The sequence below is a fragment of the Mesotoga sp. B105.6.4 genome, assembly GCF_002896535.1.
In the GTDB taxonomy this organism is placed as follows: Bacteria; Thermotogota; Thermotogae; order Petrotogales; family Kosmotogaceae; genus Mesotoga.
Window position 1 is genome coordinate 1 of sequence record NZ_JWIM01000047.1, and the last position, 57,671, is coordinate 57,671.

Genomic DNA, 57,671 nt, shown 5'->3' on the forward strand with positions numbered 1-57,671 from the left:
AAAGAATCTTCGAAGCAAGAGGTAGTGATTTGGCTTTCATGTAGTAACTTTGCTCACCATGACTGAACTTCATCACTTTGAGTGAGTTTATCGCTCGTTGTATCTCCTGGGTTGAAGTGTGTATTCCTTTCTTTCTCATTCTGAACTCAAGCTCTCTTTGCACCAAGAATGCAAGGAAACAAACAACGAAATGACCCTTTATCCTTCTTGGTGTCCAGTGGAACATCGGTCTCACTTCATTTCTGGCATGTCTCTACCTTCGACTATTGATGCTCGCATTCCCCTGAGTGCATAAGTTGCAGGGGATAGTTTACCAACCAGCTGCATCCACAACGGTAGTACATCTATTTCGTAATACACCCCCGAAAACATGAGGAGCAAAGCCTGAAAGATGTGCACTACCTGAACTCCCTTCTCAGGTGAAATCAGGGGCAGTACTGCAGCAACTATTCCCAGTCCTACAAATGAGAAGCTCGATACTGCAAGAATCCCGGCTGCCGAAAAGAAGTTAGCTCTACCCTGGTTCAGATCAAAGAATATCGAAACTACGATCAATATCAGTCCGCTTCTCAGTATTCCATAAAGAAAGGCATAGCCACAAGTACTCAGCAGATGGGATGCCCTTCTAACAGGTGCCATGAATGTATCTCTATCGTCTCTTCCCACCTCTTTCAGGCAGCGGTTTCGGCCACTATCTCAAAGAGAATAGAGAGATAGCCCCAGAGTATCGATCCGAGCAACATGTAGAGGATCAAGTAACTAGTATCAAGTTTTGCTCCGGAAAACGATTCGACACCCTTACCAATGAACCCCATAGTCACAGAGTTTGCGATAGTATAAGCGAAGAATACGACTTCCCATTTCCAGTACCTCTTTGTGAAGTTGAAGTTCCTTTCAATGAAGGCCCAAGAGGCTCGGAGCTCTCGAGCAGTTGACTGCGAACTCATGCCGACTCTACCTCCTGATACTCTGCTTCCTCCATGCTCACACCGGTGAACTCGAGAAGGGCATCTTCGAAGCTCGGGTTCTCAATCCTTCCGAGCAACTGCTTCTTAAGCTCCAATGGTCTTCCGGAAGCTACAATTCTTCCGAGATGGATTATGGCCACATAGTCGCAGAGCTTCTCTGCTTCGTCCATGTTGTGTGTTGTCAGAAGCATCGTCGTGTTCATAGTCTCTTTTACATCTTTTATTAGGTTCTGTACATCTCTTTTTGCTCTTGGATCGAGTCCAGTTGTTGGTTCGTCGAGCAAGAGCATTCTCGGTTCAGTCATAAGAGCTCTAACTATGGCTACCTTTTGCTGCATGCCTCTCGAAAAGTCTTCGAGAGGATCTTTCAGTCTCTTCAGATCCAGACCGAACCTCTCTGCGAGAGAGTTGATCTTCCTCAAGGCTTCTCGTTTTGGTATTCCATAAAGTCCTGCCGCGAAACATAGGTTTTCGACAGCCGACAGTTTTCCGAAAAAACTGGCCTCGACGGATACCCTGTTTATCACTCTTTGAACCGCCGCAGAGTTATTCACTGAGTCATATCGAAAAATCGATATGCCCCCCTGTCAGGTATCAAGAGTGTGGAGGCAATCCTTATAAAGGTAGATTTTCCTGAGCCGTTTGGACCGAGAAGACCATAGATCTCTCCTTCCTTTATTCTTAAACTAACTCCTTTCAACGCTTTGACTTCCTTCTTGTTCTTCTTGAAAGTCTTTACGATACTATTGGCAAGCAAAGCGTCTGCCACTTTTTTCACCTCCTCAAAGATAATGAGGTCTGCTGAATTTGTTTTCCATTTCAACTTTCTGCTTTTCAACCAAACCATCGATAAAAGCACTCTTTGAGCCTCGTATTCTCCTCATAGTTGGGTTTCCTCCTGTTATCTGTTTACTTCGGAAGGTTATCAAGACTTTCCGTTTTGTGTATGAATGGCGGAAGGGCCCCGAAATCGTCACTTCTTTTCTTTCTTAGCGGAACGATTACTGTTGACATATTTACCCCCTTGGCCTTTCGGAGAACCTGTTCTGTTTCCGGCGGGCGAGGCTGGCTGTAACTAATGACGGGCTCTCCTCTCTTCGTTCTTGCATCCATTTGCTTCTCCGTAAAATCCTGCTAACTCAATGACCGCAATTTCCCATGACATTTGATCGCTTCCGATAGTCAAAAAAAAAGACCGTGGCTCTTACTCGCCACGGTCCTTCATTATTCCTTCTCGTTATACGATCTTATACCCCAAACGACGGAAGAAAGCGTGGCATAGCGCGGCATCACCGAAAATCCGGTTGAGGAAAACGGTTGCCTGAACTCTGAATCTAATTAACATCAAAATATACCTCCTTCCATAAGCTATTTTTTGCTGGCAAGTTCTAGCACAACGAGTAAGTATTTTAAACTTCAAAGTCAAAGATTCTCTAAAGCGTATTTTAACTTTAATGACCTTGCTCTGTCATGAGGTAAATAATTCTAGTTCTGCCTAAGATTTCTGAATTAGGGGGAACGGAATAAGCGGTACGACCGAGAGCAAAGTGAGCCAAATTACTCGCTGCAGCTGAGCATTAGACGTCCCGCCCTTCTGTTATTTGAACAGCAGATCAATCAGCTCTCCGTTACTATCAATAACATCGTCTGTAAAAGGGTCGCCAGGAAGTAAAATTACCTCGCCTCGACCCAGGGGGTATCTTCCTGATTCTCCGACCAACCGAGACAGCCCATCAAAGAAGACTCCATCAATCTCTCTTACTTCTTCGGTTATGCGTCCTTCATAGCTGCATGCAATACCCATATCTTCCAATAGCATGTTGTATGTGGACAAAACCTCCTCACTGATCTCTTCACCAGTTCCGGTAATTATTAGTGTCCCCCCATCTTCGACAAACTCTTTAATGATCAGTGCCTGTTGCGGCATGAGCATCTTCAGTCGCTCAAAACTTCCACCTGCACCTGGTAGAGGGAGGAGAAGAACGTTTATAGTATCGAGCTCTCCTGCCTTGAAAATCCTATCGGCAGCAAGAAGCTTATGACCCATATCTTCGAGTGACGTCTGCAACTTGGTTCGTTCGTTACTGGCGAAGTTAACGTGACTCCTATCCAGTAGAATGTTCAATGAAGATGCGCTCCTGATATTGAGTTTCAAAACTGAATATAGAATTGAGTCGAGAAAGAATGATAACTCTCCATCGTATTCCTCTACTTCCCTTCTTAAGTTAATTATTTTGGATTCAAACCCTTGGAGTGTGACGATTTCGCTGTGTATCTCTCCGCGGGAATTGGTAATCTGCAACAATGAAGAAGCCTCTCCTTGCTCAACATTGGAGAGCTGAAAGGAAAGCGTAACGCTCTCTCTCGGCTTCACGCTCTCAGGATAAGCGCTCGGGTTGTGAAGATGGATCGGGTGAGACCTCTGAATCCAGATTGGTGAAGATACCGCTTCCTCACCGTCTTTTCCCCTTGCGTATATGAAGAAGTACTGGAAACCCGTTCTTATATCAACGGCGAGCTCAAGAACACATTCATTGCCGTCAACCAGAAACTCTGCAAACAATCCTTCCAGAGAATAAACCCTGACTATTTCCAGCGGATCGTCTGCTGTATCCTTTATGGAGATACACAAATTAACTTGATCTGTATCATACACGATATCTCCCATGAAGGCTTCTTCGGTCGAGAAGTGAATCAAGATGTCCTTGTCTTCAGTCGCGTAGGTCCTTCGATTGATGAATGCCTCTAAAATCGCTTCTTCTGTCAGCTCGCGCGCATATACGGCTGTTCTGGAATCGTTTGCTCCTCCCCAGTTAGGTTTGTGGTTGTCTTGACCAAGAGTTGCTCCGAGATGCCAACCCTTGCCAAGTGCCTGAAGGTAAGCTTCGAACATCTCGTCTACAATTGTATCGTTTTCCCACCAGTTTCCGTTTCCTACTTCTATAAGGTTCATATGGAGATCTGCTTCCGGAGAGTACTGAAAATCTTTGAAGTTGTCTCCGAAGATTCTCACCGGGTGGTTGAACTGCCCAACTGCGTTACGTTCGATAATCCAGTCGTACAAATCCCATAGATCAGACTTGACTCTATCAGTCCAATCGCTGGTGCCGTAGACGTTGATGTGTCCGGTTCCAGTAGCCGTCCACTCGAATCCGGCAAGTGCCAGGAAATCGGCAGATGATGCTTGCCGGGCCGCCTCTATAGTTGCTGCAAGCTTATCTCTTCCGTCGGGGAGGTCCTGAACGAAGTAATAAGCGTGATCAGTTATAGCAAGAAAGTCAAGATTGGGTACACCCTTTGCATATGAATACGCTTCTTCAGGGAATCCAGTGCCATCAGAATAAGAAGTGTGAGAATGAGGATTTCCAAAGAAAAGCGTTAACTCCCCGCCAACGAGAATTATAGAAGCAAAGACCAGGAGAAACACTAGGATAAAATTCTTCATCAAATCACCCTTTCGCAGTTTGATTGTATGTCGATACGGAAAAAGACAACGATCAGTTGTTAATACAATCTATCTAGGCTGAAGCCTGATTTATCAGAATTCAGACTCCTTTTCGTTCTCTCGTTCACCTAAGTATAGTCTGCTTTGAAACATCTTTGAAAAAGCAGTCCATTTGCTTCCCTTTGAAGCTGTGGAAGCGTTGGTCTCGAAGCTATCAAGCTTCGAATCGAGATTGTCACAAAGCCATATGAGAATTGCTTCGCGGGTCTTTGGAGTAACGGGAGAACCGAACTGCAGTTCCCCATGATGACTCAGAACTATGTGGATCAGTGTCTTTCTTTTTTCTTCAGGAAAACCCTTGATCTTTGAAATCTCAATCTCAATGATTCTTGCGCCGATCGCTATGTGTTCCTCAAGGTAACCCTCATCTGAGTAGTCGAATTCGAATGATTCTGTGGTATATGATATTGTCTTTCCAATATCGTGGAAGAGTCCCCCGGTGATTATGAGGTCCCTGTCGATATTTGCTCTTGATCCAGAAACCTCAGTCAGAGCAAGTGCGTACTTGACTACCGAAAGGCTGTGTTCCGCAAGTCCTCCTATTCTGGCGTGATGATACATTTTGGCTGCCGGCGCTTCAAAGAAGTCTGGGCAAGGCCCGTCCTCTGAAATAAGCTTTTCTGCAAGGGCCTTCAGATAGTCGTCTTTGACAGAATCAATGAGTTCGCGTACTTCCGATACGATTCTCTCAGGATCTTCGACAACCGGAAGTAACTGTGAAATCGAACCGGAACTGTAGTTTTCCATCTCATCTACCGAGAACAGCCTTCTTATTTTAATACTCAACCCGTATCTATCATCCATAAGATAGTCAGCAAGGCCCACATTACCTATCACAGGTTCCAAACAGCCCTGTTCGCTTATCCATGCCTTTGCATCTATTCTGTTTCTGGAGTCTCCGACAATGCAGTCGTAGTAAGGACCTCTACTTCCTTCGACCCTTTTTGAACTGAAAATGAAGAAAAAGCCCTGCTTCGAGTTGACGAAGTTCTCTATTCTGTCGAAGGAAGTATCGTATTTTCTAAGGATTTCGGAAAGCACAGGGTATGTGCCGTTTTTTCCATCAATCATGGCAACTCTCCTTTTCGTGCTTTTTGAAGTCCCCAGGCGAGGTCTATTGATAAAAGAAACGTGCAGCAGCGACCTATTTCTCATTCCTTCTTGAGGTAGACTTCATTAGCAATTTTATCATTATGAAGAAGGCAATCGTAGCGACAAATATCGTAGGATAGCCTTCAAGAAAAATCGCGATGCTCCTAGAGACTGCTTCACTCATTGTCTGTGCTCCTTTCATCTTAAAAAGATCGCCAAGACTATGCTGCCGGCTAGAACGGAGCCGATCTGCCCGGCTACGTTCGCGCCTGTTGCGTACATTATTAAGAAGTTGTTTGGGTCTTCTTCGAGTCCCATCTTATGCACAACCCTTGCCGACATAGGAAAAGCCGATATTCCTGCTGCGCCAATCATAGGGTTAATCTTCTGTTTTCTAAATAGGTTGAAAACCTTTGCGAAAATGATTCCACCCATAGTGTCAAGTACGAAAGCAACTAATCCCATTAGAAGAATCAACAGTGTTCTGGAGTTCAGGAATGCGCTGGCCGTCATAGTAGAACCGATGGCGATTCCAAGAAACAAAGTGATGATGTTTGAGAGCTCGTTCTGAGCAGCATTACTCAACTTGTTCAGAACTCCCGATTCTCTTATCAGATTCCCAAACATGAGCATTCCGATCAGAGCTACACTTACAGGGGCGATGATACCGGCAAGAAGCGTAACAAGAATCGGGAAGAGGATCTTAACGTACTTGGGGACTTTTTCGGTTCTATTATCCATTCTTATTCTTCTCTCTTCCTTGGTGGTAAGCAGCTTAATAATGGGTGGTTGTACTACCGGAACAAGAGCCATATAGGAATACGCGGCGACTGAAATCGGCCCAAGCATGTGAATGGCCAATCTGCTTGCGACATAGATTGATGTCGGACCATCCGCGGTCCCGATTATCCCGATAGCGATCGCTTCTCTTATATCAAATCCAAGCAGAGCAGCCACAATTATCGTCAGAAAGATCCCCAATTGGGCAGCCGCTCCATAGAAGAACATGACCGGTTTTTGAAGAAGAGGTCCGAAATCGATCATCGCTCCGATCCCGATGAAGATCAAGGCAGGAAAGAGCTCATTTGCAATTCCAGCTTCGTATAGGATAGTTAGCACTCCATGTTCTCCAATAGCCGATGATCCCGGAATGTTTGTGAGTATTGCTCCGAAACCGATTGGAAGAAGCAACATCGGCTCGTATTCTTTCTTTATCGCTAGATAGATCAGAACTCCGCCAATAGCAAACATTATCAAGTTTTGCGCGGGAATAACGAAATTCGACAGTAGATTCATCAATGCTGCCTCCCAGAAATGAATTCAACTCCTAGCATGGAGAAATCAAGAACCGGCAAATTCGGAACTGCTTTCTTTATCAATACTAATACAAGCCGAAGGCTTTTGATCAGATGGGACAGATTTCCTGGTTCTTACCGACCTCTGATTCTACATGTTGGAATGAGTAATGTGGTAGGATTTGTAAAGTGAGAAGTTGGCTAGGAGGGGATCTCTTTGCGAGCAAGTTTTCCTGAGGACTTTCTTTGGGGTGTTGCAACGGCTTCTTATCAGATTGAGGGCGCAGACCTGCAAGAAGGTAAAGGGCCTTCGATATGGTCGGATTTCACCCATGAACCTGGACGAATAGATTCCGGGGAAAATGGCGATATTGCCTGCGATCACTACCACAGGTACTTGGAAGACATTGAGCTTATGACTAGGCTCGGAGTGAACTCCTACCGATTTTCCATATCCTGGCCAAGAGTGTTTCCTGAAGGCAGAGGACAGATAAACCAGATGGGAATCGATTTCTACGATAGACTGATTGATGAACTTCTTAAGAGGAGTATTCGGCCTGTTGTTACTCTATACCACTGGGATCTCCCTCTTAAACTGCAGAAAAGATTTAAGGGATGGGAGTCCCGAGAAATAAGGCATTACTTTGGCGATTATTCCAGCAGTATGTTCAGCAAATTCGGTGACAGGGTGAAGCTCTGGATAACTTTGAACGAACCGTATTGCTCATCCCACGTCAGTTACCTCTGGGGGGAACACGCACCCGGAAAGAGAGATTTGAGGATTTCACTTTCCGTTGCTCACAACCTTTTGCTTTCTCATGGTGAAGCGGTGAAGCGTTTTAGGGAGGAAGTAAGAGACGGCATGATTGGTCTAACCAATGTATCTGCTTTTGTTGAGCCTGCTAGCGATTCCGGAGCTGATCTTCGAGCGGCAAGACTCTATGATCAATTCGTAAACGGGTGGTTCTTTGAAACCCCAATCACTGGCGAGTATCCTTCCGAACTCTTCTCAAGGTTCGAGATTGCAGGAGTGAGCCCAACTATCGAAGATGAAGATATGGAACTAATATCCACGCCGTTCGACTTTTGGGGTGTGAATTACTATACAAGAAACCTTGTTAGAAGCCAAGAATCAAGCGTGCTTGGCAGCGAAGTTGTTCAGGGAGACCTCCCGAAGACCGAGATGGGATGGGAGATCTACCCAGAAGGTCTAGAAGGTTTTCTATTCAAGGTCTTCAAAGAATACGGAAGGAAACCGATCTATGTTACTGAGAACGGTATCGCAAGCAAAGATGCTTTGGTTGATGGCAACGTTGACGATGGTCCGAGAATTGATTACCTTAGAAAGCACTTTTCAGCTGCTCTTAACGCGATCAAGGGAGGAGTGGATCTTAGGGGCTTCTTTGTCTGGACTATGATGGACAATTTCGAATGGGCACGAGGTTACTCCAAGAGGTTTGGTTTGGTATACGTGGACTTCAAAAACGATCTGAAACGAGTTCCAAAGAAGAGTTTCAACTATTACAGGGATTTCCTTCGGTCTTTGTGAATCAGATTTTGGTAGACATAACTGACTTAGAAACGGTCGTTTCAACGTTTAACTCTTCGAACTGTGAACGCAGCAATCTAGACGCCGGTCTTAAAGAGAGGTATGTAATTAGCTTGTATGACAGGGGGTTTGCCAGATGATTGGAGTTATTGTCGATTCAGGTTGTGATCTTCCTGAACAGATGAAAGCAAGAGATAACGTTAGAGTTGTACCTTTGAAGATAATTCTGGATGGTAAGGAGTACAGAGACAACATCGACATATCCACACCCGATCTGCTTCACTATATGGAAGATAAGTTTCCCAAGACATCTCTTCCAAGACAGTCGGAAATCAGTGAGGCTTTTGACAGCCTTTATGAAAAGGGATTCAAGGAGATGCTTTATATTGGAATATCCAGCGGTCTGAGCGGAACGCTTGGTCAAGTGAAGACTTTTGTCAGAGACTTCTCCGAAAAGCACTCCGACGTGAAGGTCGAGGTAGTCGACTCAATGAATATTTCGATTGGCTCGGGGCTGCTCGCTATGAAGGGGATAGATATGATTAAGAGTGGTCTTGCCTTTGAAAAGGTTGTGAGCGAAATTCACGCTTCTGTAAAGAAATCTAAGGTTTTTTTCTGCATACCTGTTCTGAAGTTTCTAAAGGCTGGAGGACGAATAGGAAAAGTTACTGCAACTATAGGTGATATTCTTGACCTGAAACCCGTAATAACCGTTGGAGAAGATGGAGTCTATCACAGTGTTTCAAAAGAGAGAGGCATGAAGAGAGCCGTCAGAGCTTCTGTGAAGAATCTCTTGAACTTCATTGAAGGCAAGAGGCTTCTGAACATTGCCGCATATACTTCAGATAAGAGTGAAAAGACAATGGAATTCTTTCGAATGGTAATAGAAGAGATTAAGGCTGCAGGAATAGATGATGTGATAACAGGTCAAATTTCTCAGTCTCTTGTGTGTCATACAGGCCCTGGTCTCATAGGTGTTGCAGCGATTATTGAGTAATAAAAAAGAAAGCCGCCAATTGGCGGCTTAAAAGTCGGGATATTCCAGGGGGTTTCAACATGCACGTCCATTCAACAATATGGGGGGTAATGCGGACTTGCATATAACTTTCAGGTGCTTTGTCTTTTTTAATGACCGGTTGAGCTTTTGAGGTTGCAAGGGTTCTTATCTGTTTGAATTAATTGTACCCAAATTGATCGGGTTTGTCAAGATAGTAGAGTGGAATTATCGGCTTTTAGTTTGTAAACATTTAGTTAATAGGCATCTTCGCGTGTCTTCCAAAGATTTTCTAGTAGACAAAGTGATCTCTCTTGTAGTTGTTTTGCCAGTAAATTGCGATAATATGCAGTAGCACTGTTTGTATTACTCTACGTCGTCCGGAGATGTATTGATTGGATAAGAATCGGCAGACTAGGATTCTCTCGGTTTTTGAGGGTGCAATATACAATGGGTTCTTCTTGATAACTCAGGGTTTTCTTGGTACAGGGCTTGCACTCGAATTTGGGGCATCTGAACCGGCGATAGCCTTGATTGGCGTTCTTCCTTCGGTTTCCCAGTTCATTCAGCTGCTGGCTCCATCCTTCTTGAGAATTGTCAAGAGCCGAAAGCGGGCGATGATGATCTGCGCTTTCGCAAGCAGGCTGTCTACGGCTTTTATTCCTATCGCGCTTGCTCTTGGAATAAACGGGCAGTCACTTCTGCTGACTATTCTTGCCTTCTTCTCGCTTGCGGCGAGTCTTACCGGAAACTATTGGGTTTCGATTATAAGAGATGTGGCGCCGTTAAAAGGTGCTGCTAGATTCTTCAGCATGAGAAACGTGATATTCACTTTCACGAATATGTTTATAACGTTGTTCTACGCCTTTATCCTTGATTTGGTGCCCGGAAGAATGGGTTTCATTCTGATCACTGCTTTTGGAGTGGCAAGTGCATTAGTCAGCCTCGTGCTCTTGGGGTTTCATAACGATCCTCCCCACGAAATAAGTCATGGTCGAGGTTTGTTCAGGGCCGTCACTAAAGACATAAGGTTCAAGCCGTATTTGAGATTCTACTCCTTCTGGAGCTTCTCAATAGTTATTACCTCGCCCTTTTTCGCTTATCATGAGCTAGTCAACATGAAACTGGATTACTCATTTCTTAGTATACTGAATGTCTTCAGTTCACTCCTAACAATACTGTTTTACTTGTTGTGGGGAAAGATCGCTGACAAAATCGGGAGTCAGGCGGTCCTTGAGTTCGGGGTTCTTGGGGCTTTCCTCAAGACAATCCTGTGGTTGTTTATGGACACCGGGACGGTCTATCTGTTGTATATTGACGCTTTTATCGGGACCGCTTCATGGAGCGCCATAAACCTCTGTTTATTCACCACAATGCTCGACTTGCTTAGCGGGGTTGATGCCCAGTCTTATGCTTTGCTTTCATTCACCAACGGTGCCTCGGCTCTTGTTGGTTCCCTGGTGGGAGGATTTTTCGCTGCATATCTGAACAGGTTCACTTGGATGGTTGGTGGACACAGGTTTTTCGGCATCCAGATCCTGTTCTTCGTTACTTTTGTTCTGAAGCGTCTCTTTGATTTTCTTGAAGGGAGTCAAGACGAGAAAGGTGGTCTCTGTGTCGGGAATGGTTTTTAATTCGGCTGCAGTGTTAGCTAATCGACTTGCGGCAAGACCTAGAGAACTTATCGAAGTACTAATACATAAGAACAAGGCTAAACAACGGAAGGAGAGAAGAAATGGAAAGAGTGATTGAACGGTTCCTAAGGTATGTATCTGTAGAGACTACCTCAAGTTTTGAATCAGATTCGTTTCCATCAACTGCCAGTCAGCTTGATCTTGCTCATATTCTCAAAACGGAGATGGAGGAAATGGGTCTGAAAGGAGTGACATTGGATGACCACGGATATGTGATGGCGACTTTGCCGTCAAATGCTGGTGATGGACTTCCGGTTTTGGGATTCATAGCCCATATGGACACGAGCCCAGATGTGAGCGGCAAAGATATCAAGCCTTCAATTGTTGATTATGAAGGAGGCAAGATAGTCATTAACAAAGATAAGGATATTTTCATCGATCCCCGGCTCTTTCCTGAGCTCGAAGAGTATGTTGGTGAAAGGCTGATCGTGACAGACGGAACTACTCTGCTAGGAGCAGACGACAAAGCAGGAATTGCGGAGATTCTTTCCGCAATAGAGTACCTCATTTCAAACCCAGAGATCAAGCATGGCGAAATCCGACTAGGATTTACTCCTGACGAGGAAGTGGGAAGGGGAACTGAGTACTTCAATGTAGAGAAATTCGGGGCAGACTATGCTTACACAGTTGACGGAGGGGCTTTAGGCGAAATCCAGTACGAAACGTTCAACGCCGCAAATACCGAAGTTGTTGTAAAAGGCAGGAACATTCATCCTGGAAGTGCAAAAGGTAAGATGAAGAACTCGATACTGATAGCATGCGAGTTCAACGATCTGCTGCCTTCAAGTGAAGTACCTGCGGCAACGGAAGGTAGAGAAGGCTTCTTCCATCTGCTCAGTATAAGAGGTTCAGTGGAAGAGACAATTCTGAAGTACATCATTAGGGAGCACAATATGGAGAAGTTCGAACGAAAGAAGAAAATGATTAAGGAAATCGCGGTCTTCTTGAATTCGAAATACGGCGATGATACGGTGACTTTGCAGACAAGAGACTCCTATTACAATATGAAAGAGAAAATCGAAGAAAAGATGTTCCTTGTTGAAATTGCAGAAAGAGCTATGGAGAGTCTTTCAATTCGACCAAGGATTTCACCAGTGAGAGGGGGCACCGATGGCGCGCGTCTCTCTTTCATGGGTCTCCCAACACCGAACATCTTCACCGGAGGTCATAATTTTCACGGAAGATACGAGTATATCCCGGTAAGCTCGATGGAAAAGGCCGTTATGGTAATTGTGAAGATTGCAGAGCTGTTTTCTAGAAGAGAAAATCTGGATAGTTGAAGAAGTGTTCAGTATTTGATATTTCTAACAAACGAGCGATTGTTCCACAAGACAGTGAGAAGCGGCTTTGTTTTGGACGAAATGTCGTGGATAACTAAAGATGGGATTAAGTCATGCCTTTTTTTCTCTCAGGAAATAACAGGCCGCATGGTCTCTTCGAAAACTCTTTACCTGTCTTAGTAAAGTATTGGCAGGAACAATCTCCACTAATCGGTCTGTCAAGCTCTGTACTTCCATATAGTCTTGACTCTAAGTCTCAAACTTGACTTCCTAAGTTGAGAACTGGCGCTAAAAGGATGGAAATGAATGTAAATACTCTCTGGTACCAGGGGCTCCTTCTGAAGATAGATTAGAATCGGAAACATAGGGTTCACCAATAACATTAAGAGGGGATCCCCTCGGATGTGAGAAGACAGATTCGCCGATGTACCGGTGCGAATTATATGGAGAGACTACCGGAAAACGCTAGATAACATAGAGATGAATTCCACTGATCTGCTCAAGCGAGTGGCGACAAGAGCAAGAGCAACGAGTTTCTCATGAGCGATTCAGGAATTGTGTAATCTGTCTTCAAAGAGAAGCCGGTAGGTACGGGACTCGTGATCAATAATTGACTACCTTTTCCCATTATAACTGTACATCATTTTTGTGTTCGAGTCTTCCTCAATATACCCCATTCATGCACAATGATGCAAGATTAATCGTGATTCGCACAGTCAACCAGGACTTTGCGAATCCTTCTAGTTGTTGCTAAGGAAATACCTTTGCCGAGGAATCGGCCGATTTTCTCAAGGTCTATGGAGGTGAAAAATGTCAACCAGTTCCAGATTCATCAGGGGTGAGATAGGAAAGAATAACCCCCTATTTTCAATGGCTAGAGTAACGATCGAAACTGCTTTCTACGGGAATAACGTGATTCCGGTTTCTTCCCCAAGTGAAGCCTATAAACTGGCTAAGGACTCTCCTGGTACAATTGTGACGGATCTTCATGTCTTCAAACCCGAGAAGGTCGGACTTGAGTGTGACTCGCGAGTTCTGCTTTTCAACGATGGCGCCGTAACAGGCAGGTGTGCTACTGCCCGGAGAATCTTGGGGGAGCCAGGAGTAGATGAAGCGGAATACGGGGCAAAGATTCGGGAGGCAATCTACAATACAAGAAGTAGGAAAATGTATCATGCACAGGCCTATATAGGATTAGCTGAAAACTTCATGGTCAAGGCCCATCTTCTTGTTCCAGAAACTCACGAGAATCTTATCTATAACTGGCTACTGAACTTCCAGCCAATAAACGAATTCTATAATGGGATGTACGAGACCTCTGAAGGATTCGAAGGTGAGGGAGATATTTTCGTATTCTCCGACCCGGAATGGCAACATCCGGATCATCCGCTGGGACTATCGTTCTTTGATCCAGAACATAATTGCGCGGCAGTTCTTGGAATGAGGTACTTTGGCGAATTCAAGAAAGGTACTCTAACCCTTGCCTGGGGTTGTGCCAACAGGCGCGGATTTGCAGCTTGCCATGGCGGTCAGAAGAGATACAATCTTCAGGACAGAAAATTCGTGGTCGGGTTCTTCGGACTCTCAGGTTCGGGGAAATCGACATTAACGCATGCCAAGCATGGCGGTAAGTATGATGTAACTGTTCTTCATGACGATGCTTTTGTCATTTCCTCTTCAGACGGTTCCTCTGTGGCGCTAGAGCCTTCGTATTTCGATAAGACCTCTGATTATCCCTTGAGCAGTGAAGACAATAAGTATCTTCTATCTGTTCAAAATGTCGGAGCTACTCAAGATGATGAGGGGAGAATAGTCATCGTGACCGAGGATATAAGGAATGGAAATGGTCGTGCAATCAAGTCGAAGCTATGGTCACCCAACAGAGTAGACAGATTTGACGAGCCGGTAGATTCGATAGTATGGCTAATGAAGGATCCTTCGATTCCCCCTGTGGTTAGAGTTGTTGATCCCGTTCTTGCATCAACCATGGGAGCTACCCTTGCGACGAAGAGAACCTCTGCAGAACGCCTTGCGCCAGGCGTGGATCCCAATGCATTGGTAATCGAACCATACGCTAATCCCTTCAGAACCTACCCCCTTTCTGCTGATTTTGACCGTTATCTCGAGCTGTTCACAAGTAGAAGCATCGATTGTTACATTTTCAACACAGGATACTTCCGTGATCTGAAAGTTCCAAAAGACCTTACTCTTCAGATTCTTGAGTTGATAGTGGAGAGGCGGGCCGAGTTTGTTCCCTGGGGTCCGTTCACTGAACTGGAGACAATGGAGATTAAAGGATTCATCCCCGATCTTACTGACGAGAGTTATAAGAAGCTGGTAAGAGATAGATTGGTTGACAGACTGAACTTTCTTCGATCCAGAGAAATTGAAAGAGGAGGTTTTGACAAGCTGCCTGCTGAGGCAGCAGAGTCGATTTATTCACTTGTTGAGAGATTAAAATAGTCTTGTCCGTTAGTGGAGCCGCCAGAAGGCGGCTCTTTTTACCTTATTCGAATCATAGAGATAAATAAAAAGGATTCCTGACTGGCGTCAGGAATCGAAGGGGGAATTGCTACGAAACGAGGAGTTGTCCGGATTGCGGCTAACTTTGTTATGTGAACGAGTTCATTGTGAATACATAATAAATGAAGTTAACCGTCAACCATTCAAAGAGATTATACAACTTATTTTTAAAGAAATCAAACCGTCTTTATTATGTAAATGGATGTGCAAATTTACATATTTGGATCTCCGATAACTCCACAGTCTTTCATCAAATTGCCAGTACTGAGCCAGGAGAATTCAGGAAGCGCCATTAGTGAAACACCTTGAATAATGTAATTGTTACATTCTTAGCATAGTATGATTGTAATTACCTTGTTTTGCTAATCGTCCACGGGAGGTTTCTTAGTTTGAGGGTGTTAATTACTGGCGCGAGAATGTGGTATGCGATCAATGCTATCAGACTTCTGGCTAGAAATGGGCATGATGTTTTTGCTGCGGATAGCAGTAAGTTCAGTGGGGGCCTTTATTCGAGGTACTTAAAGGGGAAGTTCGTCTATCCATCGGTCAGCGATGATAGCGAAGGATTTATCAACGAGATTCTGGAAAAGACAGATAAAATGAAGATAGATGTGATATGCCCGACGTTTGAGGAGGGCTTTGTTATAAGCAAGTACCTGCATCTATTTGAGGGTCGGGTCAAAGTTCTGGTGCCTTCATACGATCACATCAAGCTTCTTCATGACAAATTCACTATGACAGATTACGCGAGGTCACTTGGAATATGTGTTCCTAGAACAGCATTGCTTGGGGAATTTGAGCCTAACGGCAGTTCGTTCCCGCTTATAGTGAAACCGCGTAATCAAAGGTCCGCCGAAGGAATAGTGAGAGTAAGTTCTTCCAAAGAGTTCGAGAAGATTTCGAAAGCGCTAGATGGAAAGAGATTTCTTGTTCAGGAATGGAAGCCGCCTCAACAAATATGTACTACTGGGTTCGCCTACAATGGTAAAATGATAGGAAATGTTATCTACAAGAATGTAAGAGAGTATCCGGAATCCGGAGGGATAGGAACTTGCAGGATCTCCATTGAATGTGATTCGGTCTTGAGAGACGTTGAGAAAATCGTCGGCAACCTCAATTACTCGGGATTCATATCAACGGATTTTCTCTATGATAAGGAAAGAGACGAGTATTATCTGGTTGATGTTAATCCGAGGATGAGTCCCGGACTCTTGGTGGCATATTGTTCGGGAGTAGATATGGTAAAGGCATATATGGACTTGGTGACCGAGAACAGAGTCGAGCAGATTATGTCGCCAGAAGTGGGTAATGGCACTTATACAACTGCATTGGAAATAGGCTGGTTCTTCAGCGTGCTGTTCAAAGGAAAGTTTGGTAAAATGAAAGCCTTCTTCAAGAACAGAAAGAGACTGAGAGACGACTCATGGGACATCCGTGATCCGGCACCGTTCTTTGTGATGCTAATGTCAATGCTTTACACAGCGATTCTTGGGCCTCTTAAGGGTGGCCAGACTAAGAGTTTTTCTCTGGGAGCAACCTGTGATATAGAGAGCCTCTGTGAAGAGGCGGACTCGAATGAAGTGAGGAAAGCCGTTTGACCTTTGATCGATGAAGAGAGCCCTTTGTCCAGTCCTTCTTCTCGATTTGCTGGTAGGAAGGAACCCTGGATCATCGTTATTCCAATATCTGCTATAATGATTTTTGTAGAACAGGCTTGAAAAGTATCCCTTTTCCAGATGCACTTGTTTGTTGTTTTCAGCAAGAAGATCCAGCTAGCAGGTTTTTTGGAGTGATAAGCATGGGAGTGTTCGAAGGTTTTAACAAGACGGTGTTTGTGCTTTCTTATGTTCTCTTGGCGGGTGGTGGACTACTAGTCTCAATCTTCATGACACCTCTGCGAGATCCTAGAACTGAAGCCAGAGTACAGGGTTATCTTTGCTCTTTTTGGGAGACTATTAGAATACCGGCAGTGGCTACTTTGTTTGTGATTGTTGGCACTGCCTTATCTATCATACTGATCAGTTCACTGTCGATTATATGGAGTTTGGTCTTCTTCGGTTCAATCGCCTCTGCCGCGCTCTTTTGGTACAAGGCAGATCGGTTGATAATAAAGGGGGCCAGTGATCCCAGGTCGATGGTAGAGGTCGACAAGAAGAGTTTTCATAGATATCTGATATACTCAGATCTTTGCATATTATTGTCAGCGGTTTCCATCGCGTTCTTGATGTTATGAGGTCTCATCAAGAGTTTCAGAGAGCCTGTCAAGTTCATCATCCAGCATTTCTCTTTCCTGGAGTATTTCTAGAAGTCTTGATTCAATTCTCTCTATGCCAGTATAAAGGTCTTGAAGTTTTTCGTAATCTGTTGAGAAAAGGCCCATCTTCAGCTGTGCCGTTTCCAACTTCCTTGATAGTTCGTTCTCTTCAACTTCCAACTGCTGAAGTCTTTCAAGGACTGACTTTTTCTTGTTGGATAGTCTACGCCGCTCCTGAAAGGTTAGCCTCGCATATTCGTTGCCCGTAGAATCGATGTTTCTCTGGTTTCTTCTAAGGTATTCTTCAACAGAAGATACCGCCTTTAACTTCTTCCCATCTATCATCAGGAAGTGATCACATACGTTCTGTACGAATTCTCTGTCATGTGACACTAGGATTATGCAACCCTCATACTCTTTCAGAACCTCTTCAAGGCTCTCAATAGACCAGATATCTAGGTTGTTTGTAGGCTCGTCCATCACTAGAACGTTTGGTTTCGATAGAATAAGTTTTGCCAGTGCTAGCTTTGTTCTCTCTCCTCCACTCAAAGATGGAACTGGTTTGAACACATCATCGCCCGGGAAACCGAATCTTCCAATGTACTTCCGCACTTCGTAATCCGGCTGCCCCCGCATCAATTGCCAAATCTCGCTTATCACATCATTAGATGGGTTCAGATCTTCAGTAAGCTGCGACAGGTAGCCCCAGCGAACATTATGACCCCAAGTTATTTGCCCAACGTGCTCCTCAAGATTCTCAGTTATTATCCTCAGCAAGGTTGTCTTCCCACTTCCATTGGGGCCCAAAAGTCCAATCTTGTCCCTCCTGTGCACTTCTGCAGAGGCGCCGTTGAAAAGTTTCTTGCTTCCAAATCCGAACGACAGTCCTTCGATCTTCAAAACTGAGTAGCCGGTTCTGTCTGGCTGAGGGAGTCTGAACTTAGTTGGCCTGATTTCCTCGTCTGGAAGATCTATAGTTTCAAGCTGATCCTTGAGTCTATCTCTTTGCCTCTCCTTATTAACTGCTTGTTTTATGAACTTCTCTTGACCCCAAAGTCTGTATCTTTTTGCAACTGCATCCAGCCTATCAATTTCTCTTGAAAGGTTCTCTCGTGTCCTCAATCCACTCTTAACCATGATCTCTCTGTCAGACTGATATTTGTCATATGTTCCGGCGAAATCCCAGAGAGATCCTCCATTCAGCTCCCAGAATCTGTTTCCAACATTCCTTATCAGATACCTATCGTGAGTGACAACCAGGAGCGCACCTTTATAGCTCTTCAGGAAATCAACCAACCACTCCGTTGATTCAAGATCCAGATGATTAGTTGGCTCGTCTAGCAAGAGAATATCGTGGTCGACAAGAAAGAGCTTTCCAAGTGATATTCTTGTGAGTTCTCCTCCGCTGAAGGTTTCCAAATGTCTTTCCCAATCTTCTTCGTAGAATTCCAAACCTACCAAAATGCTTCTCACTCTTCTATCATAAGAATAGAACTCTTCCGTATCCAGAGGAACATTTGATTTGTCTTGCAGGTAGTACTCCATAAGCGTCATTTTCTCATCGGGAATTCTGCTCTGAATCTGATAACCAATCTTTACGTTTGACGAATGGAAAACCTCTCCTTCAGTTGGAGAAAGCTCTCCTGCTATGATTCTCATTAGGGTGGATTTTCCGCTTCCGTTCTTACCGAGAAGGATAATCTTGTCTCTCTTGTCTATTGAGGTTGAGACTTCATCAAACAGGAAGTCCTGACCATAATCATGTCCCACTTTGCTAAGAGTTAACAGCATATAGCTTCCCTTCTTGTTCTTTGTCAGTCATAATGATACAACATCTCCGGCTGTTTTGAAGTTTGAGCTGTTTCTGGGCGATTATGCTACAGAGACTTGTGTTATCTTTGAATATGCGGTGAAACCGGGTGGTGTATTGATTTGAAACTCTGGTTACCTTTTCTCGTTGTCGTAACGGCTTTTCTGGCAATATCGTATATTTGGGGCTTCAATTTCTTCAGAAGTCCCAGCCAAGTTTTTATTCAGTATGAAAGGGCTATGCTTGATTACACCGCTCAAATTCGTCAGCAGCAGGAAGCCGGTTCTAAGGCAGGTCTCAATGAGAGGGAAATCGCGTTCCTGAGAGAGCTGGCGATAGTTGAGCTTGAGGGTGACATGAAGAGTCTGGTGTTTGATTTCCAAAAAGATTGGCCTTTGATGCAGCGTCACTACATCCAGTACGCGCATCGATCCGGCGACTGGTTCATAGAAGGATTGTCCGGATCGCTATATACTCAAGATGATCCTGAGTACAGTAGTTTTCTTGAACTGTACGAGTTGCAGGACGATCCAGATAGTTATTGCATCATATTCATCCCTGGATCCTCCGAGAAAAACGTTTTCACGGAGTTCAGCGGTGCGAGGGTTTACTATCTGCAAAGAACGATCTGGGGTTACAGAATTGAATGGAGTAGATCTTTGATTGATCTGATTCTCGATGTGGCTATTTCGTCTGCTTCCGTGTAGCATAGGTAACCCATCGTAAAGAATTCGTTGGCGGAATACCCATAATGAGGAGCCTTTGTGAGAATCTTTCATGTTATCAGGATCTCATTTTCTGGTATCCTTTTATAGAAGCGATTTTATTCAGTTATTGTTGGAGGATATGATGTTCTTGAAGAAGATCAGTCGAAGAATAAAAGATAGGAAGATGTCAAAGATAGAGAGAAGAATAGAGAGATCACAAGGGGGCGAAGAGAGGAACAGACTTCTCGCTGAACTGATGAACATGAAAGTAGAAATCGGAGATATAGAAGGTGCTTTTGAAGCTGCGGTTGAGAGACTAAGACTTATCACAAGCGATGAGTCGTTTGAAGACTTCTCGGCCATCTTCAAAAAGTTTGATAGACCTATGAGAACAGCTGCAACCAAATCTTTGATCAGACTTGCCGGAGAATTCGATGAGAAACTATGGAAAAGAGTTATGAGATTCTTCTTCAGCGAGGAGCCTGATCTAGCCATAGATTTGGCAACTGCTTGCTACAGGATTTCTCGAAGAGTCTTTTTTGTGGAGGTTGCTCTCCAGAATATTGAAATGACCGTTGCTTCTGCAAGTCGAGAGAGGCTTTCCAAGATTAAGGAGATGTACATGAACACGATTGCAGAAGTGGGAGAGATTTCGAGAGAGGATCAGCTAGCTATTCTCAAGCGCATCGTAGTCTCTAGTGAACTGACTATAAGAGATGAGCTTCTGTATCTGGAACTTTCTATAATGTATGGTCTTGTCACGTCTTCAGAGGAGGATTTGCGTGAAATCGCTGAGAGAATAGTCGAAAGGTTTGATGGCTGTGGGTATTCTTTTAAAGGAAACGAAGCGTCGTTTCTTATCAGGCTTGATCAAATCCTATCAAGGATAGATCGATTTGAAGACAAGAAAGCTCTGCTTGAAAAGATCAGGCTTCTGGATAAATCTGTTCCAGAAAGTGTTAACGAGATTTGCTCAGATGAATCAAATGATATTGAATTGATCAAGAAAAGAATTTCGGTCTCTGAATCAAGATCCAAAAACAGAAATGCGAGCAGAGAAGACCTTGAGGAGCTCGCCAGGGATTACGAAAGACTTATAGAGATTCTCCAACTACCGGAAGATAAGCTTGTTTATATAAGGAAACTGGGGGTTTTGCTCCGAGACCGTCTTGAAGAACATCATAAGGCTCTTGAAATCTTTGAAAAGGGCTTAAGGTTGAGAGGCGATGATGTGTCTCTCTGGCTTGTTAAGGGAATGACTCTCGAAAAGATCGCAAAAACCGAACGTGAACCCGACAGGGCTTCACTATACTGGAAAATGGCTTACAACCATTATCATGCTATTGCAGAGACTTTTGAAGAACAAGAGATAAAGCTTGCAGCAATCGAAAAGTGCGCAATGATACAGTCTGAAAGGCTAACCAAGATCTAGCCCGCTATGGGATAAAATGTGATGCGTCAGGAGGTGCTCTTTGAGGTTCTCGGACAAGGCGGTCTTGATTACCGGCGGTGCTAAAGGGATCGGGAAGGCAATAGCACTTGGCTTTGCAGAATCTGGAGCGCTTGAAGTCATAATGGATATTGACGAATTGGCCGGTAACGACACAGCGCAGACTATTAAAGGGCTTGGAGGTCAGCATTTTTCATTCAAGGAGATGTCTCTTCGGGAAGTGATGTTAGGAGAGCTGTTGATTATGCCGCAGCGCCAACAAGATCGATCAATACGCTAATAAACAATTCAAGTATCGCTTGGACTGGAACGATTCTAGACAGGTCGATAGATGACTGGAAAAAGGTTCTTGAAGTCAATCTCACTGGCCCTTATATGATGACTAAGTACTGTGTTCCTTATCTGATATATTCTGAAGCACCCAGTTTAGTTAACATTGTCTCAACCAGAGCACTAATGTCTGAACAAGACTCAGAACCTTACTCAGCTTCAAAAGGTGGATTACTGGCTCTTACACATTCACTGGCTATTAGTCTTGGACCAAAGATTAGGTAAACGCTATCAGCCCTGGAATGATTGATGTTACAGACAGGGGAGCCAATAGTAGTTCCAGTCTGAGTGAGACCGCTAATAAAAAACATCCTGTGGGTAGAGTAGGCAGACCAAAGGACATAGGGAAAGCGTGCCTTTTCCTGGCAAGTGATGAGTCCTCTTTCATTACGGGTGCCAATCTGATTATTGATGGCGGCATGACTCGGAAGATGATTTATGTCGAAAAGAGGTGGTGAAAGTTGAACCGAAGACTCGAAGGAGCTAGAGTTAAGTCACTTATTGAGATGCTTTCTGGATATCACAGAGTGAGAGGAAGCAGGGATTACACCAAATCAATGCATGCCGTTATTGATTACCTTCTTCGTGGGGGGCTTCCGGAGGAAAGATTCAAGATATTCAGTTACCCGGCAGACGGAGTTACGAGAACGGGAAATACTCTGTCTACTCTTGCATGGGAACCGATATATGGAGAACTGTGGCTGGAAGATCCCGAAAGGGTTTTCATAACTTCGACAGCAGTCACGAAGGTTTCCCTTGTCTCGGGGAGTGGGAGCACAGAAGGCTGGGAAACACTTCCTCTGGTTATCTATGATGGTAAAGGAGACTATTCGAAAAAGGCGGTTTTGGCAAATGATGATCCGGCAAAGGTCTTTCAAAACGCAGTAGTTGAGGGTGGAGCGAGGTGTCTTATCTTATGCCACATGAGGAAGGCTTTTGAGGAAATTGGCCGTAGCCTGGATAGTTTACCTGAAATGACCAACTTTCTGACTATTCCACACGATAGAGAATCCGCAAACAGGAATACAGTTGCGTTTTCTGTGTCGAAGGAGAAATTCGATCTTCTGTCTGAACGCGTAAAAAGGAGCTCTTCACTTGTAAGATTCAGGGCCGAAACGAGACTTACAGAGGGCGAATTAGAGATTCTGCAGATAGACGCTACAGGCTTCAACGAAGGTCCTGAGGTTCTTCTGACTGCTCATCTATGTCACCCCTCTCCTGGGGCCGATGACAATGCGAGCGGTGCGGCTCTCGCTGCAGAGATTGCAAAGGTTCTTAATGACAGCGGATTCCCGTATTCCGTAAAGGTTGCTCTGGTTCCCGAGTATCTAGGTAGTGTTCCGTATGCTCTTCAACTCAAGAATGAGAGCCGTCTCCCTGTTTGCACTATAAACTTCGATATGGTTGGTGCCGATCAGGATAAGACAGGTTCAACCTTCATTCTTTCGAAAGTGCCACCATATCTTCCTCAGAGATGGGGAAGGACTCTTGCTTACAACATAGAAAGGAATATGCCGTCTAGTTCCGGTTATCCATTGAAGAGATTTGGCGAAATCCCATTTATGGCCGGATCTGATCACTGCGTATTCACGACTCTAGGAATTCCTTCTCCGTTTATGGGCCATCTGCCAGATAGATACTACCACTCTGATTTCGACACACCTCGCATGATGGACGAAATGGAGCTGGAATGGGTGGGGTTATCAGCTTTAGAAACTCTCGATCAGCTTGTCCGGCCTGATCCTAATGTGCTTCTAAGTGTTGGGGGCAGAATGATTGGCGAGCTATATCAGATTCTAAACAGAATAGCTGGAAGGGAGGGAAGTGACGATATCTATGATCTTCTCATCTCTAATTTCGAGGGAGATTTACTCAGAAAGATCTTCAGCAATTCAGGCAATCTCCCCTCGTTAAGCCCTCTAGAACCAACATTCGAGAGTTCTCTGGGCCTAGAATGGATTAAGACATTTCCTCAAGAGCTAAATGAGGAGCTGGCTATAGATTTCGCCAGCATCGCGGATTTTGTGGTAGGGGGAGCTGCCTTGATCGGAGGTAGGGAATCCGTAGAGCTTCTTGCCAGCATTCACTATGATGTGGAAATTGAAAAAGTCAGAGTAATTACCGGCTGGATGATAGATAAGGGGTTGCTTAGATCATGATATCAAGAAGACTCTGTCTTTTCGCCTTCATGGGGCTTATTGCAGTTCTCGGTTGTGCGAAATTTGAACTGAAGGCAGAAAGTGGTTTTGCGATGCCTTGGAATGGATTTCTTGAACAAGCTGGTTCGGGGAAAACGGATCTTCTCGACAGAAGCAACTTTCGCGCGTATTTCATTCCGACTGCAGGATATGAGTTTTTCCAGGATCACCTGATCGAAGTGAGTATTGTGCACTTCTCCGTGAACAGCTCACTCGAAGCAACAGGAACAGAATCACTAATTACTTACGAATCAATGTTTAGGCAAGATGTGCTCTCAGTAACTTACGGATATGCTCTCCCCGTTCTGGATCGTTTTTCTCTTCAACTTGGAGTTCAAGGACGTCTGTTATTCAAGCAGATTGATCTTACGGGTTCAGAGCAATACAGCCGCAAAATGACTGATTTTGGTTTTGGTCCGGCAGCAGATATAAAGTTAAAGATGAATGATCAGGTTTTTGTCGCCTTAGAGGTAGCAACAGGGCTCGGCAAAGGGAACGGCTTTATCGATTTTTATACAGGACTCCACTTTGAAGGCCCGTTTTATTACGTGAGAGCCGGTTCAAGATACTGGTCTTTGACCAATTCTTTCGATGGAGACAGGTTGTTCCTTTCGTTTGTAAGTCTTGGCGCACAGTTTTGCGCGTATTTCTAGGGTTGATTCTGAGCAAAAGAAAGTGGATTGAGAGAGGAAATTCTCACAATTCCAAGTACAGGAACGCTGAACTTCTCGAGTAGAGAGCGCCCCTCTTCAAAAGTTTTCTCTATTACTGCCGCGAAGCCTACTAAGGATGCACCAGTTCTTAGAGTAAGCGTTGCAAGAGCCTCAATAGTCTTGCCGCTTGCCAAGAAGTCGTCAACGATTATTACTCTGTCTTCTTTGCCAAGATAATCAAGGGAAACATTTAGTTCCACTACTCCCCCTTTTGTATGAGAAGGAGCCGATTCGCTAAGATAATGTTGCATCGTAATGGGCCTGCTCTTCCGTGCGAAAACAAGCTGAGCTCCCAAATCACAAGCAGCCATTAGAGAGGGAGCTATTCCGGAACTCTCGGCAGTCAATACTTTTGTGACTTCGTAATCTCTGAAAAAGTCAGCTATCAGTTCTCCAGCACTTTTCATAAGTAAAGGGTCAATCTGATGGTTCAGAAAGGAGTCCACTCTCAGTATACCGTTTCCCATAACAGATCCTCTACTTCTTACTGCTTCTTCTAGGGAGGAGACTATCTCTTTTCTGGAAAGATTGGATTTGTTCATCGATCAACCTCCAGCAAGTTTATGGTACTATAATCAACTATTTCTGTATCTGTTTCTTGAAGGAGAAATTCCTTTTGTGTAAGGTATGTTTGGCATGAAACCTTTGCCGGAAAGAAATCGAAGGAGAGTCCTCAAGGAGGTCAAAGAAACCTATATGTTCAGAGTGTCTTCTATGAGAATTAGGGAGACAAAGATCACTTCAATTTTGCTTAAGTCATTTCTTCCAAGAGTGGACGCAATGTATAAATTAATAGTGCAAAACTTTTATGGAGGTGGTGTAGTGAAGCTGAGAATAACCGTACTTTTCATAATCGTGATGATTGTTGCGTCAGTTTCATTTGGGAGCTATTTCAACGCGAACAATATTGGAGGTTCAGTTGTCTATTTTCCATTGCTTCTAGGGATTTTCTCTGTAAATGGCTACTACAGGTTGGGTCTTGAAGTCTTCGGCGGTTCTCAAACCGGCAGTCTTCGATTTACTCCAACAATGCTTTACGCAGGACCTGCCTTGTCATATTCGGGTGCGCTCAGGAAAATCTCAGGTCTTGAAGCGGGTATTGATGGTCGTTTAGTAACTGGGATTGAAAGCCTTTCTTTCAACTTGTTTGGCAGAAGGTACATGGTTTCCATGGGCCTTAGAGGACAGTTTATGTTCTCTTTCTATGAGTCGACAGATAGATTCAAAACAAGACTCTCTCCAGAAATAGGTTTTATTGATGTGACCAAGATGACAGATAGGTTCAAGTTCTCACTTTTCCTCTGGCCTCTTCCCGTCCTCTTGGGATTCGACATGTATTTTTAGGAGAAGAGCCCCTTATGGGGCTCTTCTTATTTCTGAACAAGCTTCATCGGTTCTCCGCAACAGACGAGTTCTCCTCCGCCGGCTTCTTTCACTTCAACCACGTTTCCGCATATCTCGCATCTGTAAACTTCTCCAACGTTTTTTACTTTCATGATCTCACTCTCCCTTCTGATTAATAAACTTTGCAGACCGATCCACAGTCTGATGAATTGGAGGTGCGGACTATGGAAAGAGTCTTCTTTGCTGTTCTAATGACGATATTTATCATCGCTGCTGCAAGTGCTACGTATCAGGAACCGCAAACTGTTTTTAACACTTATTTGCAAGACGGAACCTTTGTCTATGGCGGTAGTGTGGTGTTGAGCTGGGACGTTGTTGTCAGGAACAGCTCCGTTGTGTTGAGCAATCTAGATCTCTGGATATCAAACAGGGATTCCGGAGCAAGAGTTAGTCTTAAGTCATCACCGTTTATCGATGTCGTCAGTTACAATCTTTACCTTGGAACATCTCCGACTCCGCAGCTTTATGCGACAACGAAATCAAGTACTTACTTCGTAGACAGACTATCTCCAAACACTATATATTACTGGCAAATCGTAGCAGTCGATGCAGCTGGCAACAGATATCATGGTCCGATATGGTACTTCTTGACCAAGTGATCAAACCACAGGGTTAGGTGGCTCCTTTCCTTCAAGAACGGCTGCAACGTTGCGTCCTACAATAATTGCCATCTCTTTTCTTGCTTCACTGGTGGCAGATCCAATATGGGGAAGAAGAACCACGTTGTTCAGTTCTATCAACTCTTGAGGCACATAAGGTTCTTCTTCATATACATCTAGGCCAGCTGCGGCTAGTCTTCCGGTCTTAAGCGCCTTTATCAGTGCGCTTTCATCGATGATCTCACCTCTGGCAGTATTAACTAGAATGGCTCCTGGTTTCATCAATGAGAGCCTCTTCTCGTTCAGCAAGTGATAGGTTTCCTTAGTTAGAGGAGCATGAAGCGACAGAAAATCAGAACTCTTCAGTAACTCTTCAAGACTAATATGCCTTACATTCAATCTCTCTTCTTCTTGAGAAAGAAGTGGTTTTCTGTTGAAATAAAAGACATTCATTCCGAACGCTCTAGCCCTTTTCGCTACAGCTTTTCCAATTCTGCCAAGTCCGATTATGCCCAGATTCTTCCCGGAGAGAGAAGGGCCGGTTAGCAAATCTGGCTTCCATCCAACGAATTTGCGCTCTCTAATGAAACTGTCTCCCTCTACGATTCTTCTGCTGGTTGCCAGAATGAGTGCCATTGTCAAATCTGCAGTGGCATCGGTAAGAACTTCCGGCGTATTGGTGACTCGTACTCCTCTCTTTCTTGCCTCCTCAATATCGATGTTGTTGTACCCGACTGCGTAGTTTGCGATAACCTTTAACTTTGGCAGTGAAGATATGACTTCTGAATCAATCTTGTCCGAGAGAAGAGTTATCAGTGCTGACGCGTCTTTGCCTTCACGAATTATCTCTTCTTTCTTAAGAAATCTGTCTTCAGTGTTTCCATAGATATCATAGCCCTTCAGAAGAAGCATACCTTCATCGGGGATCTTGTAAGTGAAGAAGACTTTGTCCATTGAGCACCTCCTAAGAAGATGATATCATTATTAGTTATTCTCAAAACCCGATAAGTTTACTTACAATGCTTTTTCCGGTCTTATGACAACCTCAGAGGCTCTCAAATCAATTATCACTTTCATTCCTTCAACGAGAGATCCATCGATTATCATATCGGCAATCGGCCCTTCCACAGATTTCTCAATCAACCTTCGAACTGGCCTAGCACCGTATTCTCTGTCATAACCTTCTTTTGCTAGATACCCAAGTGCTTCCTTGCTGATCTCAACAGAAATCTTCTGTTCAGCGAGTCTTTTCTCCATTTCTGCTATCCTCATCTTGACTATGCCTTCCATAGCTTTTTCGTCTAATGGTCTGAATAGCACTATTGAGTCCAATCTGTTAATGAATTCGGGTCTGAAAGCTCTTCGTAAGATCTCCTCCACAACTGATTTCATTTGGTTCTCATCACTCATTTCAGTTAGTTCCTTAGAGGCCAAGTTACTTGTCATGATTAAGATCGTATTCGAGAATGAGACGGTCTTTCCCTTTCCGTCTGTTAGCCGACCGTCATCCATTATCTGTAGCAGCACGTTGTGAACTTCCTTGTGAGCCTTCTCAACCTCATCAAGAAGCACAACAGAATAAGGTCTCCTTCTTACCGATTCAGTTAGTTGACCACCTTCTTCGTAGCCTACATAGCCGGGAGGAGCGCCTATAAGTCTGGAAACAGTGTGCTTTTCCATGTATTCGGACATGTCAATCCTGACGATTGCATCTTCGCTACCGAATAGGATGAAGGCAAGTGCCTTTGCAAGTTCCGTCTTTCCTACTCCGGTTGGACCCAGGAACATGAAAGAACCCCATGGCCTATGAGGAGCATTGAGGCCTGCTCTGGCTCGTCTGATTGTTTGAGAGACGACGTTCACTGCTTCTTCCTGATCCATGAACCTTTCATGGATTATTGACTCTAGGTCGCGAAGCTTTTCGCGCTCGGACTGAAGCATCTTTCCGGCCGGAATTCCCGTCCACTGTTCAACTACAGAAGCTACCACAGTTGGTGTTACGGCCTTTCCAAATGACTCATCTGACTCCCATTTCTTTTTCTCTTCGCGAAATTCTCTGCTTTTTCTCTCGGCCTCCGTTTTCAACTCTGCAGCAGCCTGATACTCTCCCTTTTCTGCAAGTGAGGTTATCTGAGAGTCGAGGTCCTTGAGCTGACGGTCAAGAAGTCTTAGTCTTTCCGGCATGTAACCCGTTTGAAGTCTCACAAATGAAGCCGCTTCGTCAACAAGATCTATTGCTTTGTCTGGAAGATAACGGTCAGTTATGTACTTCACGCTAAGGTCGACGGCTGTTTTTAAAGCATCATCTTCGATTTTTATCTCGTGGTGCTTCTCGTAAGTAGATTTCAGTCCTTCAAGAATTCTATAGGTTTCCTCAGGGGTCGGCTGATCGACCATAACAGGCTGAAAACGTCTTTCGAGGGCTCTGTCTTTTTCAATGTACTTTCTGTATTCATCAAGAGTTGTTGCACCGATGCATTGTAGTTCGCCTCTGGCAAGAGCTGGCTTCAAGAGATTTGCAGCATCCATAGATCCCTCGGCTGAGCCAGCTCCTACAACGCTATGTATCTCATCTATGAACAGGATTACTTCACCAGAGAGTTTTCTCACTGAATCGATGATGTCCTTCATTCTCTCTTCGAATTCTCCTCTGAATTTCGTTCCGGCGACCAGTCTACCCATATCCAGAGCCAGGACGCTCTTGTTATTCAAGTATTCGGGGACATCGCCACTCACAATACGTTGAGCCAAACCTTCTACAATTGCGGTTTTTCCAACTCCCGGTTCTCCGACGAGCGCGGGATTGTTCTTGGTTTTCCTTCCAACAATCTGTATTACCCTTCTGACTTCATCTTCTCTACCAATAACTGGCATAAGCTTGCCTTCCTTTGCAAGCTGAGTAAGATCGATTGTGAACTTCTTCAAGGAAGAAAGATTCTCATCCTCTTCTGCGCCGCTTTTTGTTCGGCCCTTGAGAATCAATGTGTATATATTATCGAGATTGATCCCGTATTTTGACAGGAGTCTGCTTGCAACAGCAGAGGTCTCCCGCACCATCGCCAGAAGTATATGTTCGGTTCCAGTTTTTGAATCATGCATTCTTCTCGCTTCACTTCGGGCATTCTCGAGGATGTGCCTGGCCTCCGGAGTGATATATATCTGGTTTGTTGACTCTCGGCTACTTCCATAACGGCCGATGACTTCTTCAACATCTTTCTTCAGAGAATCTATGCTGATGTTCTTTCCGTTCAGTATCTCGATGGCGATATTATCCCCGTCCTCGAGCATGGAAAGAAGTATATGTTCCGATGCGAGTTGATTCTGCCTGTATCTCATCAGGATGTCTTGAACATCCATGAGGATTTTCTTTGCCTTCTCGGTGTACTCTTCATAGTTGATCATCACTACACCTCCAAAAAAAGGGCGCCCGAAAGCGCCCTCTTAGTTTTTCTCTAACGTTAATCGATCTTTACTTGGATAGCTTCTTTCTTGACTTCTTCTTTTTTGGGAAGCTCGAGTTTTAGGACACCGTCTTCGTATTTCGCCTTGACATCATCACTCTTAACGTACTCAGGAAGCCTGAATATTCTCTGGAATGCTCCGCTATATCTCTCGTAGCGGTGGTAGTCTCTTTCTTTTTCCTCTCTTTCAAGCTTCTTCTCGCCTTTGATTGAGAGAACATCATCTTCTACCTTGATTTCGAGTTCATCCTTCTTAATTCCAGGGATGTCCATTTCGATAAAAACTGAGTTATCCTTTTCGTAGATGTCAACTTCCGGACTGAACATCCCAGCTTCTTTCGACTGATCATTCAGACCTCTGAAGGCTTCATTAAAGAGTCTGTCCATCTCTCTTTGAATCTCCTCGAAAGGTCTGAAAACATCACTTCCTCTTCTGATAGCCAACATATTAACACCTCCATTCTTAGGATCTCTATGATTTCTGCTATTTACTGTCTTCCGGCGGTATATACTCGGTACCACTGTCACTATCATTATTATCACCTTCTTGTGGGACTCCGTCTGCAGGAGTTTGAGCCTGGGCTTTCTGGTAAACACTCTGTCCAACTCTCATACTTTCCTTCTGAAGCTGGTCAAATAGCAGCTTTATTCTCTGAATGTTGTCTTCGTTGATCGCGTCCCTCAGGTCCTTCACGAGACCTTCGAGCTTGCCACGATCCTCAGAGGATATCTTGTCGCCGCTCTCACTAAGGAGTTTGTCTATACTATATGCAAGCTGATCGGCTTGATTCTTCAACTCAATTTCCTGTTTCTTTTGTTTGTCCTGTTCTTCGTATTTCTTTGCTTCCTCTACCACTCTCTTTATTTCTTCTTCTGACATCTTCTGTCTTCCACTTACCACCATGGATTGTTCTCTATTGGTTCCCAGGTCTTTTGCGGAGACGTGAACTATTCCATCGCTGTCAATATCGAAAGTCACTTCAATCTGAGGAACTCCTCTAGGAGCGGGAGCAATTCCGGTAAGCTTGAAGCTTCCAAGAGACATGTTGTCTCTTGCCATAGTTCTTTCTCCCTGGTAGACAGCTACCTCCACTTCCGTCTGCCCGTCGGCCGCTGTAGTGAAAACTTTCGATCTCTTGACTGGAACGGTAGAGTTTCTCTCGATGATCGGTTCCATCAAACCGCCCATTACTTCTACTCCTAAAGTCAAAGGAGTGACATCTACGAGCACAAGATCACTTTCTACACTGCCGGACAGTATTCCGCTTTGCAGAGCTGCTCCGATAGCAACGGCCTCATCTGGATTTATGTTCTTGTTCGGGTCTTTGCCGAAGATCGATTTGATGAAACTTTGAACCATTGGAATCCTTGTTGAACCTCCTACAAGAAGCACTTCATCTATCTCTTTCGGAGAGAGTTTTGCATCGCTCATTGCTCTCTCTATCTGCTCTCTGGTGCCTTCCACAAGATCCTTTATCAGAGACTCTAGTGTCGATCTAGTTATCTTCATTTCAAGATGCAGTGGTCCATCGACAGTTGCAGTTATGAAAGGCAAAGAAATCTCCGTTTCAAACTTTGAAGAAAGCTCTATCTTTGCTCTTTCTGCGGCATCCTTAAGCCTCTGGAACGCCTGTTTGTCTTTTCGAAGATCAACGTTGTTCTTCTTTCTGAAGTCTTCTGCTATATGGTCAATCAACCTCTGGTCGAAGTCATCTCCACCGAGGTGGTTGTTGCCCGACGTTGACAAGACTTCAACTACACCGTCACCTATATCCAATACGGAGACGTCGAAGGTTCCTCCACCCAAATCATATACTATGATCTTCTTATCGCCGCGTTTCTTGTCAATTCCGTAAGCTACGGCAGCTGCTGTTGGTTCGTTAATGATCCTCTGGACTTCCAGTCCAGCAATAATACCAGCCTCTTTTGTGGCCTGCCTCTGAGCATCGTTGAAGTATGCGGGACAAGTAATTACCGCCTGTGTTATCTTTCCTCCGAGGTAAGCCTCGGCGTCGGCCTTCATCTTCTTCAGAATGTAAGCGCTTATCTCCTGAGGCGTGTATTCCTTATCATCAATCTTCACCTTGTAGTCGGAACCCATTTTTCGCTTCACAGATCTTACTGTTCTGTCTGCATTTAGTATCGTTTGTCTCTTGGCGGGTTCGCCGACAATGATCTCTCCCGTTTTGCTGAAAGAAACTATCGATGGGGTGGTTCGATTCCCCTCAGCATTGGGAATGACCTCAACGTTACCGTCCGGCTTCACCCACGAAATAACTGAATTTGTAGTTCCAAGGTCAATACCAACTGTGTATTCCTTATTTGCCATCTGATTTCCCTCCTTGCCACCAACTCAACATCTACAAATCTATTATAGGTAAGTGGAGTGCACCTGTCAAGAAGAGATAATCATAATTAAGACAGAATATAAGTCTTTTCTAGAGAGGGTAGTATAGACCTAAATAATTACATAATTAAATCGTATAGCGTTCTTAGTATAAGACTGACAATAATCACTGATTTTTTAGTTGAACTCTGTCCGGGACAAAGCCGGTTGCTTGCCAATCTCTTTACTGGATACAGTTAGGATTCCGTTCTAGGGTTTCTCCAAGAGAGATAAGATCAGTTATTTCTATCTTCGAAGGATGCTTCTCAAGAATCGTGGGGTACTTCAGCCCTGACCCTGTGAGAACTGCAACAACAACAGCTCTCTTCATATTCACTTCTTTTTGCAGTTTGTTCAAAGCTGCGAAAGGCACAGCGCTGGCTGGTTGGGCGAAGAGCCCCTTTTCAGCCAGATCTCTTTGAGCTTTAAGGATACTCGCTTCATCTACTGCGACAGTTATTCCATCAGTTTCTCTCAAAATCTTCAGTATTGCGTTCCCGCTTGGAGGGAAAGGATTCTCGATAGCGTGAGCGACAGTACAAGGATCAATAAATCGCGAGACGGTTTCAGCCCCTTGTGAAAAGGCCAGATGTATGGGGCAGCATCCCATCGCCTGCGCTACAACAATTCTCGGGAGGGTATTCGAGAATCCAAATTTCTTTAGTTCGCGAAAGCCTTTTTCGATGCCCCTCAAATTGCCTCCAGAACTTGTTGGAACAACAACAAAGTCAGGAACCTTTTCACCTAACTGAAGAAATATCTCGAATGCAATCGTCTTCGAGCCTTCAACCCTCATTGGAACATCTGAATTTGCCATGTAAATCCCGGCTTTCGCGCCAATTTCTACAGACTTGTGGTACAGGTCACCGTAGTCTCCCGTAACCTTGAGGACTCTTGGTCCATATATTGCGATTGGAGCTATTTTCTCTTCTGGAATGGAATCTGAAATCAGAATCGTTGTTCTCAGATTTGCTCTCTTTCCATAGGCGGCGACGGAAGCCCCCATGTTGCCCGTAGAGACTGTGCCGATTTGTCTGTATCCTTGATTTATAGCGTCAAGCGTTGCCAGATAGGTTCCCCGATCCTTAAATGACCAGGTGGGGTTTATCGACTCGTTCTTAACGAACAGTTCCAGTCCATCAAGAGTGGTATTCTCCAGTCTTGTTAGTGGAGTCAATCCTTCTCCCATCGAAAGAAAGTTGTTATCCTTCAGTTCTGGTAAAAGATGAGAAAAGCTCTCCAACATTTCTGATCTTCTGAATTGAAGCTTAATGAGCTTCTGGTTTTCGATTACGATTTCCAGTGGTTCTCCGCACGTGCAGCGGAAGTATTCTTGAGAATACTCTTTTCCGCAAGCAGTGCAGATTAGTCTCGAATGTTTCATTATATCGCCTCTTTCAGAGCCTTATTTCATAGACTGAATACTCTGCCTTTTCTTCGAATCTAGATCCTTAGCAATTGAAATTGATGGCAAGTTTTCGTAGTTGCAGTGCCAGTCAATTATCAGCCCCCTGGACAGGAATTCATTTGTGTATGCCCGTGATACGGCCAAACCAAATCCCCTCTTCCTATACTCTGCGACCATCTCCAAACCAACTTCAACTCTATCATCGGATCTGTAAACACCTATGCACCAGCTTAGTATTACACCATCCCTGACTATCATGTAGCCATCGCTCTTATCAATGAAGGAATCGAGATCTTCTTAGAATGAATATATCCATCCCTCAACAGCGAGGGAGTTGACCAGTCCTGTCTCAAACGTTCTTTCCGTAATCCTCTGTAGGAAATGATCCATCATGAAACCTGATACATCTCGAGTGTCTAGTTGACGCAACTGAAAGAACTATCTTTTTATCTTTTTTCTGGGATTCATTAACCCAAGAAGATCTCCAAGTCTCTCAAAAAAATCAGTAGCTGAATAGACGTTCAGTGAAGGTATCCCTCTCGCTTTTGCTTCGGGGATTAGCGTTTCAGAGAAGAACTCAAGAAGTATCGAATCTGCAGCCCCGACAATATCTCCTCCGATTAGTACAGTATCACAGCAGTTCCATACAACAGCCAATTGTGGCTCGTCGGGGTTATCAGTGTAGACCGCTCCCCGCGTGTTTTGATGGAGGATCGAAAGATATGCGAGGTTTTGAGCGAGCTCTCCGAAAAAGTAATCAAGACTCTGAAATCTTCCTGGTTCGGTCTGAAAAAGCAATTCCTTCTCCTTTCATTCACGGCTTTTCTATTCTACTCCGTATCTTTCCTGCAACGCAAGAGAGCACAGTTCTTTGTTTTGCGAATCATAAATGATAGATTATCTCAGGAGGTGATATATTGGAGGTCAAGGGATTTGTCGAAGTCAACGGTATTACTTACAAACTCATTAGCCGACAGAAAAGCGCACACAAGAAACTGAGGATAAGAAGCAAAGGACCAATGGGCATCCGTCTAGTTACTGAAGAGAGTTTTCTAAAGGAGAATGATGAGTTTCTCAAAAAGCTTCTTAAGAACTCAGAGATAGATATCCCGATAGGCAAAGATGATGGAGATATTGATGAATAGTTCTGCAGATCAATATAAAGAGATTTGCGAGAATATGCCCTCGGAAGAACAACGGATTGTTGAGTACAACGAAATCCTGCAATATAGATTGAACAGTGTTTTGCCGGGACTTCTCGAAGAAGAGGAATTTGATGCCTGGATGGTAATAGGAAGGGAGAATAATGAAGACCCGATAATCAAGACACTCCTTCCCGGTTCGTTCAATGGGGCAAGCAGAGTAACCGCGTTCCTGTTCACGAAGGAAGAGAGATTCGTGCTGTCTCCTTACGGAAGTCGAATGGAGGAGTTCTATCAATGCGCTTGGACAATTGAGGAAGGAGATGTCTTCAAATCAATAGCTAAGCTTCTGAGGGATTTGAAGATAAGAACACTCGGTCTGAACTTTTCAGAGGATTTCGCGTTGGCCGACGGAATTACTCATTCGCTTTTCGAGTCTCTAAGACAGAAGTTTGACGATCATATACATCTCGTGAGCGCCGAGAGAATCGCTGTAAATTGGTTGCAAACAAGGAGTGAGAGGGAGATTGAAGTCTACAGAAAGCTCGACAGGATTGCACACACAATAATTGGTAACGCCTTCTCTAGAGAGAATATCATTCCGGGGGTTACAACTACCAGAGATATCGAAATTCGACTGAAAAAACTCGCATCGAATCTCGGTTTGAGAACCTGGTTTGGCCCGGACGTAGACCTTCAGAGGCGTGGCGCAGAAGATCCCAGAAAGATCGGAGTGGTTGAGGGAGGAGATCTCCTTCACTGTGACTTCGGTTTTATCTACAGTGGTCTCGCAACGGATACCCAGCAGATGTTTTATCTGAAGAGCGATGAAGAGAACCATCTGCCGGAAGGGCTAGATGATGTGATAAGGAAGACAAACGAAGTTCAGGATATTCTGGCACGGAATTTCATAGAAGGTATAAGCGGAAACGAGTTGCTAAGCATCTCCTTAAGAGATGCAAAGGAAAGGGGTTTGGACGCGACAATCTACTCTCACCCTGTAGGGTATCACGGCCATGGGGCCGGACCGATCATCGGTCTATGGAATAATCAGGAGAAGATCCCAGGTACAGGAGATCTCAAGATTAGGAATTCGACTTGTTTTGCTATGGAGCTGAACTGCCGGTCTGCTTTGCTCTCTTGGGATGACCAGCCGGTCTACGGATTCCTTGAAGAAACGGTCGCTTTCAGGAACAACAAGATCGACTATCTAGATGGAAGGCAGGAAGAACTATTCATTTTATAGGAGGTGAGAATTCGTGAAAAGAATTCTTGTTATTATCTGTATTGTTGCCTTGACTACTGTGCTGGGGTTGTCGAATGAGCTGGTGAAGTCTTCAAACACAATGATGGTATCTCAACTGGCCGCTCTTGAGATCCAGGAGAACCCGTCAACGGGTTATCTCTGGCATATTTCCGCGGAACCGTCAGGTGTGCTTAGAAACTTTCTTGAAGAGCATAACGCACCGAGTCTTATGCCCGGGGCTCCTTCTGTAAAAGGTTGGATAATGACCGCGGCAAAGGAAGGAAAGACGCTGATCACGCTAAAACTCTTCAGAGAGTGGGAAGGAGAAAAGCAATCGGTAGACTTCAGGGCGTTAACCGTCGATGTCTCTGGGGAAGGAAAAGGGCAAGTTGATCTGAAGCTTCTCATGAACGAAGTGAATATCGGCTCAACCTTCACCATCACTCTAGAAGAGAATGCGAGCACAGGGTACACATGGCATTATGAGATACTCGGAGATGGAGTTAGGGAAGTCGCAAAAGATGTAGTGACAGACACTAGCGGAAAGGTCGGGGCTCCCTCGAGAGTTACCTGGACCTTCCAGGCGGTTGATGAGGGTAACACCTCGATCGTTTTTCGATACTTCCGTGAGTGGGAAGGTGCGAAGTCTTCGATAGACTTTGAAGCGTATAATGTCGCCGTGCAGCAGAATTGAGCTTTCTTGACTGATAGGGTTATTTAATGAATGTATAATGCTAATGAGGTGATAGCGAATTGAACATTTCGGGAAGCAAGCTGCAGGTATATCTTACTTCAGCGGCTATTCTTGTAATATCTGTAATTGTCTTTTCCCTGCATTCGATTGAGCCGGTTAAGTTACTGGCGATATTGAGTGAGATGCTTGTAATCGGAGCTTTACTTGTCGCAGCCTACCTTCTTGGAAGCAAGGAGCTTCATCGGGGGATTCCTGTCGGCCTTATCCTGTTATCGTTGTCAACGTATTTCGATCTAGTTGAAGCATTAACCGGGATGGCAGCCTACGAATTCATTTCATTGGGACTGCTGGCTGCGGGTTTCCCAATCCTTCTAGTTAACGTTATCTACCACTTAAGGGAGCGTAAGAAGAGAATCTCCGAATTCACCGCCGTTGTAAACAATTCGCTTGATGGAATACTTATTCTCGATCTATCAGATAGGATTCTGCTTACTAATAGAACCTCATGTGCTCTACTGGGATACAAGGAAGAAGATCTTGTGAACCGGGCTTTTTTCGATTTTCTCTCTGAGAGAAGTGAGAAAGCTTACAAAGAAGCGAAAACATCTCTGTTTGCTGGTCAAAACACTGCTTCGTTTTCAGGTGAATTGATTACTTCCGATACGTCTAGATTAAATGCGGAAATCAATCTAGTTATAGCAAGGGATTCAAAAGAGGATCCTGATTCGATAGTTCTTACCTTTAAGGACGTTACTCATCTTAGAAAGATTGAGTCCGCTCTGAGTGAGCAAAGCAAGTTCCAAAGAGTTCTTAATGAGTTGATCACAGAGGTGCTTGAAAGCGATTTCGACGAAAAGACCTACAAGTACTTTCTTATGAAGTGTGTGAAGGCCTTTCCAAGAGCAGATGCAGCCGCCTTTCTTCTCAAGCAAGATGACGGACGTTTTCACTTTGTCGCCGCATACAACTATGACTTTGAAGAATTGAAGTCAGTTTCCTTCAGTACAGAAGAACTAATCCAGAAAGGAAGTGATAAGGTAGTTGTTATAAAGGACTACAGTGTTGACTACCGAATGGAAAATGAACGGCTCGAAAGGATAATTAATGGAGGAAGGCTGCGAGAAATAATGAGTACTCTATCTATCCCGATAAAGATCGATGACGAAGTGAAAATGTATTTCAACCTCGACAGTTTTAATTCGCCGACTGCTTTTGACGACGAGAAGATAATTAGCACTGCAATAGGTTTCGGAAAGGCGATCTCGGTTCTTCTATTGAGAATTCAGACTGTCAATGAACTCAGAAGGCAAAGGGAGCTAATGGAAAGACTATCAATGGAAGATCACCTAACAGGCCTTCCGAATCGCAGAGCCTTCTTTGACTGTGCAATGAGGCAAATAGAGCTCTCAAAAAGGAATGGGCAAGAAATGGCTATCCTGTATCTCGATCTCAATGACTTCAAAGGAGTTAACGATACTCTTGGCCATGACTTCGGTGACGCGCTTCTTAAAAGCATTGGGAAACGTCTAAGTTCGATCTGCCGTAGAAGTGACTTAACTGCAAGAATGGGTGGAGATGAATTCGTGTACATTCTGCCCTCAACGGGAACAGAAGGGGCCATAAAGGCTGAAGCAAAAGTGCATGAAGCCTTTGATCAGCCCTTTTCTGTAAAGGGAAGACGTGTAAAGCTAACTGCCAGTGTGGGTATCGCAGTATATCCAGAAAACGGCAAGACAATAAGAGAACTGCTGAAAGTTGCCGATGAAAAGATGTACAAGAAAAAAGAGAGCCTGTCTAGAGAAATAAAGAAAGCAACGATAGTTTGATAAACCATGCTCTGTCAGTTAAACGCAGCTTTCAATCGCTTTCATAACGACTTCCGGTTGGCAATACTCTGCTTCGTCCTAAGAGTGGAATTGGCTGCTATATATAGCATGATTCATGCTAGGATTGTTTGTCGGAGCTAACACATTGTCAAGCAATTCCTAACCTGAAGCCCTCATATACACTTGATTATGCGAAATGTTTCCTTCCATCGCGAGGAGGTATCTATGAAGATCAAGTTTTTTGCTCTTATAACCTTATCCACAACACTGATCATTATGCTTGCGGGGTGTCCGACCCCTACCAAATTCACATTGACTGTTACCACCTCTCCAGATCTGGCACTTGACATAAGAATCGACGGGACGCTTTTTACTTCACCCAAAGGAATGATTGTGAACAGTGGAACAACGAAGCAGATTTCGGTCGATACTCCACAGCAGAAGGACATATCACCCTGGCTTACGGGAATAGACGCGAGATACGTATTCAGTAACTGGAATGATGGCAATGCTTCGAATCCCAGAAATGTGAGGGTCAACTCGGACACAACTTACACGGCTGACATGAACGCTGAATACAGGATTGACAGGGCCTCAACACCTTCATTGTGGGAAGTGTTTTCCACTTGGTACGAACGTGGTTCAGAAGTTGAATTCAGTACTTTTCAGCAACTTGAAACATATAACTTCAGCCATTGGCTTATCAATGGCGAGAATCGTGGAAGCAGTAATCCCATTGTCTTGGTAATAGATAAACCGCTCCTGATTACGGCTGTATATGCTCAGCAGCAGGCTCAGTACACTCTTACGGTGACTACTATTCCGGAAACCGGATTGAACATCAGCATTGGTGGTACTAACTACACTTCGCCGAAGACAGTGACTCTCAACAGCGGAACTTCAAGAGCCATCGAAGTTACTTCCCCTCAAGAGAAAGATAAATCAGCTCAAGTGACAGGAACTGATACCCGCTTCACCTTCATACAGTGGAGCGACACGAATACTAACAACCCAAGAACGATTACCTTGAACTCAGATATGACCTATACCGCAGAGATGAAAGTAGAGTACAAAGTGGCAACGGGAACAAATCCTGCAGGAGGAACTGTTGATGGAGCCGCCTGGTACATGGCGGGGACGGTTAAGAATTTCACTGCGCCGGTGAGAACGGGGTACACATTCTCTCACTGGGTAATAAACGGAGCGAACATGGGAGATGCGAACCCCATAACTGTTAACGTCAATTCTCCCAAGAACGTTATTGCACACTACAATGCAGAAACCACGACGAAGAATATCTTTGGAACCGTTACCCCGTATACGGGAAACATAAAGACAGCAGACCTGAATGAGATGGAGATACTCTCCAATACGGAAATAAGAACGACGAACGACAAGCCCGAGTACATCGAGAATGAATATCTATTGAAGGTAGAATCATTCAAGGAAGCCGAGGAATCATTCTCCACCTCCTCTCTTCCCGAGATACAGTTAATTGACAGAATAGAAGACTACTACAGTGAACTGAAATACTTGCACGTAAGAACGACTGCTAGCGAAGAGGAGCTGAGAGGATTGCAAGGGGTTGTCCAGGTTTCTAGAAACAGCACTTTCTATGCGCTTGAGACAACACCGAATGATACTTACTACTCGCTACAGTGGAACTACCCGCTGATCAATTTACCTCGAGCTTGGGACTACACGGTTGGCTCCAGGAGTGTGGTTGTTGCGGTAATCGATTCGGGATTCAGCACGAGTCATCCCGATCTTGCAGGAATTTTTGAGTCCGGTTATAACTTTATAGACAACAACACTAATGTCTCGGAACCGAACACTTCCGAAGACAGCCATGGAACTCACGTCGTTGGAACGATAGCCGCTCTTACAAACAATGGTAAAGGCGTATCTGGAGTTACCTGGGGAGGATTTGGAATCACCTTGATCCCGATCAGGGGAATCAAAGATGCAGCAGCTCTTATGAACAGCATAATCTACGCAGTCGATCATGGGGCGAAGGTCATTAATATGAGTCTTGGAGGAGCTTCAGACAGCCCGGCCGTATATGATGCTGTGAAATACGCAGCAAGGAATGGAGTGGTTATGGTCGCAGCTTCTGGAAACAATGGAGACGGTAATATACTTTATCCTGCCCGCTATCCGGAGACGATAGCTGTAGGAGCCGTCTGGGAAGATAGAGGTACAATCACGAGATCGTCATACTCTTGCTTTGGACCTGCTTTGGACGTTGTGGCACCGGGAGGATATATGAGATCAGGCACCGATCCAAACGGAATATACAGCACCGGATGGACTCCTTTGGGCAACACCTATATGTATATGCAGGGAACATCGATGGCCACACCACATGTAACTGGCGTAGTTGCTCTTCTTATGGGATCCGGGTTGACCGATCCCGATGATATCAGAAGTGTGTTGCGCAATACTGCAGTTGATCTTGGAACACCGGGCAGAGACTACTACTACGGCTGGGGGCTTGTAGACGCGGAAGCGGCTCTCGATGCCATTACCTCGCCACAAGAGTTCAAAGTCTTCTTGAGAAATCCGTCAACTGGCACCAATATTACCAGCACCAACCTATCTGACTCAGGTGCATACCATTTCAGTGACGTAAGCAATTCTCAGGTCGAAATCTTCGCCTGGAGGGATATGGACGAAAGCGGAACGATTGACACTGGAGATCTTCTTGGATATTACAACTATTCAGGCGGCAAACCCAATCTAAACAACGCTCAAACGATAACTCTCTCCGGTGGCGACAACTGGATTGACTTCCAGTTCGCCCCGATAATTGGAGATTGATCCGGTAGAAACGATGAATCTTGCAGGCATCTGATTCAAGAGCCTAACAGTTAAAATAACTGAATGAACGAAGCAAATTGAAAAGGAACGCAACCTCTGCGTTCCTTTTCTCTTTTATAAATCTTTCTATCTATTTTTAGTGACAGGCTCGGTTTCTTGAACTCTTTTAACCGCAAAACCTACAGATGCTAAACTTCAAAAGCCGATGATAGAAGTATGGAGACCGTGAGAATTTATTTGATAAAGAAAGTGAGGCTTAGTAGCTGAGGACGAAGGCCTTTCGCCCTCCCTAAAAAGAGAAAATCTCGACATAATACTTTCTCATCCTCTCGTTTAATACTTCGTCTAAACAGTGTTCAGATGACATTGTGTAAGCAACGGCTCTGATCCGAACAAAAAAACTTATGGGTAATAATAACTAAAACCCGGTCAAAAGGAACGCAGTTGTCTTGCGTTCCTTCTAACTAACACGGTCTTTTTGAGGGTTTCTATTAGAAAACAATGCCTAATTCAGGATTTCGTCCAGCTCTTCAACGCTCTCTATTCCTTTGTCTGAGATCTCAAAAAGCATTCCATTGAAGATGAACTTGACTCTTTCTCCAAGGGCGAAGACCTTTGCAACCCATTCGCTTCTATCAGCCAATTCAAAATAAGCTTTGCTGTAAGCAACAAGGCTTATCGGTTCAAGTGTCTTGACCTCTTCGTCGTCCTGAACCCATATTCCTTTTTCGAGAGCAAATCCGACACTGTCTACAAATTTGTAGTCAGAGGCTCCGCTTCCGACAAACTGGTCTTGCTCCATCTCGGCAACAGACTTTGCAGCCATTACGGCATCTACAGCGGGGGAGGCGCTGAAGCCGCCCCTGTCTCCCAGGGTAGAGGTCTGTACTCTTTCAGGGGCAATCAGGTAGGAGGTGAACTCGTTAATTATGTTGAATTTCTTTGAAAGAGCGATAATCTCTTGTTTCACTTCTTCTTTTGCCGCTATAGAGAGAGAGAAATCATACCTGTAGATATTTGCAAGATGAGCAATTCTCTTCTGTGCCCAGATCTTTGCAATAAATGGGTTGTCAGGATTCTTTGAAACTCTGAATAGATACTCGTATCTGTATCTCTCTAATCCTCTTGTTCCTTCTACGATTACTTTCAGATCGCCCTCTTCAAAGTAAGTGCCGGAGAGTCTTAGAGCCTGTCCGGAGAATAGAGAATGCGGGCCGGTCGGAAGAACCTTCGCAACCTCCGATCCTTCGATAGATATAGTCACATTCTCTAGAGCCGGCGTCTCGATCGTCCTGTAAAGATCGGTAACCTTTCCTTCAATGTTTTCGCCTTCAACAATGTAACTTACCCTTCCAGCGTTTTCCTGAACCAGTCTGTCCAAAAGTTCAGCGACAACGCCCGTTCCTACTCCAAAAGAAAACAGGTGTACATTTCTGGCTCTTGCCTCGGGAGTTGCATCGTTGATTATCTTCCCCGTGTCCGTAATTCCTTCGGTGGGAGCTCCATCTGTGAGAAAGAGGAGCACTTTGAACCTTCCCTGGTCGTCTTTGCTAAACATGTCTATGCTCGTTTGAAGAGCGTCATAGATATTTGTCATGCCATCTGCCTGAATGCGCCTTACATTCTCTATCCAGACAGCCCTTTCCGATGCATCGAGCAATCCCCCCGTGAGATTGTGGACATGGCCATCGAAAGTCACAATCGCAAAGCGGTCGCCGGAACGAAGCATCTGAAGGACCTGCTCCAGAGCTCTTTTTGCCTGCTCCATCTTCTCGCCGTACATCGAGCCGGAAATGTCGAGAACGAAGACAACATCCTTGGGAATGATTGTTTCTTCTTTCAGTCTAGGAATAATTGTAAGAAGGAAGTATCCTTCATTCATGACGTCATCCCAGTGAGTTGCAAGGGATGAAGGGATCTCGTCTTCAGATGATGTAAGAACTAAAGCCACGTCTGAACCTGGCACGAAATCGGTTGCATTAAAGATGTAATCCCTGCCCGATGCGCTTTCCATCTCTCTTAACGGGTGAGTCGGCGAATAGACCTCTGCAATCTCAAACGGGACCGAAACTCTGATGTTGACAGCTCCTATCGGTGCAGAGAGAAAGCTATCAATCTTTAAAGGATAGATCATCGAATAAGAATTGGAAGAAATCTCGAGAGGCTGACTGTATTGGATCAGGAACTGGCGTTTCTCTCCCGGTTCAAAGGGATATATGCTCATTCGGATCAGTTGAGTTCCAACGTACTCGAGCAATGCCGGGTCTTTCATTTTCGCAACAATTTCCTGATAGATTTCTCGGGCCTGATCTGCCGGCAGTACTTCTCCCTTAAGAACTTGATCCCCTATCTTCATAGTGAAGTCGCTAATCACGGCCGAAGATGGTATTGGGAAGAGATACACCGCTTCAAGCAATCTCATGGATTTGTTCTCAAATTCCTCCTCGATAATCACAGTTGCAATTCCGTCTTCGACTTTTATATGAACATTGTGAGAGTTCATAACAAACCCGCCTAGACCCCTTTCAATTGGATACGGTGGAACCACTACTCCGTTTGAAAAGACAGTTGCACCAGCCAAAACGAACAGAACCATTGCCCCAAAACCCTTCATTCTATCGCCCCCTCTTTCTCCTTACTACATATGACATGAGAGAGGGCTACAAAGTTTGCTACATCAATGCGATTCAATATATGAAATTCATAAATAGCTTATTATTGGCTCAAAAGAGATTTGACAATGCCTTTTGTCTTTACCAACAAAAAACCCGGAGATCAAAGATCTCCGGGAATATCTTGCTGACCCAAAAAAATCTAGAATATCGAATCAGGTTCGTAGTAGAGTTCAGCGTTTTCAGCTGTAATAAGCTCTGCGGCGAGAATTATCTTAGAAGGAATCTGCTGCTGGTAGAATCCTTCCAGTGGATGGCCCCTCATTGCGAATACAGCCATCGAAATACCGGTAGCGATCATTGACGGCGGATATGTGACGTCTGCTCTTACGAGTGGGTCATTGTCAATGATCTTCTTTATCATTTCCTTTGATCCGGCGCCACCGAGGAAGAGCTTGATATCATTTCTTCCTGACTCCCTGTAGGCCTGAAGAACTCCAACGAGAACGTCGTCATCCTGTGCCCAAACGGCGTCGATCTTTGGGTATTTCTGGAGATAGTTTTCCATGATTTCCAGTCCGCGGGCTGTATCCCAGTAAGCGGGCTGGGAATCGAGAATTCTTATGTCTGGATACTTAGCCATTACTTCATTAAATGCGTCGACTCTTTCGCTGTTTATTACACATGGAATGCCTTCAAGAACCACTATATCGCCTTTGTAATCAAGAGCTTCTGCCATCCACTCGGCGGAGACCCTTCCAAGTCCCGGGTTATCGCCGGCAACGTACACGTTTTCGACAGGCTTGGTGAGACCTCTGTCGACGGAGACAATAAATACCCCGCTGTTGTACGCTTTCTCAACTATCGGCGTGAGTGGTTCGGAGTCATGAGCAAGAATTACAAGAGCATCGATGCCCTTTACCATGAGGTCTTCAACATCTCCAACCTGTTTCGCGGGTGAATCGGCAGTGACTAGGAAGAACTCAACATCGGGATCCTTTTCGTTCCAGTCCTTTATTGCCCTCTGTGCCCACCATACTATTCCACCTGTCCAGCCGTGATCTGCACTCGGGATGGCGACACCAATCTTAATCTTCTCGGCAGCCATTGCAAAAGCCGAGAGTACAAACACTACAAGGATCATGAGAACTAATGCCTTTTTCACAAAAAACACCTCCTATTTCCTTTGGCCCCAACGGGGTTATTGAGCTCTCTTTCTCTGTATCAAGACCGCGCCAATTATTACTACTCCCTTGACCGTTCCTTGCAGATACGGTGAGACTCCTAGCATGTTCAGCATGTTGTTTATTATTCCGAGAGTGATCGCTCCGATTACGGTTCCAAAAATCGAACCCGAACCACCTGTCATAGGTGTTCCGCCGATTATGACTGCTGCAATGGCATCAAGTTCATAATTGAGACCGCCGTTAGTGGAACTCATAGAATTCAATCTGGCCGAGAGAAAGACAGCTGAGAATCCTACGGTTATTCCGACTGCTACGTATGACATGAATCTCGTTAGATTTACCTTTATTGCAGAATACTTTGCGACTTTCGGATTGGAGCCTACAGCACAAAGGTACCTACCATAACGTGTCTTATTGAGTATTATGGCAAAGACCACCGCAAGACTTATGAAAACGATAACCGGGTTCGGAATTCCTAGAATTCTCCCCATTCCAAGATCCGGGAAGAGCCTACTCTGCGATCTGAATACACCGGCACTTCCTATATACAACGCCATCGATCTGAATATGGCCATGGTACCTAGAGTAGCAATGAAAGGTGCTATCTTGCCAAGGGTGACCATCAATCCGTTAAGAGCTCCAAGTCCAGCACCGAAACCCAGCCCGATGAGAAGGGCAAAGAATATGGCCCATGGTTCCCCGCTTGCACCAAAAACTCCCAGAAGCCAGTTCAGTGCAAGGATAACAATTCCACCGACCAGTGCAACCATCGAGCCGACCGAAAGATCGATTCCTCCCGAAATTATAACAAAGGTCATACCTAGCGCTATGATTCCAGTATAAGAAACCTGCCTCAAAATATTTAGAAGATTCTGAGTCTGAAGAAAATACGGGCTGGCGAAAGCGGATATCACGAACAGAATCGCAAGAGCTATTAACGGACCAAACTTCTCGTATTCGAATCGTCTACGGACATTCTCTCTTGCCATCTAAGCAACCCCCTTGAGTCCAGTGGCGTGAAGCATTATCTCCTCTTCGTTGATATGTTCTCCTTCAAGGATTCCCATAATCCTCCCTTCTCTCATAACGATCACGCGATTACACATGCCCATGATTTCTTCAAGTTCAGAGGAGATCAGAATACAGGATACACCTTCCCTAACTAGCTCGTTTATGAATCTGTATATTTCTCTCTTCGCGTTAACGTCAATTCCTCTTGTGGGTTCGTCAAAGATGAATATTTCGGGCTCCGGATCGAGGGATTTGGCGAGAGACACTTTCTGCTGATTACCACCGCTGAAGAACTCCAGCCTCGTCTTCAGAGATGCTGCCCTGATGTTGAACTTGTCAACGTACTTCTTTGTCTTTTCCTTCTCCAACTTGTTGTTGATAAGTATCTTAGAGTAGGAAGGCAGTGAAATGAGGGTGGTGTTCTTTATCATGTCGAACGAAGTGAGGATTCCGCTTCCCTGGCGGTCTTCAGACAAGTAAGCTATTTTGTTCTTCACGGCATCGATAGGAGATCTAATCTCGACTGATTTTCCGTTGATGCTGATCTTGCCGGAGTCTTTCTTTCTGATGCCAATGATCGTCTCGGCAAGCTCAGTCCTTCCGGCGCCCACCAGACCAGCAAAGCCGAGAATCTCACCTTTGCGAAGGCCGAAGGAAATGTCTTCCAGAAGGCCATGCAAAGATAGACCCTCAACTTCAAAGACAATCTCTTCAGAGGGTGAAACCTTCTCGGGAAAGACCTGGCTCAGTTCACGACCAACCATCCTCCTCGCCATTTCTTCTTCATCTGCCTCGTCAGCTTGACTGATGCTAATCGTCTTTCCATCTCTCAGAACCATAACCCTATCGCAGATCTCTTTGACTTCCTTAAGTTTGTGAGAAATGTAGATGATCGTGACACCGCTTTCTTTAAGACTTCTCATTAGGTCAAAGAGGGTCTCGATCTCATTTAGAGTTAAGACTGTTGTCGGTTCATCCATTATCAATAGCTTAGAATTAAAAGCAATTGCCTTTGCTATTTCAACCATCTGCTTTTGGGCTACGCTTAGCCTTTCAATCTTTTCCTCGGGATGTATTGATTTCTTGAGTTCCTCCAGAAGCGAGACAGTCCTCTTCTTCATCTCTCTCTTGTTAAGAAAGCCCTTACGAGTAATTTCGCTGCCTAGAAAGATATTTTCGTAGACGTTGAGTTCGTTGATCAGATTGAATTCCTGTGGAATCATGGAGATGCCTATCGCTTTTGCATGCAAGGGGTCCTTGATATCTACTTCATTACCCTCAAAGAAGATCTTTCCCTCTGTGGGTGTGTAGATTCCACTGAGAATCTTGACAAGAGTAGACTTACCGGCGCCATTTTCTCCGATTATCCCGAAGATTTCTCCCTTGTTTATCTCGATGTCTATATTGTCGAGAACTCTAACCCCTGAGAATTCCTTTGAAATTCCTTGGGTCTTTATTAGGGCATCACCCATTAGGTCACTCCTCAACTTCTCATTGCATCGTCAAAAGCGACGTTTGAAGGCTCAAAGTCAACTTTTCTCACAAAATCGGCTGCTTCTTTCGCTCCGAACTCTCTTTCCATTCCGCTGTCTTCCCATTCTACTGATAAGGGGCCGCTATAACCTATGTTATTCAGTTCTCTAATTATTTCTTCAAAATCAACGTCACCGTGACCGAGCGACCTGAAGTTCCATCCGCGTCTAGTGTCACCGAAGGTCATCATTGATCCTAAAATTCCGGCTTTGCCGTCGAGGGTCACTGCGGCGTCCTTCATGTGTACATGATAGATTCTTTCAGCGAAGTCCCTTACGAAAAGGTGGGGTTTGACTCCCTGCCAGATGAGGTGGCTTGGATCGAAATTGAACCCGAGCGTTTTTCTGTAATTGAATACTTCCAGCAACCTCTTGGCAGTGTAATAATCGAATGCAATCTCAGTGGGATGAACTTCGAGAGCGAAGGTAATTCCTTCGGCGTCAAACTTATCGAAAATCGGCGTCCAGAGATCAACTATCTCTTGATAAGCATCTTCCACCATTTTCTCCGTTGTCTGGGGGAATGAATACCAGAACTTCCATACGGGAGAACCGGTAAAGCCGGTCACTGTGTAACAGCCCATGTTCTTCGCGGCCGTTGGTGCGTACATCATTTGCTCGATACCCCATGCTCGAATCTTTTCGGGACTTCCTCCACAGCTTGCCGGTGCGAAGCCGTCGAGTCTGACATCGTACAGATCACCTACACATTGCCCCATTAGGTGTGCTCCGATGGCCCAGCACTTCAGATTGTGTTTTTCGAGGATTCGCCTTCTTTCATCGACGTACTTTGGGTCCTTCGCAGCCATTTCGAGATTCATATGATCGCCCCAACATGCTATCTCCAAACCATCATATCCCCATGAACTGGCCTTTTCACAGATTTCTTCGAAAGTGAGATCGGCCCACTGGCCTGTAAATAATGTAACTGGTCTTTTTCCCATGTCAAAACCTCCTGACTACAGATCTACCCAGACGCTTCCCTTCTGGGAGCTCTCGACTGCTTTTCCAATGAATCTAACTCCTGCCAGACCGTCCTCTACTGTGGGGAAGTCGGCGTCAGACAGATCTTCCCCATTTTTCTTTTTTATAAGAGTCGTTGCGAAATTCCTGTATATGTTCGCAAAAGCTTCGTAGTAACCTTCTGGATGTCCCGCAGGTATTCTGGAGACGTTTGCCGCAGACGGGAGCATGTAACCTCCGCCTCTTGAGAGTATCTGAACCGGCCCTCCTACATATGCCACCTTCAGGTAGTTTGGATTCTCCTGTTCCCATTCGATTGAACCTTTGCTTCCGAATATCCTTATCTTCAGGCCGTTGTCATGTCCTACTGCAACCTGTGATGCCCAGAAGACTCCTCTAGCCCCGTTGTCGAACCTGACGAGAATCTCTGCGTTGTCATCCAAAGTTCTTCCGGGAACAAATGAGTCCAGACTGGCACAGATGGACTTAAGCTTCAACCCCGTAATATAAGAAACAGTGTTTTCAATGTGACTGCCAATATCACCGACACAGTTCGACTTTCCCGTCTGAGAAGGATCTGTTCTCCAGGAAGCCTGCATATTACCAGTATCTTCCAACCTTGTTGCCAGCCAGTCCTGAGCATATTCTCCCATAACGACTCTAATCTCGCCGATTTCCCCTCTCTGTATCATCTCTCTTGCGTGTTTGACCATAGCGTTTCCCGAGTAGGCATATGCTACAGCAAAGAGAAGCTTCTTCTCTTGAGCTAATCTTGAGAGTTCCTCAGCTTCCGACTCATCCACAGTAAGAGGTTTCTCGCAAACAACATTTATATTTGCTTCAAGAAACTTCTTTGCAATAGGATAATGAGTGACGTTTGGAGTGCATATGCTTACGAAATCTATACAGTCTTCTCTGGAGGACTCCCTTTCGGCCATTTCTTCGTAGTCTTTGTATACTCTGTCGTCAGTAACTCCAAGCTTTTTCGCAGTCCTGATGGTGTCTTCGTAATCAATCGAGAAGCAGCCAGCAACAAGTTGTGCGAGACCGTCCATCGCTATTGCCTTTCTGTGAACGTCGCCAATGAAAGATCCCTCGCCACCGCCTACCATGCCATATCTTAACTGACCCGCTGAGGAGACTTCTTTGCCTTCAATCATTTTACTCACCTCTCGTCTATATTGAATCTCACCGATGTAGTACGAAGAAAAGGGCGAATTTCCCCTATTCTCTAAAATTATAGCTAAAATGGAACTCAATTCTTGCATGATAATTTGGCAAAGTAACGGGAGGAAAACGGAAGGATTTTGTGAGAAACAGCATTGGATTCCACTATTTTCACTATACGGAGGATAATCATCCCAGATCGTTACTGGAGCGCTTAGAAGAGTGTCGTAACAATAACCGATAGTTGCCTTTAATTTTTTGCCCCATAAAAATATTTATCTGATGGAAATAGGGAGGCGTGGAAATGCCCCGCCTCAGTTTTGATAAGTCTGGAGCCCCCCTTTTATCTTGCTCTTTATTAAAAGGAATAATATAGCTGTCGTTAGACAGGTCCACAAAATCTGGAAAGCAAAACCGCTCCATTTTGAGCTCAGGTTCAGAATATCCCGTAACGCCACGAATGACCAGCAAGTAGGAGACCAGAAGAAACCCATTGCGCTCCCTCTGGAAGTATGAAAACTAGCATCACAGGCATAAGCAATAGCCAGCCACTGATCTTCAACTTTTCAATGCCGCTCATCTGAGAGGATGAAACTACACCGATGAGAAAGCCGACAACTACTCCGATTATCGAGCTCACAGCGCTAACTATTATCAGCTTCAGATAGTCGATGCCGGGGATATCGAATATCAAAGTCGCAACGAGCGCATGGAATAGAGGTATCACAATTCCCATGACACTTCTGCCAAAAATTAGTTCGTTCTTTGTGATAGGAGTTACCATGAGAGCCCTCATAGCTCCGGACTCTTTCTCTTCTATTATGTTGAATCCGATAACCATACCACCAAGAACAAAAGAAATAATGACTACAAAGCTGAAACCGAATACCGTAATCAGAGGAACGAGTCTTACTCTATCGCTCTCCTCCACTTCGAGTGATTTCCATACATCGAATTGAATTCCCGACAAAATAAGTTTCGCAGCTTCTTCGATTTCCTTCGATTTGTTTCCTTGAAGAACGAGGTTATATGATTTTCCGTCATGATATAGGCCGATAACATCGCTCTTGCCTCCGACTCTTTCTTTCAATTCAGCTTCAGATACAGCGAATTTAATATCTCCGAACTTCTTTAAGGTCTCTGCAGCCTCCTGACTTTGTCACCAAAAATGACGAAAGAGTAACAACGGTCTTTGAAACTCGCCCGATATTTCATTGGACTGAAAAAAGAATCCGGGGACATTTTGTGTTGTGCTTTCTGGCTTTTCTAATGGAACGCTCATTGGAGATTAAAGCAAAAAAGAATGGGATTGATGCATCTCCTCAAAAACTGAAGGAATCTCTCAAATCACTACAGGTGATGGGTTTTTCTACAAATCATAAGGACTATTTTTTGAAGACAAGGGGGGATCCGCTTGGGAATAGGTTGGTGAGGCTCTTTAGAATTAAGCCTCCCAACAATGTGACGGAACAATCTGAACTCGTTCTTTGATTTAGATAAGATTCAAGTCGCTTCTGTTCGTGGTGGCAATTTGGCATTTTTTTGTTGTAACTTTTGCGCTATGACTGATTTTGCACTCCCTGTCGTGACAAAGTCAAGTTACTTGTCAATCGCAATATATGAATAATCACTGGGGAAAAAAGAGAGCGGCATCTCACCGCTCTCCAAGGAAATTGCAGCTTACTCAAGAACGTCAATAGTTATTAATTTCAATGGAATGATAACCTTTGGTTCGACGCTTGCACCGTTGATGATTCTCTGAGCCGCAATCACTGCCATTTCCATCTGCAGGTAGGGCTGCTGCTGAACTGTTGCAATCATTTCTCCAGCCTTAATTGCAGCAATTGCATCGTCAGTCGCATCGATTCCGACGATCTTGATTTCATTCAGCCTTCCTGCGGCAATCGCCGATCTTACAGCACCCAGAGCCATTTCGTCATTGTGGGCGTAAATTCCATCCAGAACAGGGTTCCCCTGTAGAATGTCGTCAGCGACTCTCGCGCCTTCTTCCCTTGAGTAATTTGCTGTCAGTGATGCGACGACTTCAATACCGGGGTACTTCTTCATCTCGTCCATGAAACCGGCTTGCCTGTCTACTGACGAGGGCGCACCGGGAATTCCCTCAAGAATCGCAACTCTGCCTTTTCCGTCAAGAGCCTCTGCCATGGCGACTGCGGCCAGCATTCCGGCTTCTTTATTATCAATATCAAGATGCTGCGCCACAACTCCTCCATTCGAAGGTCTTGTAACTGTAATTACCGGGATTCCGGCTGCATTTGCTTCAAGAACTGCCGAGACTATTGCATCTGAATCAACTGGATTGATGATAAGTACATCAACCTTTCTCGTTATTAGATCCTGAATCTGAGCGAATTGAGTTTCCGGTTTGTCCTGTGCGTCTAGAACGATCAGTTTCAACCCAAGTTCACTTGCCTTTGCCTCTCCACCCTCTTTCATGGTTACGAAAAAGGGATTCGCCAGCGTGGAAACTGAGAATCCAATGGTCTTGGCCGCAAGGCCAGTTAGTGCCAGCAATCCAACCATCAAAATTACCAAAAGCATTCGTTTCATGTTACCCCTCCTTTTTGATAGGTAATCTTAATCACTACGTTTTGCCAGTACGGCAACGAGTATTATGACTCCTTTAACGATTTGCTGAAAGAACGATGAAACTCCAACTAGATTCATTCCATTATCAATAACACCTATTACCATGGCTCCCAGGAGTGTGCCCAACACGGTTCCCACTCCTCCTGAAAGGGAGGCTCCGCCAAGTATCACCGCAGCGATGACATTCATCTCAAGCCCTTCTGCAGCGTTCGGTTGCGCCGATAGCAATCTGGAAGTTATGAGAATGCCACCAAGGGCGCTCGTGAGGCCGGAAATTGCGAAAGCAAGCACCCTGTACTTCTTGACAGGAATTGCTGATAACCTGGCAGCTTCTTTGTTAGCTCCGATCGATTTAACATATATACCATGTTTGGTTTTGTTCAGTACAAAGAAGGCAAGAGCGAAGACCCCGGCGGCAATAATCGTTGATACCGGCACTGGACCGAGATAACCAGCGCCCATTATACCGAAATTAACCGGCAATCTAGATATTGGTTTTCCTCCCGTCCACACTAGCGCTACTCCTCGCGCAATTCCCATCATTGCAAGCGTTACTATGAAGGATTGAACTCTTCCGTAGACGGTGAGAACGCCATTTGTAAGCCCTATACCGATTCCCATAGCCAATCCCGCAATCATAGCAATAAATATTGAGCCCGTAGCGGTCAGAACTGCTGCGGTTGCAACTCCTACCAATGCTGCGGAAGAACCTACAGAAAGATCTATCTCTCCAGTTAGGATGACGAAGGTCATTCCGATGGCGACTATTAAGGTTATCGACACCTGCCTGGTTATATTGAGCAGATTTCTGGAATTGAAGAAGAAGGGAGATATCACTGAGAAGACTACCATCAGGATCACAAGAATTAGAATCAGTCCCAACTCTCCTTTGAGCAACTTCAGAAATTTTGCCCAAAACGCAGATCTATCCGTTTTCTCGATATTCTTTTCCATCTGCCCTAACCTCCAAGTGCCAGTGTCAATAACTGCTCTGTTGACGATTCTTTACCGACTAACTCACCTACTATTTCACCCTTTCTTATAACAAGTATTCGATCACAGATCGCACTCATCTCCCTGAACTCAGAAGACATTATTAGAATTCCCGTGCCGCGGTCGGCAAGATAATTTATCAGAGAATAGATCTCAGTCTTTGCGCCAATATCGATTCCGCGGGTCGGTTCATCTAGAATCAGGATATCGGGTTCACCGCATAGCCACTTCCCAATAACTACTTTCTGTTGATTACCGCCGGAAAGATTTTGGACTGCCATCTTTATGTCTAGCGGACGCACTCTCAACTTTTCACATGTATCCTTTGCGAGCTGCGATTTCTTCTTGTTGGAAACTACCCCTTTGGTAATGGCAAGATCGATATTTGCAACACAGATATTGTGCTCTACGTTAAGCCTTAGAAAAAGGCCTTGGCCCTTTCGATCCTCAGGGATGAAGGAAATGCCGTGTTTCTTTGCATCATCAGGCGACTTCAGACTTACTGCCTTGCCACCGATCGAAATATCGCCCTGCACAGAACTGTCGGCTCCGAAGAGTCCAAGTGCTAGCTCACTCTTTCCAGAGCCAATTATTCCAGTAATTCCCAGTATCTCGCCCTTTCTTAGAGAGAAATTGATTGGCGCAAACATCTTTTCTGTTCTGAACTCTCTCACTTCAAAGAGCTTCTCTTCTGATGAAGTCCCTTCTCGAACGGGGAACTCCTCTTTGAGCGTTCTTCCCAGCATTGATTTTACAAGCGTTTTCAGATCTACCGAACGAATGTCGAATGTTCCAGCGTTCTGGCCGTCTCTTAATACAGTCGCCCTATCACAAACGCGAAAAACCTCATCTAGGTGGTGAGATATGTAGATCATGTTTACTTCTTTCTTCTTCAGGTCATCCATGATTTTGAAGAGTGTGTCAATTTCCGCTCTGCTCATACCGGTTGTGGGTTCATCCAAAAGAAGAATATTCGCATTGATAGAGAGAGCTTTGATGATTTCTATTATCCTTTTCTGGCCAAGTCCCAAATCGCCCACAAAAGCACTCGGATCCACAGCAATTGCAAAGGAGGAAAGATACTTTGCCGCTTTATCCAGAAGCTCTCTCTTTTTGATGGAGCCAAAGAAAGACTTTGTTGGCTCGTGGCCAAGGAAAATGTTTTCAGCAACCGTAAGAGAGTCCACCAGACTAAGCTCCTGATATATTGCGCCGATTCCTTTGTGCCTAGCATCGACAGGGTCTTCGATCGTCACACTTTTCCCTCTCACTTGAATCGATCCGGAATCCATTTTGTGGACACCGGTAAGGATTTTGATTAACGTTGATTTTCCGGCGCCGTTCTCCCCAAGAAGCGCGTGAACTTCGCCCTCGGCAAGTTCGAAACTTACATCTTTCAGTGCGTGTATACCTCCAAAAGATTTATGGATTCCTTCGAGCTTCAGCACAGTTTCAGGCACTTCTTACACCCGCTTTCCTAGCAAATCCCGTACGCTCTCTGACGAAGGGATAGAAGTCTGAGCACCGGAAATTGTTGTACTTAACGCTCCAGCTGCATTTGCCCATGCTAGAGACTGTCTCAGGCTTTCACCTTTTGAAAGGGCTGCCGCCAGCGCTCCGGAAAAAACATCTCCTGCAGCAGTAGTATCAACGCAGTTAACTTTGAAGGGATCGAGCTCTATAAAGCAGTCTTCATCGAGGCCCACGATGCCCTTTTCGCCCAGAGTAACTATCGGTAATCTGAAACCCAGCAGCCTAAGTTTCTCAAGAGCATCACGTGCCGACTCTTTATCACGTACTTCTATACCGGTGAGTATCCTCGCCTCCGTTTCGTTTGGTTTTATGAGATGAACCAAAGATGCAATGGAATCGGGAAATCCCTGTCTTGGGGCAGGCGCAGGATCGACAATGGTAAACATGCCTTTCTCGTGAGCCATTTCTATTGCCCTGTAGATAGTCTCTTCTGCTATCTCCATGGTTAGCAAAAGAATTCTTCCCGATTGGAAGAGATCCGAGTTCCTCTCTACATCAGCGGGAGAGAGTAATGCGTTGCTGCCTGGAGTGAATGAAATCGAGTTCTGGCCCTTCTTATCAACTCGTATCATTGCTATTCCGGCTGTTCTTTCGGGATCTCTGAGAATTCTGGAAGTGTCGACTCCCTTTTCACTCATCAAATTAACCAACTCTACGCTGAATCTGTCACCGCCGAGTTTAGTGAACATCTGAACCTTGGCGCCATTCATTGCAGCCGCGACCGCCTGATTGCCACCTTTACCGCCCGGATAGGTACTGAAGTTGTCCGTAAGAACTGTCTCACCTGGCTCTGGAAGGCTGTCCATTACCATAACAAGATCCATATTCATACTTCCCATGCACAGAATCTCTCCGTTGAAGTCGAAATCAACCATCTTTAGCCTCCCTTCGAAGAGGCTCGACACTTTTCATGAACTTCTTCACTCTGTCGGGATCCACAGGATTCTTCCAGTTGTTGTCTTTCTTGAAGTAACTGCCAACAATCGCTCCATCAGAAAATTTCAGCAACTCACTCGCATTATCTTCCGTTAGGCCGCTACCGATTATTACGGGGACGCGAACGGTATCGCTGAATCTCCTTACTTTCCCAGCATCGGGTGCTTGTCCTGTTTCAAATCCAGTAACTATTAGTACTTCTGCGCCTTCAGACTCTGCATCGTGGGCCTGTTCCTCCACACTTCTGTCCGAAATGATGAAATGGCTTCCATGCTTGACATTGACGTCGCACATGAACTTGACGTCTTCTGCGCCGAGGAGTTTTCTGTATCTAGCGAGTTCTGCCCCGATACCTTCTGTCAAACCGGCGTGAGAAACATATGCATTCACCCATTCGAAGACTCTTATCCATCTGGCTCCTGCTGCAACAGCCGCTGCAAGCGAAACCTTCCCTCCATTGAGATGGCAGTTCACTCCCACTGGAATTCTGACGGCTTCCCGAACCTTCTGAGTCGCCACTGCCAGGGCTGCCGAGGTTTCATGACCGATCTTCTCACCCTTGAGATAAGGGAAGTCCCAGATATTCTCTATTTGAAGTCCGTCGACACCGCAATCCTCCATGGTTCTTGCCTCTTCAACGGCGATCTTGAGTATCTCCTTCATTCCAAACCTGGCAGAATCATATCTTGGCGAACCTGGGAGGGGACGCAGGTGTATCATTCCTATAATGGGTTTATCGATTTCGAATATTTCTTCAAGAACTTCCTTGTTTCTTTTCACAATTACCACCTCTTTGTCTTTCGGCGCAACTGCAGAACAGTATCCTTGATCGATGAATAGAGAAAATATCGATATCTAGAAATCTACTCCGGAAACGAGTATGATGTTCGCGTAGGGAGTGAACTCTCCTGTCTTCACAAATACTTTGACTTCTTTGCCTTGGAGACTGCCATTTAGAACTAGATCCTTAAATTCTGGATGAGGTATATTCTCCTCTACAATGTCGTTCCCCTTGTTCTTGATTTGCGAAACAATTTCCTTCAGTTGTGAATAGATTTCGGGGCTTACCGATTTAGTTTCGTCAGCGATAATTACCTTCTCGATTTCAAGTTCCTCGAGTACGACCTTAACGACATCTACGAACCTGGGGAGATCCCTTCCTACCGATACATCGATGCAGATTGTGTTTTCGTGCCTTGGGAATGGAAACCCTCTGTCTGTAATAACTAACATGTCGCCGTGGCCAAGTCTTGCCACTTCTCTTGCAAGATCGTTGTGAAGAATACCCTTTGTCTTCATTCCTTCACCTCCATTGATTTGTCATATTTCAGTTGATTCCCTCACTATAAGCTGTGAATCCAGCTCTATCTTTCTCGTGTGGACATCTTCACCACTCTGCTTCTTCATTATCTTCTCAAGAAGCAACTTCATTGCTGCCCTTCCGGCTTCATACTTCGGCTGATTCACAGTCGTCATCGCCGGGATTACTAGTGACGAGTAAAGAACATTGTCAAACCCCGCGATGGAGATATCTATCGGAATCTTTAAACCATGCTGTTTTGCTGCCTCGATTGCCCCCCACGCCATCATGTCATTCCCGGCAAAAATAGCAGTAGGTCTGTTCTTAAGTTTCAATATTTTCTGCTTCATTATCTTGAATCCGTCTTCATATTTGAAGCTACCGTAATAGATTCTTATATCTCCTTTGCGTATTCCATCTCTCTCGAGCTCGCTGCAGAATCCCTGAAGCCTTCTTACTGCGCTGGGCACATCACTTGG

Annotated in this window: 49 protein-coding genes and 3 pseudogenes (1 of these 52 running past the window's edge); 19 read left to right on the top strand and 33 right to left on the bottom strand. The window is 44.8% G+C overall.

Features of this window, described 5'->3' with window-relative positions; translation table 11 throughout:
* From RJ60_RS15800 to RJ60_RS10350, 9 genes and pseudogenes are all read right to left on the bottom strand, one after another.
* Nucleotides 1–226 (bottom strand): annotated as a pseudogene (locus RJ60_RS15800) (IS1634 family transposase); the annotation flags it as partial.
* Between the two features lie 5 nt (nt 227–231).
* Nucleotides 232–639 (bottom strand): ABC transporter permease, encoded by a 408-nt coding sequence (locus tag RJ60_RS16260; RefSeq protein WP_258006277.1) that lies wholly within the window; start codon nt 637–639, stop codon nt 232–234.
* A 32-nt stretch (nt 640–671) separates the two neighbouring features.
* On the bottom strand, nt 672–947 hold the full coding sequence (locus RJ60_RS16265) for a hypothetical protein (protein WP_243392316.1): 276 nt from the start codon (nt 945–947) through the stop codon (nt 672–674).
* Complete coding sequence (locus tag RJ60_RS10330; RefSeq protein ID WP_308410913.1) at nt 944–1,495, bottom strand: ABC transporter ATP-binding protein; 552 nt, start codon at nt 1,493–1,495, stop codon at nt 944–946. Before RJ60_RS10330 ends, RJ60_RS16265 begins: the two co-directional genes overlap by 4 nt.
* A gap of 23 nt (nt 1,496–1,518) precedes the next feature.
* Nucleotides 1,519–1,737, bottom strand: coding sequence for an ATP-binding cassette domain-containing protein (locus RJ60_RS16430; RefSeq protein ID WP_279300415.1), 219 nt, complete (start codon nt 1,735–1,737; stop codon nt 1,519–1,521).
* Between the two features lie 828 nt (nt 1,738–2,565).
* Nucleotides 2,566–4,413, bottom strand: a complete 1,848-nt coding sequence (locus RJ60_RS10340; protein ID WP_103134686.1) for a CehA/McbA family metallohydrolase — start codon at nt 4,411–4,413, stop codon at nt 2,566–2,568.
* A 93-nt stretch (nt 4,414–4,506) separates the two neighbouring features.
* Nucleotides 4,507–5,544, bottom strand: coding sequence for a 3'-5' exoribonuclease YhaM family protein (locus RJ60_RS10345; protein WP_103134687.1), 1,038 nt, complete (start codon nt 5,542–5,544; stop codon nt 4,507–4,509).
* Nucleotides 5,545–5,617: 73 nt separating this feature from the next.
* Nucleotides 5,618–5,749 (bottom strand): hypothetical protein, encoded by a 132-nt coding sequence (locus RJ60_RS16270; RefSeq protein WP_258001940.1) that lies wholly within the window; start codon nt 5,747–5,749, stop codon nt 5,618–5,620.
* Nucleotides 5,750–5,763: 14 nt separating this feature from the next.
* The gene (locus RJ60_RS10350; RefSeq protein ID WP_099829849.1) at nt 5,764–6,861 is read right to left on the bottom strand and encodes a sodium ion-translocating decarboxylase subunit beta; all 1,098 of its coding nucleotides are present in this window, start codon (nt 6,859–6,861) and stop codon (nt 5,764–5,766) included.
* Nucleotides 6,862–7,077: 216 nt separating this feature from the next.
* On the opposite strand from RJ60_RS10350, the gene RJ60_RS10355 reads away from it, so the two are divergent.
* The 7 genes from RJ60_RS10355 (at nt 7,078) to RJ60_RS10385 (ending at nt 17,133) form a co-directional block, all read left to right on the top strand.
* Complete coding sequence (locus RJ60_RS10355) at nt 7,078–8,409, top strand: GH1 family beta-glucosidase (RefSeq protein WP_099829850.1); 1,332 nt, start codon at nt 7,078–7,080, stop codon at nt 8,407–8,409.
* Nucleotides 8,410–8,545: 136 nt separating this feature from the next.
* Nucleotides 8,546–9,406 (top strand): DegV family protein, encoded by an 861-nt coding sequence (locus RJ60_RS10360; protein ID WP_103134688.1) that lies wholly within the window; start codon nt 8,546–8,548, stop codon nt 9,404–9,406.
* 392 nt (nt 9,407–9,798) lie between these two features.
* A complete protein-coding gene (locus tag RJ60_RS10365) occupies nt 9,799–11,037 on the top strand; it encodes an MFS transporter (protein ID WP_258006278.1) in 1,239 nt (412 codons plus the stop codon).
* A gap of 101 nt (nt 11,038–11,138) precedes the next feature.
* A complete protein-coding gene (gene pepT, locus RJ60_RS10370) occupies nt 11,139–12,377 on the top strand; it encodes a peptidase T (protein ID WP_103134689.1) in 1,239 nt (412 codons plus the stop codon).
* An 810-nt stretch (nt 12,378–13,187) separates the two neighbouring features.
* On the top strand, nt 13,188–14,840 hold the full coding sequence (locus RJ60_RS10375) for a phosphoenolpyruvate carboxykinase (ATP) (protein WP_103134690.1): 1,653 nt from the start codon (nt 13,188–13,190) through the stop codon (nt 14,838–14,840).
* Between the two features lie 455 nt (nt 14,841–15,295).
* Nucleotides 15,296–16,498 carry an ATP-utilizing protein gene (locus tag RJ60_RS10380; protein WP_258006280.1) on the top strand — a complete coding sequence of 401 codons (1,203 nt, stop codon included), beginning with the start codon at nt 15,296–15,298 and terminating at the stop codon, nt 16,496–16,498.
* Between the two features lie 200 nt (nt 16,499–16,698).
* Complete coding sequence (locus tag RJ60_RS10385) at nt 16,699–17,133, top strand: hypothetical protein (protein ID WP_103134692.1); 435 nt, start codon at nt 16,699–16,701, stop codon at nt 17,131–17,133.
* Here the strand turns inward: RJ60_RS10385 and abc-f are convergent.
* Nucleotides 17,128–18,945, bottom strand: coding sequence for a ribosomal protection-like ABC-F family protein (gene abc-f, locus RJ60_RS10390; protein ID WP_099829856.1), 1,818 nt, complete (start codon nt 18,943–18,945; stop codon nt 17,128–17,130). The two genes, RJ60_RS10385 and abc-f, sit on opposite strands and share 6 nt — an antisense overlap.
* A gap of 141 nt (nt 18,946–19,086) precedes the next feature.
* On the opposite strand from abc-f, the gene RJ60_RS10395 reads away from it, so the two are divergent.
* The 5 genes and pseudogenes from RJ60_RS10395 to RJ60_RS10415 all read left to right on the top strand — a co-directional run bounded on the left by RJ60_RS10395 (nt 19,087) and on the right by RJ60_RS10415 (nt 24,302).
* The gene (locus tag RJ60_RS10395) at nt 19,087–19,671 is read left to right on the top strand and encodes a hypothetical protein (RefSeq protein ID WP_103134693.1); all 585 of its coding nucleotides are present in this window, start codon (nt 19,087–19,089) and stop codon (nt 19,669–19,671) included.
* Nucleotides 19,672–19,813: 142 nt separating this feature from the next.
* Nucleotides 19,814–21,103, top strand: a complete 1,290-nt coding sequence (locus RJ60_RS10400; protein ID WP_103134694.1) for a hypothetical protein — start codon at nt 19,814–19,816, stop codon at nt 21,101–21,103.
* A 64-nt stretch (nt 21,104–21,167) separates the two neighbouring features.
* Nucleotides 21,168–21,909 (top strand): annotated as a pseudogene (locus RJ60_RS16545) (SDR family oxidoreductase).
* A 3-nt stretch (nt 21,910–21,912) separates the two neighbouring features.
* Nucleotides 21,913–23,610, top strand: a complete 1,698-nt coding sequence (locus RJ60_RS10410; protein ID WP_103134695.1) for a DUF4910 domain-containing protein — start codon at nt 21,913–21,915, stop codon at nt 23,608–23,610.
* Nucleotides 23,607–24,302 carry a hypothetical protein gene (locus tag RJ60_RS10415; protein WP_099829864.1) on the top strand — a complete coding sequence of 232 codons (696 nt, stop codon included), beginning with the start codon at nt 23,607–23,609 and terminating at the stop codon, nt 24,300–24,302. The genes RJ60_RS10410 and RJ60_RS10415 overlap by 4 nt, the downstream gene beginning before the upstream one ends.
* On the opposite strand, the gene xpt is transcribed toward RJ60_RS10415, so the two are convergent.
* Nucleotides 24,299–24,904: a xanthine phosphoribosyltransferase gene (gene xpt, locus RJ60_RS10420; protein ID WP_103134696.1), complete on the bottom strand. Its 606-nt coding sequence runs from the start codon at nt 24,902–24,904 to the stop codon at nt 24,299–24,301. The two genes, RJ60_RS10415 and xpt, sit on opposite strands and share 4 nt — an antisense overlap.
* Before the next feature lie 280 nt (nt 24,905–25,184).
* Here xpt and RJ60_RS10425 point away from each other — a divergent pair, with 280 nt between their 5' ends.
* Nucleotides 25,185–25,706, top strand: coding sequence for a hypothetical protein (locus tag RJ60_RS10425; protein WP_146028910.1), 522 nt, complete (start codon nt 25,185–25,187; stop codon nt 25,704–25,706).
* 26 nt (nt 25,707–25,732) lie between these two features.
* On the opposite strand, the gene RJ60_RS10430 is transcribed toward RJ60_RS10425, so the two are convergent.
* The gene (locus tag RJ60_RS10430; RefSeq protein ID WP_099829869.1) at nt 25,733–25,858 is read right to left on the bottom strand and encodes a desulfoferrodoxin FeS4 iron-binding domain-containing protein; all 126 of its coding nucleotides are present in this window, start codon (nt 25,856–25,858) and stop codon (nt 25,733–25,735) included.
* A gap of 72 nt (nt 25,859–25,930) precedes the next feature.
* Between RJ60_RS10430 and RJ60_RS10435 the strand changes: the two genes are divergently transcribed.
* The gene (locus tag RJ60_RS10435; RefSeq protein WP_103134698.1) at nt 25,931–26,365 is read left to right on the top strand and encodes a hypothetical protein; all 435 of its coding nucleotides are present in this window, start codon (nt 25,931–25,933) and stop codon (nt 26,363–26,365) included.
* Here RJ60_RS10435 and RJ60_RS10440 read toward each other — a convergent pair whose 3' ends face one another.
* The 7 genes and pseudogenes from RJ60_RS10440 to RJ60_RS10470 all read right to left on the bottom strand — a co-directional run bounded on the left by RJ60_RS10440 (nt 26,366) and on the right by RJ60_RS10470 (nt 34,418).
* Nucleotides 26,366–27,319, bottom strand: coding sequence for a D-glycerate dehydrogenase (locus RJ60_RS10440; protein ID WP_103134699.1), 954 nt, complete (start codon nt 27,317–27,319; stop codon nt 26,366–26,368).
* Nucleotides 27,320–27,379: 60 nt separating this feature from the next.
* Nucleotides 27,380–29,767, bottom strand: coding sequence for an ATP-dependent Clp protease ATP-binding subunit (locus tag RJ60_RS10445; RefSeq protein WP_103134700.1), 2,388 nt, complete (start codon nt 29,765–29,767; stop codon nt 27,380–27,382).
* 56 nt (nt 29,768–29,823) lie between these two features.
* A complete protein-coding gene (locus tag RJ60_RS10450) occupies nt 29,824–30,273 on the bottom strand; it encodes an Hsp20/alpha crystallin family protein (protein WP_099829875.1) in 450 nt (149 codons plus the stop codon).
* A gap of 37 nt (nt 30,274–30,310) precedes the next feature.
* Nucleotides 30,311–32,155: a molecular chaperone DnaK gene (dnaK, locus tag RJ60_RS10455; RefSeq protein ID WP_103134701.1), complete on the bottom strand. Its 1,845-nt coding sequence runs from the start codon at nt 32,153–32,155 to the stop codon at nt 30,311–30,313.
* A 241-nt stretch (nt 32,156–32,396) separates the two neighbouring features.
* Nucleotides 32,397–33,596, bottom strand: a complete 1,200-nt coding sequence (locus tag RJ60_RS10460) for a threonine synthase (protein ID WP_103134702.1) — start codon at nt 33,594–33,596, stop codon at nt 32,397–32,399.
* Nucleotides 33,597–33,617: 21 nt separating this feature from the next.
* A pseudogene (locus RJ60_RS10465) lies at nt 33,618–33,902 on the bottom strand (GNAT family N-acetyltransferase); the annotation flags it as partial.
* A gap of 156 nt (nt 33,903–34,058) precedes the next feature.
* On the bottom strand, nt 34,059–34,418 hold the full coding sequence (locus RJ60_RS10470) for a hypothetical protein (protein ID WP_103134704.1): 360 nt from the start codon (nt 34,416–34,418) through the stop codon (nt 34,059–34,061).
* A gap of 119 nt (nt 34,419–34,537) precedes the next feature.
* On the opposite strand from RJ60_RS10470, the gene RJ60_RS10475 reads away from it, so the two are divergent.
* The 5 genes from RJ60_RS10475 (at nt 34,538) to RJ60_RS10495 (ending at nt 41,348) form a co-directional block, all read left to right on the top strand.
* Nucleotides 34,538–34,765 (top strand): hypothetical protein, encoded by a 228-nt coding sequence (locus RJ60_RS10475; RefSeq protein WP_099829884.1) that lies wholly within the window; start codon nt 34,538–34,540, stop codon nt 34,763–34,765.
* Nucleotides 34,758–36,008 carry a M24 family metallopeptidase gene (locus tag RJ60_RS10480; RefSeq protein ID WP_103134705.1) on the top strand — a complete coding sequence of 417 codons (1,251 nt, stop codon included), beginning with the start codon at nt 34,758–34,760 and terminating at the stop codon, nt 36,006–36,008. The genes RJ60_RS10475 and RJ60_RS10480 overlap by 8 nt, the downstream gene beginning before the upstream one ends.
* Before the next feature lie 13 nt (nt 36,009–36,021).
* Complete coding sequence (locus RJ60_RS10485) at nt 36,022–36,702, top strand: protease inhibitor I42 family protein (RefSeq protein WP_243392318.1); 681 nt, start codon at nt 36,022–36,024, stop codon at nt 36,700–36,702.
* Nucleotides 36,703–36,761: 59 nt separating this feature from the next.
* Nucleotides 36,762–38,528, top strand: coding sequence for a diguanylate cyclase (locus RJ60_RS10490; protein WP_103134706.1), 1,767 nt, complete (start codon nt 36,762–36,764; stop codon nt 38,526–38,528).
* 225 nt (nt 38,529–38,753) lie between these two features.
* On the top strand, nt 38,754–41,348 hold the full coding sequence (locus RJ60_RS10495; protein WP_258006279.1) for a S8 family peptidase: 2,595 nt from the start codon (nt 38,754–38,756) through the stop codon (nt 41,346–41,348).
* A gap of 505 nt (nt 41,349–41,853) precedes the next feature.
* Here the strand turns inward: RJ60_RS10495 and RJ60_RS10500 are convergent.
* The 14 genes from RJ60_RS10500 to RJ60_RS10570 all read right to left on the bottom strand — a co-directional run.
* Entirely contained in the window at nt 41,854–43,962 is a 2,109-nt protein-coding gene (locus tag RJ60_RS10500; protein WP_103134707.1) for a VIT domain-containing protein, read from the bottom strand.
* A 200-nt stretch (nt 43,963–44,162) separates the two neighbouring features.
* Entirely contained in the window at nt 44,163–45,125 is a 963-nt protein-coding gene (locus RJ60_RS10505; protein WP_103134708.1) for an ABC transporter substrate-binding protein, read from the bottom strand.
* Nucleotides 45,126–45,161: 36 nt separating this feature from the next.
* Nucleotides 45,162–46,136 carry an ABC transporter permease gene (locus RJ60_RS10510; protein ID WP_099829894.1) on the bottom strand — a complete coding sequence of 325 codons (975 nt, stop codon included), beginning with the start codon at nt 46,134–46,136 and terminating at the stop codon, nt 45,162–45,164.
* Nucleotides 46,137–47,630 (bottom strand): sugar ABC transporter ATP-binding protein, encoded by a 1,494-nt coding sequence (locus RJ60_RS10515; protein ID WP_103134709.1) that lies wholly within the window; start codon nt 47,628–47,630, stop codon nt 46,137–46,139.
* 11 nt (nt 47,631–47,641) lie between these two features.
* Entirely contained in the window at nt 47,642–48,634 is a 993-nt protein-coding gene (locus RJ60_RS10520) for a sugar phosphate isomerase/epimerase (protein ID WP_103134710.1), read from the bottom strand.
* Between the two features lie 15 nt (nt 48,635–48,649).
* On the bottom strand, nt 48,650–49,813 hold the full coding sequence (locus RJ60_RS10525) for a Gfo/Idh/MocA family protein (protein ID WP_103134711.1): 1,164 nt from the start codon (nt 49,811–49,813) through the stop codon (nt 48,650–48,652).
* A gap of 443 nt (nt 49,814–50,256) precedes the next feature.
* Nucleotides 50,257–50,910 (bottom strand): ABC transporter permease, encoded by a 654-nt coding sequence (locus tag RJ60_RS10530; RefSeq protein WP_243392319.1) that lies wholly within the window; start codon nt 50,908–50,910, stop codon nt 50,257–50,259.
* 590 nt (nt 50,911–51,500) lie between these two features.
* A complete protein-coding gene (locus RJ60_RS10540; protein WP_099829903.1) occupies nt 51,501–52,391 on the bottom strand; it encodes a substrate-binding domain-containing protein in 891 nt (296 codons plus the stop codon).
* A 27-nt stretch (nt 52,392–52,418) separates the two neighbouring features.
* Nucleotides 52,419–53,384: an ABC transporter permease gene (locus tag RJ60_RS10545; protein ID WP_099829905.1), complete on the bottom strand. Its 966-nt coding sequence runs from the start codon at nt 53,382–53,384 to the stop codon at nt 52,419–52,421.
* 5 nt (nt 53,385–53,389) lie between these two features.
* On the bottom strand, nt 53,390–54,883 hold the full coding sequence (locus RJ60_RS10550; protein WP_099829906.1) for a sugar ABC transporter ATP-binding protein: 1,494 nt from the start codon (nt 54,881–54,883) through the stop codon (nt 53,390–53,392).
* 3 nt (nt 54,884–54,886) lie between these two features.
* A complete protein-coding gene (rbsK, locus tag RJ60_RS10555) occupies nt 54,887–55,831 on the bottom strand; it encodes a ribokinase (protein ID WP_099829908.1) in 945 nt (314 codons plus the stop codon).
* Nucleotides 55,824–56,672: a BtpA/SgcQ family protein gene (locus RJ60_RS10560; RefSeq protein WP_099829910.1), complete on the bottom strand. Its 849-nt coding sequence runs from the start codon at nt 56,670–56,672 to the stop codon at nt 55,824–55,826. The genes rbsK and RJ60_RS10560 overlap by 8 nt, the downstream gene beginning before the upstream one ends.
* 75 nt (nt 56,673–56,747) lie before the next feature.
* Nucleotides 56,748–57,191, bottom strand: a complete 444-nt coding sequence (rbsD, locus tag RJ60_RS10565) for a D-ribose pyranase (RefSeq protein WP_099829912.1) — start codon at nt 57,189–57,191, stop codon at nt 56,748–56,750.
* Between the two features lie 21 nt (nt 57,192–57,212).
* On the bottom strand, nt 57,213–57,671 hold the final stretch of the coding sequence (locus RJ60_RS10570) for a LacI family DNA-binding transcriptional regulator (protein ID WP_099829914.1). Its footprint extends 555 nt past the window's final position; only the last 459 of its 1,014 coding nucleotides appear in the window; its start codon lies beyond the right edge, outside the window; it ends in the stop codon at nt 57,213–57,215.

Excerpts from the sequence above, each read along its gene's own strand:
- RJ60_RS10435 (WP_103134698.1), top strand. The coding sequence starts at position 25,931 with ATGGAAAGAGTCTTCTTTGCTGTTCTAATGACGATATTTATCATCGCT.
- abc-f (WP_099829856.1), bottom strand. The coding sequence starts at position 18,945 with ATGCTGTTAACTCTTAGCAAAGTGGGACATGATTATGGTCAGGACTTC.
- RJ60_RS10500 (WP_103134707.1), bottom strand. The coding sequence starts at position 43,962 with ATGAAGGGTTTTGGGGCAATGGTTCTGTTCGTTTTGGCTGGTGCAACT.
- RJ60_RS10350 (WP_099829849.1), bottom strand. The coding sequence starts at position 6,861 with ATGAATCTACTGTCGAATTTCGTTATTCCCGCGCAAAACTTGATAATG.
- RJ60_RS10385 (WP_103134692.1), top strand. The coding sequence starts at position 16,699 with ATGGGAGTGTTCGAAGGTTTTAACAAGACGGTGTTTGTGCTTTCTTAT.
- pepT (WP_103134689.1), top strand. The coding sequence starts at position 11,139 with ATGGAAAGAGTGATTGAACGGTTCCTAAGGTATGTATCTGTAGAGACT.
- RJ60_RS10540 (WP_099829903.1), bottom strand. The coding sequence starts at position 52,391 with ATGAAACGAATGCTTTTGGTAATTTTGATGGTTGGATTGCTGGCACTA.
- RJ60_RS10400 (WP_103134694.1), top strand. The coding sequence starts at position 19,814 with ATGTTCTTGAAGAAGATCAGTCGAAGAATAAAAGATAGGAAGATGTCA.
- RJ60_RS16260 (WP_258006277.1), bottom strand. The coding sequence starts at position 639 with ATGGCACCTGTTAGAAGGGCATCCCATCTGCTGAGTACTTGTGGCTAT.
- RJ60_RS10375 (WP_103134690.1), top strand. The coding sequence starts at position 13,188 with ATGTCAACCAGTTCCAGATTCATCAGGGGTGAGATAGGAAAGAATAAC.
- RJ60_RS10510 (WP_099829894.1), bottom strand. The coding sequence starts at position 46,136 with ATGGCAAGAGAGAATGTCCGTAGACGATTCGAATACGAGAAGTTTGGT.
- RJ60_RS10520 (WP_103134710.1), bottom strand. The coding sequence starts at position 48,634 with ATGGGAAAAAGACCAGTTACATTATTTACAGGCCAGTGGGCCGATCTC.
- RJ60_RS16265 (WP_243392316.1), bottom strand. The coding sequence starts at position 947 with ATGAGTTCGCAGTCAACTGCTCGAGAGCTCCGAGCCTCTTGGGCCTTC.
- RJ60_RS10450 (WP_099829875.1), bottom strand. The coding sequence starts at position 30,273 with ATGTTGGCTATCAGAAGAGGAAGTGATGTTTTCAGACCTTTCGAGGAG.
- RJ60_RS10340 (WP_103134686.1), bottom strand. The coding sequence starts at position 4,413 with ATGAAGAATTTTATCCTAGTGTTTCTCCTGGTCTTTGCTTCTATAATT.
- RJ60_RS10430 (WP_099829869.1), bottom strand. The coding sequence starts at position 25,858 with ATGAAAGTAAAAAACGTTGGAGAAGTTTACAGATGCGAGATATGCGGA.
- RJ60_RS10360 (WP_103134688.1), top strand. The coding sequence starts at position 8,546 with ATGATTGGAGTTATTGTCGATTCAGGTTGTGATCTTCCTGAACAGATG.
- RJ60_RS10515 (WP_103134709.1), bottom strand. The coding sequence starts at position 47,630 with ATGGGTGATGCCCTAATAAAGACCCAAGGAATTTCAAAGGAATTCTCA.
- RJ60_RS16270 (WP_258001940.1), bottom strand. The coding sequence starts at position 5,749 with ATGAGTGAAGCAGTCTCTAGGAGCATCGCGATTTTTCTTGAAGGCTAT.
- rbsD (WP_099829912.1), bottom strand. The coding sequence starts at position 57,191 with ATGAAGACAAAGGGTATTCTTCACAACGATCTTGCAAGAGAAGTGGCA.
- RJ60_RS10345 (WP_103134687.1), bottom strand. The coding sequence starts at position 5,544 with ATGATTGATGGAAAAAACGGCACATACCCTGTGCTTTCCGAAATCCTT.
- rbsK (WP_099829908.1), bottom strand. The coding sequence starts at position 55,831 with ATGGTTGATTTCGACTTCAACGGAGAGATTCTGTGCATGGGAAGTATG.
- RJ60_RS10445 (WP_103134700.1), bottom strand. The coding sequence starts at position 29,767 with ATGATCAACTATGAAGAGTACACCGAGAAGGCAAAGAAAATCCTCATG.
- RJ60_RS10460 (WP_103134702.1), bottom strand. The coding sequence starts at position 33,596 with ATGAAACATTCGAGACTAATCTGCACTGCTTGCGGAAAAGAGTATTCT.
- RJ60_RS10545 (WP_099829905.1), bottom strand. The coding sequence starts at position 53,384 with ATGGAAAAGAATATCGAGAAAACGGATAGATCTGCGTTTTGGGCAAAA.
- RJ60_RS10495 (WP_258006279.1), top strand. The coding sequence starts at position 38,754 with ATGAAGATCAAGTTTTTTGCTCTTATAACCTTATCCACAACACTGATC.
- RJ60_RS10480 (WP_103134705.1), top strand. The coding sequence starts at position 34,758 with ATGAATAGTTCTGCAGATCAATATAAAGAGATTTGCGAGAATATGCCC.
- dnaK (WP_103134701.1), bottom strand. The coding sequence starts at position 32,155 with ATGGCAAATAAGGAATACACAGTTGGTATTGACCTTGGAACTACAAAT.
- RJ60_RS10440 (WP_103134699.1), bottom strand. The coding sequence starts at position 27,319 with ATGGACAAAGTCTTCTTCACTTACAAGATCCCCGATGAAGGTATGCTT.
- RJ60_RS10415 (WP_099829864.1), top strand. The coding sequence starts at position 23,607 with ATGATATCAAGAAGACTCTGTCTTTTCGCCTTCATGGGGCTTATTGCA.
- xpt (WP_103134696.1), bottom strand. The coding sequence starts at position 24,904 with ATGAACAAATCCAATCTTTCCAGAAAAGAGATAGTCTCCTCCCTAGAA.
- RJ60_RS10525 (WP_103134711.1), bottom strand. The coding sequence starts at position 49,813 with ATGATTGAAGGCAAAGAAGTCTCCTCAGCGGGTCAGTTAAGATATGGC.